This window comes from Streptomyces sp. NPDC104313 (assembly GCF_055583985.1).
This window is the reverse complement of sequence record NZ_JBVJMW010000016.1, coordinates 39,685-97,355: the sequence shown is the minus strand read 5'-3', so window position 1 is coordinate 97,355 and position 57,671 is coordinate 39,685. Positions and strand designations below refer to the sequence as shown.

General features: G+C 71.6%; 48 protein-coding genes, 2 pseudogenes and 1 riboswitch (1 of these 51 running past the window's edge). Of the genes and pseudogenes, 39 read left to right on the top strand and 11 right to left on the bottom strand.

Going from position 1 to position 57,671, the window contains the following annotated elements; genetic code table 11:
* Positions 1-101, bottom strand: the start of a protein-coding gene (gene bldD / locus ACZ60Q_RS29930) for a transcriptional regulator BldD (RefSeq protein WP_003970358.1). The gene continues 400 nt to the left of window position 1, outside the view; the window shows 101 of its 501 coding nt (coding positions 1-101); its start codon is at positions 99-101; its stop codon lies beyond the left edge, outside the window.
* Between the two features lie 222 nt (positions 102-323).
* Between bldD and pyrR the strand changes: the two genes are divergently transcribed.
* From pyrR to ACZ60Q_RS29860, 14 genes are all read left to right on the top strand, one after another.
* The gene (gene pyrR / locus ACZ60Q_RS29925) at positions 324-908 is read left to right on the top strand and encodes a bifunctional pyr operon transcriptional regulator/uracil phosphoribosyltransferase PyrR (RefSeq protein ID WP_469640694.1); all 585 of its coding nucleotides are present in this window, start codon (positions 324-326) and stop codon (positions 906-908) included.
* Between the two features lie 96 nt (positions 909-1,004).
* Positions 1,005-1,991, top strand: coding sequence for an aspartate carbamoyltransferase catalytic subunit (locus tag ACZ60Q_RS29920; RefSeq protein WP_469640754.1), 987 nt, complete (start codon positions 1,005-1,007; stop codon positions 1,989-1,991).
* Positions 1,992-1,993: 2 nt separating this feature from the next.
* Positions 1,994-3,280, top strand: a complete 1,287-nt coding sequence (locus tag ACZ60Q_RS29915) for a dihydroorotase (protein WP_469640693.1) — start codon at positions 1,994-1,996, stop codon at positions 3,278-3,280.
* Positions 3,277-3,885 (top strand): PH-like domain-containing protein, encoded by a 609-nt coding sequence (locus ACZ60Q_RS29910; RefSeq protein WP_469640692.1) that lies wholly within the window; start codon positions 3,277-3,279, stop codon positions 3,883-3,885. The genes ACZ60Q_RS29915 and ACZ60Q_RS29910 overlap by 4 nt, the downstream gene beginning before the upstream one ends.
* Positions 3,882-5,021 (top strand): glutamine-hydrolyzing carbamoyl-phosphate synthase small subunit, encoded by a 1,140-nt coding sequence (carA, locus tag ACZ60Q_RS29905; RefSeq protein WP_469640691.1) that lies wholly within the window; start codon positions 3,882-3,884, stop codon positions 5,019-5,021. The genes ACZ60Q_RS29910 and carA overlap by 4 nt, the downstream gene beginning before the upstream one ends.
* Positions 5,014-8,322, top strand: a complete 3,309-nt coding sequence (gene carB / locus ACZ60Q_RS29900) for a carbamoyl-phosphate synthase large subunit (protein ID WP_469640690.1) — start codon at positions 5,014-5,016, stop codon at positions 8,320-8,322. The genes carA and carB overlap by 8 nt, the downstream gene beginning before the upstream one ends.
* 82 nt (positions 8,323-8,404) lie before the next feature.
* Positions 8,405-9,517: a quinone-dependent dihydroorotate dehydrogenase gene (locus tag ACZ60Q_RS29895; protein ID WP_469640689.1), complete on the top strand. Its 1,113-nt coding sequence runs from the start codon at positions 8,405-8,407 to the stop codon at positions 9,515-9,517.
* Positions 9,514-10,353: an orotidine-5'-phosphate decarboxylase gene (pyrF, locus tag ACZ60Q_RS29890; protein WP_469640688.1), complete on the top strand. Its 840-nt coding sequence runs from the start codon at positions 9,514-9,516 to the stop codon at positions 10,351-10,353. Before ACZ60Q_RS29895 ends, pyrF begins: the two co-directional genes overlap by 4 nt.
* Positions 10,354-10,597: 244 nt before the next feature.
* Positions 10,598-10,921, top strand: coding sequence for an integration host factor (locus ACZ60Q_RS29885; RefSeq protein WP_003970367.1), 324 nt, complete (start codon positions 10,598-10,600; stop codon positions 10,919-10,921).
* 38 nt (positions 10,922-10,959) lie between these two features.
* A complete protein-coding gene (gene gmk / locus ACZ60Q_RS29880) occupies positions 10,960-11,553 on the top strand; it encodes a guanylate kinase (protein ID WP_469640687.1) in 594 nt (197 codons plus the stop codon).
* Positions 11,554-11,614: 61 nt separating this feature from the next.
* The gene (rpoZ, locus tag ACZ60Q_RS29875; protein WP_003970369.1) at positions 11,615-11,887 is read left to right on the top strand and encodes a DNA-directed RNA polymerase subunit omega; all 273 of its coding nucleotides are present in this window, start codon (positions 11,615-11,617) and stop codon (positions 11,885-11,887) included.
* A 148-nt stretch (positions 11,888-12,035) separates the two neighbouring features.
* Complete coding sequence (gene coaBC, locus ACZ60Q_RS29870) at positions 12,036-13,280, top strand: bifunctional phosphopantothenoylcysteine decarboxylase/phosphopantothenate--cysteine ligase CoaBC (RefSeq protein WP_469640686.1); 1,245 nt, start codon at positions 12,036-12,038, stop codon at positions 13,278-13,280.
* A 199-nt stretch (positions 13,281-13,479) separates the two neighbouring features.
* On the top strand, positions 13,480-14,688 hold the full coding sequence (gene metK / locus ACZ60Q_RS29865) for a methionine adenosyltransferase (protein ID WP_469640685.1): 1,209 nt from the start codon (positions 13,480-13,482) through the stop codon (positions 14,686-14,688).
* Between the two features lie 131 nt (positions 14,689-14,819).
* The gene (locus ACZ60Q_RS29860) at positions 14,820-16,964 is read left to right on the top strand and encodes a primosomal protein N' (RefSeq protein WP_469640684.1); all 2,145 of its coding nucleotides are present in this window, start codon (positions 14,820-14,822) and stop codon (positions 16,962-16,964) included.
* Between the two features lie 120 nt (positions 16,965-17,084).
* Here ACZ60Q_RS29860 and ACZ60Q_RS29855 read toward each other — a convergent pair whose 3' ends face one another.
* Entirely contained in the window at positions 17,085-17,651 is a 567-nt protein-coding gene (locus ACZ60Q_RS29855) for a hypothetical protein (RefSeq protein ID WP_469640683.1), read from the bottom strand.
* A gap of 269 nt (positions 17,652-17,920) precedes the next feature.
* Between ACZ60Q_RS29855 and fmt the strand changes: the two genes are divergently transcribed.
* From fmt to ACZ60Q_RS29835, 4 genes are all read left to right on the top strand, one after another.
* A complete protein-coding gene (gene fmt, locus ACZ60Q_RS29850) occupies positions 17,921-18,853 on the top strand; it encodes a methionyl-tRNA formyltransferase (RefSeq protein ID WP_469640682.1) in 933 nt (310 codons plus the stop codon).
* Positions 18,854-18,991: 138 nt separating this feature from the next.
* On the top strand, positions 18,992-20,425 hold the full coding sequence (locus ACZ60Q_RS29845; protein WP_469640681.1) for an RsmB/NOP family class I SAM-dependent RNA methyltransferase: 1,434 nt from the start codon (positions 18,992-18,994) through the stop codon (positions 20,423-20,425).
* A 190-nt stretch (positions 20,426-20,615) separates the two neighbouring features.
* Positions 20,616-21,299: a ribulose-phosphate 3-epimerase gene (gene rpe / locus ACZ60Q_RS29840; protein WP_469640680.1), complete on the top strand. Its 684-nt coding sequence runs from the start codon at positions 20,616-20,618 to the stop codon at positions 21,297-21,299.
* Between the two features lie 133 nt (positions 21,300-21,432).
* Positions 21,433-22,428, top strand: coding sequence for a sugar-binding transcriptional regulator (locus ACZ60Q_RS29835; protein WP_469640753.1), 996 nt, complete (start codon positions 21,433-21,435; stop codon positions 22,426-22,428).
* A 71-nt stretch (positions 22,429-22,499) separates the two neighbouring features.
* Here ACZ60Q_RS29835 and ACZ60Q_RS29830 read toward each other — a convergent pair whose 3' ends face one another.
* Positions 22,500-23,576: a terpene synthase family protein gene (locus ACZ60Q_RS29830; RefSeq protein WP_469640679.1), complete on the bottom strand. Its 1,077-nt coding sequence runs from the start codon at positions 23,574-23,576 to the stop codon at positions 22,500-22,502.
* A gap of 298 nt (positions 23,577-23,874) precedes the next feature.
* On the opposite strand from ACZ60Q_RS29830, the gene ACZ60Q_RS29825 reads away from it, so the two are divergent.
* The 5 genes from ACZ60Q_RS29825 (at position 23,875) to ACZ60Q_RS29805 (ending at position 30,306) form a co-directional block, all read left to right on the top strand.
* The gene (locus ACZ60Q_RS29825) at positions 23,875-25,341 is read left to right on the top strand and encodes a GuaB1 family IMP dehydrogenase-related protein (protein ID WP_469640678.1); all 1,467 of its coding nucleotides are present in this window, start codon (positions 23,875-23,877) and stop codon (positions 25,339-25,341) included.
* Positions 25,342-25,506: 165 nt separating this feature from the next.
* Positions 25,507-26,964, top strand: coding sequence for an aldehyde dehydrogenase family protein (locus tag ACZ60Q_RS29820; protein ID WP_469640677.1), 1,458 nt, complete (start codon positions 25,507-25,509; stop codon positions 26,962-26,964).
* Between the two features lie 160 nt (positions 26,965-27,124).
* A complete protein-coding gene (locus tag ACZ60Q_RS29815; protein WP_469640675.1) occupies positions 27,125-27,583 on the top strand; it encodes an Lrp/AsnC family transcriptional regulator in 459 nt (152 codons plus the stop codon).
* A gap of 184 nt (positions 27,584-27,767) precedes the next feature.
* Positions 27,768-28,565 (top strand): carbon-nitrogen hydrolase family protein, encoded by a 798-nt coding sequence (locus ACZ60Q_RS29810; RefSeq protein WP_469640673.1) that lies wholly within the window; start codon positions 27,768-27,770, stop codon positions 28,563-28,565.
* A gap of 46 nt (positions 28,566-28,611) precedes the next feature.
* Positions 28,612-30,306, top strand: coding sequence for a flavin monoamine oxidase family protein (locus ACZ60Q_RS29805; RefSeq protein WP_469640672.1), 1,695 nt, complete (start codon positions 28,612-28,614; stop codon positions 30,304-30,306).
* A 319-nt stretch (positions 30,307-30,625) separates the two neighbouring features.
* Here ACZ60Q_RS29805 and ACZ60Q_RS29800 read toward each other — a convergent pair whose 3' ends face one another.
* Together ACZ60Q_RS29800 and ACZ60Q_RS29795 are read right to left on the bottom strand one after the other, a co-directional pair.
* Positions 30,626-32,047, bottom strand: coding sequence for a uracil-xanthine permease family protein (locus ACZ60Q_RS29800; RefSeq protein WP_469640671.1), 1,422 nt, complete (start codon positions 32,045-32,047; stop codon positions 30,626-30,628).
* A 249-nt stretch (positions 32,048-32,296) separates the two neighbouring features.
* Complete coding sequence (locus ACZ60Q_RS29795) at positions 32,297-33,526, bottom strand: MFS transporter (protein WP_469640669.1); 1,230 nt, start codon at positions 33,524-33,526, stop codon at positions 32,297-32,299.
* A 158-nt stretch (positions 33,527-33,684) separates the two neighbouring features.
* Here ACZ60Q_RS29795 and ACZ60Q_RS29790 point away from each other — a divergent pair, with 158 nt between their 5' ends.
* Positions 33,685-34,875 (top strand): ROK family protein, encoded by a 1,191-nt coding sequence (locus tag ACZ60Q_RS29790; protein WP_469640667.1) that lies wholly within the window; start codon positions 33,685-33,687, stop codon positions 34,873-34,875.
* Positions 34,876-34,919: 44 nt separating this feature from the next.
* Here the strand turns inward: ACZ60Q_RS29790 and ACZ60Q_RS29785 are convergent, their stop codons facing one another.
* Entirely contained in the window at positions 34,920-35,666 is a 747-nt protein-coding gene (locus tag ACZ60Q_RS29785; protein ID WP_469640665.1) for an SDR family oxidoreductase, read from the bottom strand.
* Between the two features lie 199 nt (positions 35,667-35,865).
* On the bottom strand, positions 35,866-38,214 hold the full coding sequence (locus ACZ60Q_RS29780; protein ID WP_469640663.1) for a chitinase C-terminal domain-containing protein: 2,349 nt from the start codon (positions 38,212-38,214) through the stop codon (positions 35,866-35,868).
* 318 nt (positions 38,215-38,532) lie between these two features.
* Positions 38,533-38,663, top strand: a riboswitch (FMN riboswitch).
* A gap of 174 nt (positions 38,664-38,837) precedes the next feature.
* Between ACZ60Q_RS29780 and ribD the strand changes: the two genes are divergently transcribed.
* The 9 genes and pseudogenes from ribD to ACZ60Q_RS29735 all read left to right on the top strand — a co-directional run.
* Complete coding sequence (ribD, locus tag ACZ60Q_RS29775; RefSeq protein ID WP_469640662.1) at positions 38,838-39,938, top strand: bifunctional diaminohydroxyphosphoribosylaminopyrimidine deaminase/5-amino-6-(5-phosphoribosylamino)uracil reductase RibD; 1,101 nt, start codon at positions 38,838-38,840, stop codon at positions 39,936-39,938.
* The gene (locus tag ACZ60Q_RS29770) at positions 39,939-40,547 is read left to right on the top strand and encodes a riboflavin synthase (RefSeq protein WP_469640660.1); all 609 of its coding nucleotides are present in this window, start codon (positions 39,939-39,941) and stop codon (positions 40,545-40,547) included. It abuts the gene before it with no gap.
* Positions 40,544-41,188: a nicotinamide mononucleotide transporter family protein gene (locus ACZ60Q_RS29765; protein WP_469640658.1), complete on the top strand. Its 645-nt coding sequence runs from the start codon at positions 40,544-40,546 to the stop codon at positions 41,186-41,188. The genes ACZ60Q_RS29770 and ACZ60Q_RS29765 overlap by 4 nt, the downstream gene beginning before the upstream one ends.
* Positions 41,185-42,483: a bifunctional 3,4-dihydroxy-2-butanone-4-phosphate synthase/GTP cyclohydrolase II gene (locus ACZ60Q_RS29760; RefSeq protein ID WP_469640656.1), complete on the top strand. Its 1,299-nt coding sequence runs from the start codon at positions 41,185-41,187 to the stop codon at positions 42,481-42,483. Before ACZ60Q_RS29765 ends, ACZ60Q_RS29760 begins: the two co-directional genes overlap by 4 nt.
* A gap of 63 nt (positions 42,484-42,546) precedes the next feature.
* The gene (ribH, locus tag ACZ60Q_RS29755) at positions 42,547-43,032 is read left to right on the top strand and encodes a 6,7-dimethyl-8-ribityllumazine synthase (RefSeq protein WP_469640654.1); all 486 of its coding nucleotides are present in this window, start codon (positions 42,547-42,549) and stop codon (positions 43,030-43,032) included.
* 35 nt (positions 43,033-43,067) lie between these two features.
* Entirely contained in the window at positions 43,068-43,340 is a 273-nt protein-coding gene (locus ACZ60Q_RS29750; protein WP_469640652.1) for a phosphoribosyl-ATP diphosphatase, read from the top strand.
* Between the two features lie 91 nt (positions 43,341-43,431).
* Entirely contained in the window at positions 43,432-44,280 is an 849-nt protein-coding gene (hisG, locus tag ACZ60Q_RS29745) for an ATP phosphoribosyltransferase (RefSeq protein WP_469640650.1), read from the top strand.
* Between the two features lie 39 nt (positions 44,281-44,319).
* On the top strand, positions 44,320-44,790 hold the full coding sequence (locus ACZ60Q_RS29740) for a PH domain-containing protein (protein WP_469640649.1): 471 nt from the start codon (positions 44,320-44,322) through the stop codon (positions 44,788-44,790).
* Between the two features lie 298 nt (positions 44,791-45,088).
* Positions 45,089-45,463: pseudogene (locus ACZ60Q_RS29735) on the top strand (CNNM domain-containing protein); the annotation flags it as partial.
* Positions 45,464-45,510: 47 nt separating this feature from the next.
* Here ACZ60Q_RS29735 and ACZ60Q_RS29730 read toward each other — a convergent pair.
* Both ACZ60Q_RS29730 and ACZ60Q_RS29725 read right to left on the bottom strand, forming a co-directional pair.
* Positions 45,511-47,439 carry an AAA family ATPase gene (locus tag ACZ60Q_RS29730; protein WP_469640752.1) on the bottom strand — a complete coding sequence of 643 codons (1,929 nt, stop codon included), beginning with the start codon at positions 47,437-47,439 and terminating at the stop codon, positions 45,511-45,513.
* A 358-nt stretch (positions 47,440-47,797) separates the two neighbouring features.
* Entirely contained in the window at positions 47,798-48,427 is a 630-nt protein-coding gene (locus ACZ60Q_RS29725; protein WP_469640647.1) for a uridine kinase family protein, read from the bottom strand.
* A 186-nt stretch (positions 48,428-48,613) separates the two neighbouring features.
* Between ACZ60Q_RS29725 and ACZ60Q_RS29720 the strand changes: the two genes are divergently transcribed.
* Positions 48,614-49,972: a peptidase C39 family protein gene (locus ACZ60Q_RS29720; RefSeq protein WP_469640645.1), complete on the top strand. Its 1,359-nt coding sequence runs from the start codon at positions 48,614-48,616 to the stop codon at positions 49,970-49,972.
* Positions 49,973-50,060: 88 nt separating this feature from the next.
* Here ACZ60Q_RS29720 and ACZ60Q_RS29715 read toward each other — a convergent pair.
* Positions 50,061-50,564 (bottom strand): annotated as a pseudogene (locus ACZ60Q_RS29715) (glycoside hydrolase family 18 protein); the annotation flags it as partial.
* 452 nt (positions 50,565-51,016) lie between these two features.
* On the opposite strand from ACZ60Q_RS29715, the gene ACZ60Q_RS29710 reads away from it, so the two are divergent.
* Positions 51,017-52,189, top strand: coding sequence for an acyl-CoA dehydrogenase family protein (locus ACZ60Q_RS29710; protein WP_469640643.1), 1,173 nt, complete (start codon positions 51,017-51,019; stop codon positions 52,187-52,189).
* Positions 52,190-52,612: 423 nt separating this feature from the next.
* Here the strand turns inward: ACZ60Q_RS29710 and ACZ60Q_RS29705 are convergent, their stop codons facing one another.
* Positions 52,613-53,011, bottom strand: coding sequence for a hypothetical protein (locus ACZ60Q_RS29705; protein ID WP_469640641.1), 399 nt, complete (start codon positions 53,009-53,011; stop codon positions 52,613-52,615).
* Positions 53,012-53,213: 202 nt separating this feature from the next.
* Between ACZ60Q_RS29705 and ACZ60Q_RS29700 the strand changes: the two genes are divergently transcribed.
* From ACZ60Q_RS29700 to fxsA, 4 genes are all read left to right on the top strand, one after another.
* Positions 53,214-53,654: an Lrp/AsnC family transcriptional regulator gene (locus ACZ60Q_RS29700; RefSeq protein ID WP_215111217.1), complete on the top strand. Its 441-nt coding sequence runs from the start codon at positions 53,214-53,216 to the stop codon at positions 53,652-53,654.
* 68 nt (positions 53,655-53,722) lie between these two features.
* A complete protein-coding gene (locus tag ACZ60Q_RS29695) occupies positions 53,723-55,369 on the top strand; it encodes an amidohydrolase (protein ID WP_469640639.1) in 1,647 nt (548 codons plus the stop codon).
* Between the two features lie 571 nt (positions 55,370-55,940).
* Entirely contained in the window at positions 55,941-56,708 is a 768-nt protein-coding gene (locus tag ACZ60Q_RS29690) for a polyprenol monophosphomannose synthase (RefSeq protein ID WP_469640637.1), read from the top strand.
* Positions 56,709-56,828: 120 nt separating this feature from the next.
* Positions 56,829-57,437, top strand: a complete 609-nt coding sequence (fxsA, locus tag ACZ60Q_RS29685) for an FxsA family membrane protein (RefSeq protein ID WP_469640635.1) — start codon at positions 56,829-56,831, stop codon at positions 57,435-57,437.
* The last annotated feature ends 234 nt before the right edge of the window (positions 57,438-57,671 follow it).

Sequence of the window (57,671 nt, the reverse complement as noted above, 5' to 3'; positions counted from 1 at the left end):
CGACCCTGGGACTTCTCCTCCACGCCGTGGAGGGAAAGGCCCTGCTGGGTGCGGATGGCACGGAGTTTGGCCCCGAGCTGTTTTGCGTATTCGCTGGACATATGGCTCCCCGGACGCTGGAACAGTGTGCGGCTCCGCCGCGTGGCTGGTAACTCACTGTGAGGTTACGCAGCGTTACTTGGATGCGTCAAGCCGAATGGTCCGGACCGGTACCTCCCGGGGGTGGGGCCAGGGCCGAGCGCAAGCCCTGGTAGCGTGGATGACGCAATTTCGACGTCCTTTAACGATCCGTCCCGTGAGGCGGAGAAGGAGGTCCGTTTCTTATGGACGCACAGCACGACGACACCGGCAACGCGGCGCGCCCCGTTCTCGAGGCCCCCGACATCGCCCGTGTTCTGACCCGTATCGCCCACGAGATCGTCGAACGCGCCAAGGGCGCCGACGACGTGGTGCTGCTCGGCATCCCGACCCGAGGCGTGTTCCTCGCCCGTCGGCTGGCCGAGAAACTCCAGGAGATCACCGGCCGGAAGACGCCGGTCGGATCGCTCGACATCACCATGTACCGCGACGACCTGCGGATGCGCCCGGCGCGCGCCCTGGCCCGTACCGAGATCCCCGGCGAGGGGATCGAGGGCAGCCTGGTCGTCCTGGTCGACGACGTGCTCTTCTCCGGCCGCACGATCCGCGCCGCCCTCGACGCGCTCGGCGACATCGGCCGCCCGCGCGCGGTGCAGCTCGCGGTCCTCGTCGACCGCGGCCACCGGGAACTCCCGATCCGCGCGGACTACGTCGGCAAGAACCTCCCCACGTCGCTGCGGGAGACGGTCAAGGTCCAGCTCGCCGAGGAGGACGGCCGCGACGCCGTGCTGCTGGGCGTCAAGCAGGCCACCTCCGCGGACACGCAGTAGCCCGAGTCCTCCCGTACGGCCTTTCGGGGACGTACGGCTGTTTCTCTGTGTGCCCGCATGCCTGAAACTCCCTCCAGCAACCCGGAGAACCCCCAGATGATGCGTCACCTCATCTCGGCCGCCGACCTCACCCGCGACGACGCCGTCCTGATCCTCGACACCGCCGAGGAGATGGCCCGGGTCGCGGACCGGCCGATCAAGAAGCTCCCCACCCTGCGCGGCCGTACCGTCGTCAACCTCTTCTTCGAGGACTCGACCCGCACCCGCATCTCCTTCGAGGCGGCCGCCAAACGCCTCTCCGCCGACGTGATCAACTTCTCGGCCAAGGGCTCCTCCGTCTCCAAGGGCGAGTCCCTGAAGGACACCGCGCTGACCCTGGAGGCGATGGGCGCCGACGCCGTCGTCATCCGGCACGGCGCCTCCGGAGCCCCCTACCGGCTCGCCACCTCCGGCTGGATCGACGGAGCCGTGGTCAACGCCGGGGACGGCACCCACGAGCACCCCACCCAGGCGCTGCTGGACGCCTTCACGATGCGCCGCCGGCTCGTCGGCGCCGACACCGGGCTCGGCCGCGACCTTGACGGCCGCCGCATCACGATCGTCGGCGACATCCTGCACAGCCGCGTCGCCCGCTCCAACGTCCACCTGCTCACCACGCTCGGCGCGCACGTCACCCTGGTGGCCCCGCCCACCCTCGTGCCCGTCGGCGTCGAGAAGTGGCCCTGTGACGTCAGCTACAGCCTCGACAACGTGCTGGCGAAGTCCGATGCGGTGATGATGCTGCGTGTGCAGCGTGAACGGATGAACGCCGCGTACTTCCCGACCGAGCGCGAGTACTCCCGCCGCTACGGCCTGGACGGCGAGCGGATGGCGAAGATGCCCGAGCACGCCATCGTCATGCACCCCGGCCCGATGGTCCGCGGTATGGAGATCACCGCCGAGGTCGCCGACTCCGACCGCTGCACGGTCGTCGAGCAGGTCGCCAACGGCGTCTCCATCCGCATGGCCGTGCTCTACCTGCTGCTCGGCGGCTCCGACACCGCACTGTCCGCCGCCCCCGCCCGTACCGAGGAGAACAAGTAACCATGAGCAAGATCCTTATCCGCGGTGCGCGGATCCTCGGCGGCGAGCCGCGGGATGTCCTGATCGACGGCGAGACCGTCACCGAGGTGGGCACCGGCATCGACGCCGCCGGCGCCACCGTGATCGAGGCGCAGGGGCAGATCCTGCTGCCCGGCCTGGTCGACCTGCACACCCATCTGCGCGAGCCCGGCCGCGAGGACTCCGAAACCGTCCTCACCGGCACCAAGGCAGCGGCCGTCGGCGGCTTCACCGCCGTGCACGCCATGGCCAACACCTTCCCCGTCGCCGACACCGCCGGCGTCGTCGAGCAGGTCTGGCGCCTCGGCAAGGAGTCCGGCTACTGCGACGTCCAGCCCGTCGGCGCGGTCACCGTCGGCCTGGAGGGCAAGCAGCTCGCCGAGCTCGGCGCGATGCACGACTCCGCCGCCGGGGTGAAGGTCTTCTCCGACGACGGCAAGTGCGTCGACGACGCGGTGATCATGCGCCGCGCCCTGGAGTACGTGAAGGCCTTCGACGGCGTCGTCGCCCAGCACGCCCAGGAGCCCCGCCTCACCGAGGGCGCCCAGATGAACGAGGGCATCGTCTCCGCCGAACTCGGGCTCGGCGGCTGGCCCGCCGTCGCCGAGGAGTCGATCATCGCCCGCGACGTCCTCCTCGCCGCCCACGTCGGCTCCCGCGTCCACATCTGCCACCTCTCCACCGCCGGCTCCGTGGAGATCGTCCGCTGGGCCAAGTCCAAGGGCTGGAACGTCACCGCCGAGGTCACCCCGCACCACCTCCTCCTCACCGACGAGCTGGTCCGCACCTACAACCCGGTCTACAAGGTCAACCCGCCGCTGCGCACCGAGGCCGACGTCCTGGCCCTGCGCGAGGCGCTCGCCGACGGCACGATCGACTGCGTCGCCACCGACCACGCCCCGCACCCGCACGAGGACAAGGACTGCGAGTGGGCTGCCGCCGCCATGGGAATGGTGGGCCTGGAGACGGCTCTCTCGGTCGTCCAGCAGACGATGGTCGACACCGGTCTGATCGACTGGGCGGGCGTCGCCGACCGCATGTCCTTCCGCCCCGCGGCCATCGGCCGGCTCGAGGGACACGGCCGCCCCGTCTCGGCGGGTGAGCCCGCCAACCTCACCCTGGTCGATCCGGCATACCGTGGAGCCGTGGACCCCGCGGGCTTCGCGTCCCGCAGCCGCAACACCCCCTACGAGGGCCGTGAGCTGCCGGGCCGCGTCACCCACACCTTCCTGCGGGGCCGCGCCACGGTCGTCGACGGGAAGCTCGCGTGACTACTCTGACCCCCCTGTTCCACCTGGCCGCCGAGCAGAAGTCGGCGGAAGTGACGGACTGGTCCGCCCGCATCGCCTGGGTGATCGGCCTGTTCGTCTTCATCGCCCTCATCTACTGGCTGATGCGCGAGGGCTGGAAGTGGCGCGCCCGCCTCCAGTCGGGCCTGCCGGAGCTCCCGGCAGCCCCCGAGGGCTTCACCGACGACGAGACGCTGCTGACGCTCCAGGGGCGCTACCACGCCTCCACCACCGCCGGTCAGTGGCTCGACCGGATCGTCGCGCACGGCCTCGGCACCCGCAGCCGTACCGAGCTCACGCTCACCGCCCGCGGCCTGCACGTCGAACGCCCCGGGGCGACCGACTTCTTCATCCCCGCAGAGGCGCTGCGCGAGGCCCGTCTCGACAAGGCGCTCGCGGGCAAGGTCCTCCCCGAGGGCGGCCTGCTGATCATCACCTGGGCGCACGGCGAGACGCTGATCGACTCCGGCTTCCGCTCCGACCACGCCGCCGAGCACCAGGCCTGGGTCGACGCCGTCGACCAGCTCATCGGCGCCCCGGCCGCCACGGAACTCACCAGCACCACTACGGAAGGCACCGCACGATGACGATCTCCACCCGGGGGGCCCAGACCCCCGCCGTACTCGTCCTGGAGGACGGCCGCGCCTTCCGCGGCCGTGCCTACGGGGCCGTGGGGGAGACCTTCGGCGAAGCGGTGTTCTCCACCGGCATGACCGGCTACCAGGAAACGCTGACCGACCCCTCGTACCACCGTCAGGTCGTCGTCATGACGGCCCCGCACGTCGGCAACACCGGAGTGAACGACGAGGACCCCGAGTCCGGCCGCATCTGGGTCTCCGGTTACGTCGTCCGCGACCCCGCCCGCAAGCCCTCCAACTGGCGCTCGCAGCGCTCGCTGGACGAGGAGCTGACGGCGCAGGGCGTCGTGGGCATCAGCGGCGTCGACACCCGCGCCCTCACCCGCCACCTGCGCGAGCGCGGCGCGATGCGCGTCGGGATCTTCTCCGGCAACGCCCTCCCCGACGAGGGCACCCTCCTCGCCAAGGTCCGCCAGGCCCCCGAGATGACCGGCGCCGACCTCTCCGCCGAGGTGGCGACGGAGGAGACGTACGTCGTGCCCGCGATCGGCACGAAGAAGTTCACCGTCGCCGCGATCGACCTCGGCATCAAGGGCATGACCCCCCACCGGATGGCCGAGCGCGGCATCGAGGTCCACGTGCTGCCCGCCACCGCCACGCTGGAAGAGGTGTACGCCGTCAACCCCGACGGCGTCTTCTTCTCCAACGGCCCCGGCGACCCGTCCACCGCCGACCACCCGGTCTCCCTCATGCGGGGCGTCCTGGAACGGTCCACCCCGCTCTTCGGTATCTGCTTCGGCAACCAGATCCTCGGCCGCGCGCTCGGCTTCGGCACCTACAAGCTGAAGTACGGCCACCGCGGCATCAACCAGCCGGTGCAGGACCGCACCACCGGCAAGGTCGAGATCACCGCGCACAACCACGGCTTCGCCGTCGACGCCGCGCTGGACCGGGTGTCCGACACGGAGTTCGGCCGCGCCGAGGTCTCCCACGTCTGCCTCAACGACCAGGTGGTCGAGGGCCTCCAGCTCCTGGACCGGCCCGCCTTCAGCGTTCAGTACCACCCCGAGGCGGCCGCAGGCCCGCACGACGCCGCGTACCTCTTCGACCGTTTCACCACCCTGATGGAGGGCCAGCGTGCCTAAGCGCTCCGATATCCAGTCCGTCCTGGTCATCGGCTCCGGTCCGATCGTCATCGGCCAGGCCGCCGAGTTCGACTACTCCGGCACCCAGGCCTGCCGTGTCCTCAAGGCCGAGGGCCTGCGCGTCATCCTGGTGAACTCCAACCCGGCGACCATCATGACCGACCCGGAGATCGCCGACGCCACCTACGTCGAGCCGATCACCCCCGAGTTCGTCGAGAAGATCATCGCCAAGGAGCGCCCCGACGCGCTCCTGCCCACCCTCGGCGGCCAGACCGCGCTGAACACCGCGATCTCCATGCACGACAACGGCGTCCTGGAGAAGTACGGCGTCGAACTCATCGGCGCCAACGTCGAGGCGATCAACAAGGGCGAGGACCGCGAGCTCTTCAAGGGCGTCGTCGAGGCCGTCAAGGCGAAGATCGGGTACGGCGAGTCCGCCCGCTCCGTCATCTGTCACACCATGGACGACGTCATCGTCGGCGTCGACACCCTCGGCGGCTACCCCGTCGTCGTCCGCCCCTCCTTCACCATGGGCGGCGCCGGCTCCGGCTTCGCCCACGACGAGGAGGAGCTGCGCCGCATCGCCGGACAGGGCCTCATGCTCTCGCCGACCACCGAGGTGCTCCTGGAGGAGTCCATCCTCGGCTGGAAGGAGTACGAGCTGGAGCTGATGCGCGACCGCAACGACAACGTCGTGGTCGTCTGCTCCATCGAGAACTTCGACCCGATGGGCGTCCACACCGGCGACTCGATCACCGTCGCCCCGGCGATGACGCTCACCGACCGCGAGTACCAGCGGCTGCGGGACGTCGGCATCGCGATCATCCGCGAGGTCGGCGTCGACACCGGCGGCTGCAACATCCAGTTCGCCATCGACCCCACCGACGGGCGGGTCATCGTCATCGAGATGAACCCGCGCGTCTCCCGCTCCTCGGCGCTCGCTTCCAAGGCCACCGGCTTCCCGATCGCCAAGATCGCCGCCAAGCTCGCCGTCGGCTACACCCTGGACGAGATCCCCAACGACATCACCGAGAAGACCCCGGCCTCCTTCGAGCCGACCCTCGACTACGTCGTCGTCAAGGCCCCGCGCTTCGCCTTCGAGAAGTTCCCCTCCGCCGACTCCACCCTCACCACCACCATGAAGTCGGTGGGCGAGGCCATGGCGATCGGCCGGAACTTCACCGAGGCCCTCCAGAAGGCCCTGCGCTCCCTGGAGAAGAAGGGCTCGCAGTTCGCCTTCACCGGCGAGACCGGCGACAAGGCGGAGCTGCTCGCGGAAGCGGTCCGCCCGACCGACGGCCGGATCAACACCGTCATGCAGGCCATCCGGGCCGGAGCCACCCAGGAGGAGGTCTTCGACGCCACGAAGATCGACCCCTGGTTCATCGACCAGCTCTTCCTGATCAAGGAGATCGCCGACGAGCTGGCCTCCGCCGAGCGCCTGGACGCCGACCTGATCGCCGAGGCCAAGCGGCACGGCTTCTCCGACGCCCAGATCGGCGAGATCCGCGGGCTGCGCGAGGACGTCGTCCGCGAGGTCCGGCACGCGCTCGGCATCCGCCCGGTCTACAAGACGGTCGACACCTGCGCCGCCGAGTTCGCCGCGAACACGCCGTACTTCTACTCCTCCTACGACGAGGAGAGCGAGGTCGCGAGCCGCACCAAGCCGGCCGTGATCATCCTCGGCTCGGGCCCCAACCGCATCGGCCAGGGCATCGAGTTCGACTACTCCTGTGTGCACGCCTCCTTCGCCCTGAGCGACGCGGGCTACGAGACCGTCATGGTCAACTGCAACCCGGAGACCGTCTCCACCGACTACGACACCTCCGACCGGCTCTACTTCGAGCCGCTCACCCTGGAGGACGTCCTGGAGATCGTGCACGCCGAGTCGCTGGCGGGCCCGATCGCCGGAGTCATCGTGCAGCTCGGCGGCCAGACCCCGCTCGGCCTCTCGCAGGCGCTCAAGGACAACGGCGTACCCGTCGTCGGCACCTCCCCGGAGGCGATCCACGCCGCCGAGGACCGGGGTGCCTTCGGCCGGGTCCTGGCCGAGGCGGGGCTGCCCGCGCCCAAGCACGGCACCGCCACCACCTTCGGCGAGGCCAAGGCCATCGCCGACGAGATCGGCTACCCCGTCCTCGTACGGCCGTCGTACGTGCTCGGCGGGCGCGGCATGGAGATCGTGTACGACGAGACGCGCCTCGCCTCGTACATCTCCGAGTCCACCGAGATCAGTCCCACCCGGCCGGTCCTGGTCGACCGCTTCCTCGACGACGCCATCGAGATCGACGTGGACGCCCTCTACGACGGCACCGAGCTGTACCTCGGCGGCGTCATGGAGCACATCGAGGAGGCCGGCATCCACTCCGGCGACTCGGCGTGCGCCCTGCCCCCGATCACGCTCGGCGGCTTCGACATCAAGCGGCTGCGCGCCTCCACCGAGGGCATCGCCAAGGGCGTCGGCGTCCTTGGGCTGATCAACATCCAGTTCGCGCTCTCCGGCGACATCCTCTACGTCCTGGAGGCCAACCCGCGCGCCTCGCGCACCGTCCCCTTCACCTCGAAGGCGACCGCCGTCCCGCTCGCCAAGGCCGCCGCCCGTATCTCGCTGGGCGCGACCATCGCCGAGCTGCGCGCGGAGGGACTGTTGCCGAAGACCGGCGACGGCGGCACCCTGCCGCTGGACGCGCCGATCTCCGTCAAGGAAGCCGTGATGCCGTGGTCGCGCTTCCGCGACATCCACGGCCGGGGCGTCGACACGGTCCTCGGACCGGAGATGCGCTCCACCGGCGAGGTCATGGGCATCGACTCGGTCTTCGGCACGGCGTACGCCAAGTCGCAGGCCGGCGCCTACGGCCCGCTGCCCACCAAGGGCCGCGCGTTCATCTCGGTCGCCAACCGGGACAAGCGCTCGATGATCTTCCCGGCCCGCGAACTGGTCGCCCACGGCTTCGAGCTGATGGCCACCTCCGGCACCGCCGAGGTCCTCAAGCGCAACGGCATCAACGCCACCGTCGTGCGCAAGCAGTCCGAGGGCACCGGACCGAATGGTGAGAGGACCATCGTCCAGCTCATCCACGACGGCGAGGTCGACCTCATCGTCAACACGCCGTACGGCACCGGCGGCCGGCTCGACGGCTACGAGATCCGCACCGCGGCCGTGGCCCGCTCCGTACCGTGCCTGACCACGGTCCAGGCGCTCGCCGCCGCCGTCCAGGGCATCGACGCCCTCAACCACGGCGACGTCGGGGTCCGTTCACTCCAGGAACACGCGGAACACTTGATCGCGGCGCGCGACTAGCCGCCGGAGAGGGGGACACCGGAAACGGTGTCCCCCTCTCCGCGAGCCCTGTCGAGCACACCGAGTACCTAGGACATCTCCCATGTACAAGCTCTTCTTCCGGCTGCTCTTCAAGCGGATGGACCCCGAGCAGGCCCACCACGCCGCCTTCCGGTGGATCCGCCTCGCCGCCCGCCTCCCCGTCCTGCGCACCTTCGTCGCCGCGGCCCTCGCCCCGCGCTCCAAGGAGCTGCGCACCGAGGCCCTCGGCCTGCGGATGCACGGCCCCTTCGGCCTCGCCGCCGGCTTCGACAAGAACGCCGTCGCGATCGACGGCATGGCGATGCTCGGCTTCGACCACATCGAGATCGGCACCGTCACCGGCGAACCGCAGCCCGGCAACCCCAAGAAGCGCCTCTTCCGGCTCGTCGCGGACCGCGCGCTGATCAACCGCATGGGCTTCAACAACGAGGGCTCCGTCGCCGTCGCCGCCCGTCTGGCCGCACGCAACCCCGTCTTCCGCACCACGGTCGGCGTCAACATCGGCAAGACCAAGGTCGTCCCGGAGTCCGAAGCAGCCGCCGACTACGTGAAGTCCACCGAAGCCCTCGCCGCCCACGCCGACTACCTGGTCGTCAACGTCTCCTCGCCCAACACCCCCGGCCTGCGCAACCTCCAGGCCACCGAGTCGCTGCGCCCGCTGCTCACCGCCGTACGCGAGGCCGCCGACCGCACCGTCACCACCCGACGCGTCCCGCTGCTCGTCAAGATCGCCCCGGACCTCGCGGACGAGGACGTCGACGCCGTCGCCGACCTCGCCGTGGAGCTGGGGCTGGACGGGATCATCGCCACCAACACCACCATCGCCCGCGAGGGCCTGGGCCTGAAGTCGCCCCTCGACCTGGTGGGGGAGACCGGCGGACTGTCCGGCGCGCCCCTCAAGGAGCGCTCACTGGAGGTCCTGAGCCGCCTGTACGCCCGCGTGGGGGACCGGACCACGCTGGTGGGCGTCGGGGGCGTCGAGAACGCCGAGGACGCCTGGCAGCGCATCCTCGCCGGAGCCACCCTCGTCCAGGGCTACAGCGCCTTCATCTACGAAGGTCCCTTCTACGCCCGCGCGATCCACAAGGGCCTCGCCGCCCGGCTCGCCACCTCCCCGTACGCCACCCTCGCCGAGGCCGTCGGCGCCGGGACCCGGAAGGAAGCCGCCCTGTGACGCCCGAACCCTTCGGCGCCCGCCTGCGCCACGCCATGGACATCCGCGGGCCGCTCTGCGTCGGCATCGACCCGCACGCCTCCCTGCTCACCTCCTGGGGTCTGAACGACGACATCGCCGGCCTGGAGCGCTTCACCAGGACTGTCGTGGAGGCGCTGGCCGACCGGGTCGCCGTCCTCAAGCCGCAGTCCGCGTTCTTCGAGCGCTTCGGCTCGCGCGGCGTCGCCGTCCTGGAGAAGGCCGTCGAGGAGGCACGTGCGGCCGGCGCGCTCGTCCTGATGGACGCCAAGCGCGGCGACATCGGCTCCACGATGGGAGCCTACGCGGCGACCTACCTGGACAAGGACTCGCCGCTCTTCTCCGACGCGGTCACGCTCTCCCCGTACCTGGGCTTCGGCTCGCTGCGCCCGGCGCTGGAGGCCGCCGCCGTCTCCGGCGCGGGTGTCTTCGTCCTCGCCCTCACCTCCAACCCGGAGGGCGCCGAGGTCCAGCGGGCCACGGCGGCCGACGGCCGTTCCCTCGCCCAGCTGATGCTCGACCACATGGCCGCCGAGAACGCCGGGGCCGCCCCGCTCGGCTCGGTCGGCGCGGTGGTCGGCGCGACACTCGGCGATGCCGGCGTGAACCTGTCGATCAACGGACCGCTCCTCGCGCCCGGCATCGGCGCCCAGGGGGCGACCCCGGCGGATCTTCCGGCGGTGTTCGGCGACGCGGTGGGCAACGTGGTCCCCAGCGTGAGCCGGGGCGTGCTGCGCCACGGCCCGGACGTGTCCGGGCTGCGCGAAGCCGCCGAACGGTTCGCGGACGAGGTCCGCGGCGCCGTATCCGGCAGCTGACCCTGACACGTTTACAGCGTGTTGACGAAATACTGACGAGAAACCTGGTCGATATGTCGCGAAAATCCTGGTCGGCCACAGCTGACCAGGACTTTTCGTCTGTTCTCGCTGACTACAGCGGTCCTTGCCGCTAGTCTCCGTCGAGAGCGGCCGAGCACAGTGTGTTCTCCGCTCACCTGGTGGGTGGCGTCCAGCTTCCCCGCCGGTCCGTATCCGACAGATCGACATCCGAGGTGACGTAGGCGTGGCTCTTCCGCCCCTTACCCCTGAACAGCGCGCAGCCGCGCTCGAAAAGGCCGCCGCGGCTCGCCGGGAGCGGGCCGAGGTCAAGAATCGACTCAAGCACTCCGGCGCTTCCCTCCACGAGGTCATCAAGCAGGGCCAGGAGAACGACGTCATCGGGAAGATGAAGGTCTCCGCACTGCTGGAATCACTGCCGGGCGTCGGCAAGGTCCGCGCCAAGCAGATCATGGAGCGTCTCGGTATCTCCGAGAGCCGCCGGGTCAGGGGTCTTGGCTCCAATCAGATCGCATCCTTGGAGCGTGAGTTCGGCGGCAGCCCCGCCTGACGTTCTCAGGCACCCCTGAGAACCTGGATAATCGCCCCATGGCTGCAACATCCCGGGGGACGTCCCCCGCACCCCCGGACGTACGTCCGCGGCTGACCGTGCTCTCCGGCCCCTCAGGGGTCGGCAAGAGCACGGTCGTCGCTCATATGCGCACCGTGCACCCCGAGGTCTGGCTCTCCGTGTCGGCGACGACACGCAAGCCACGCCCCGGGGAGCGCAACGGTGTGCACTACTTCTTCGTGGACGACGAGGAGTTCGACAAGCTCGTCGCCAACGGCGAACTGCTGGAGTGGGCCGAGTTCGCGGGCAACCGCTACGGCACGCCCCGGCGTGCTGTGCTCGACCGCCTGGAGGCCGGTGAACCGGTCCTGCTGGAGATCGACCTCCAAGGCGCCCGACTGGTCCGTCAGTCGATGTCCGAGGCGCGTCTGGTCTTCCTGGCTCCGCCGAGCTGGGAGGAGCTGGTGCGCCGGCTCACCGGCCGGGGCACCGAGGCCCCCGAGGTCATCGAGCGCCGGCTGGCCGCCGCGAAGATCGAACTGGCCGCCGAGGCCGAGTTCGATACGACGCTCGTCAACACCTCCGTCGAGGACGTGGCGCGTGAGCTGCTAACGTTGATGCTTCAGGCCTAGATCTCTGCGATCGCTCAGATCTCTTCGGTCTTTGATCTACACCCCCTTCGGAAGGCAGAGAGTGTCCTCTTCCATCACCACGCCCGAGGGCATCATCAACCCGCCGATTGATGAGCTCCTCGAAGCCACCGACTCGAAGTACAGCCTGGTGATCTACGCGGCCAAGCGTGCCCGCCAGATCAACGCGTACTACTCGCAGCTCGGTGAAGGCCTCCTCGAGTACGTCGGTCCGCTCGTCGACACCCACGTGCACGAGAAGCCGCTCTCGATCGCACTCCGCGAGATCAACGCGGGCCTGCTGACCTCCGAGGCCATCGAGGGCCCCGCGCAGTAACGCAGGAGCACCACGGCACCTTCACTCCAGGCCCGGCGGCCCGTCCGCCGGGCCTGAGGTGTGTCCGGGGCCGGATGAACGCGTTCCGTGCGGTGAGGCAGCATGGAACGCGTACGTTGCCTTACGTTGCCGAGTGCGGGGAGACGCAGTGGACAAGCCGAAGGTCGTCCTGGGGGTCAGCGGGGGCATCGCCGCCTACAAGGCGTGCGAACTGCTGCGCCGGCTGACCGAGTCCGGCCACGACGTACGGGTCGTCCCGACCGCCGCGTCGCTGCACTTCGTGGGGGCCGCCACCTGGTCGGCGCTCTCCGGCCACCCTGTGTCCGACGAGGTCTGGGAGGACGTCCACCAGGTCCCGCACGTGCGGATCGGGCAGGGCGCCGACCTCGTGGTGGTCGCCCCGGCCACCGCGGACATGCTGGCCAAGGCCGCCCACGGGCTGGCCGACGACCTGCTCACCAACACGCTCCTGACCGCCCGCTGTCCGGTGGTCTTCGCCCCCGCGATGCACACCGAGATGTGGGAGCACCCGGCCACCCAGGAGAACGTCGCCACCCTGCGCCGCCGGGGAGCCGTCGTCATCGAGCCCGCCGTCGGGCGGCTCACCGGCGTCGACACCGGCAAGGGCCGGCTCCCCGACCCCGGCGAGATCTTCGAGGTCTGCCGCCGGGTGCTGGCGCGCGGGGTCACCGAGCCCGACCTCGCGGGCCGGCACCTGGTGATCAGCGCCGGCGGCACGCGCGAACCGCTCGACCCGGTGCGCTTCCTGGGCAACCGCTCCTCCGGCAAGCAGGGGTACGCGCTGGCGCGCACCGCCGTGGCCCGGGGGGCGCGGGTCACCCTGATCGAGGCCAACACCGGGCTGCCCGACCCGGCCGGGGCGGATGTCCTCCGCGTCGGCACGGCCGTTCAGCTGCGCGAGGCCGTGCTGAAGGCCGCCCCCGACGCGGACGTCATCGTGATGGCCGCCGCGGTGGCCGACTTCCGCCCTGCCGCGTACGCCTCCGGCAAGATCAAGAAGAAGGACGGCGAGGAGGCGCCCGCCGTCACCCTGGTCCGCAACCCCGACATCCTCGCCGAGGTCTCCGCCGAGCGGGCCCGCCCGGACCAGATCGTCGTCGGATTCGCGGCCGAGACCGACGACGTGCTGGTCAACGGCCGTGCGAAGCTCCGCCGCAAGGGCTGCGACCTCCTTGTGGTCAACGAGGTGGGGGAGCGCAAGACCTTCGGCTCGGAGGAGAACGAAGCGGTCGTCCTGGCCGCCGACGGCCAGGAGACACCGGTGCCGTACGGCCCCAAGGAAGCGCTCGCCGACACGGTCTGGGATCTGGTTTCGGGAAGGTTCCAGCCGATTTCACAATCAACCCTCCGGGCGAGCGAAATCGTCTCATAAGGCCTAAAACGCAGACCGGGAAGGGTGGATTGTCCTACTGCTGACCGGCGTGGCGCCTGTCACGAACCTCCCAAAGGGCGAGACACCTGCCCCGGTCACCGGATGCGACCGATAAACTGGCCGACGGTACGAGCCGAGCGCAGCTCTCGGTCGTACCACCCATGATCAGCCAGCAGCCGCTGCAACCCCAGGGAGCGATGTGTCCCGCCGTCTCTTCACCTCGGAATCTGTCACCGAGGGTCACCCCGACAAGATCGCTGACCAGATCAGCGACACGATTCTCGACGCGCTCCTGCGCGAGGACCCCGCCTCGCGCGTCGCCGTCGAGACCTTGATCACCACCGGTCTGGTGCATGTCGCGGGCGAGGTCACCACCAAGGCCTACGCCGACATCCCCAACCTCGTGCGCAACAAGGTTCTGGAGATCGGTTACGACTCCTCCAAAAAGGGCTTCGACGGTGCTTCCTGCGGCGTCTCGGTGTCGATCGGCGCGCAGTCGCCGGACATCGCACAGGGCGTCGACACCGCGTACGAGAAGCGGGTCGAGGGCGATGAGGACGAGCTCGACAAGCAGGGCGCGGGCGACCAGGGCCTGATGTTCGGCTATGCCTGCGACGAGACCCCGGAGCTGATGCCGCTCCCGATCCACGTCGCGCACCGTCTCTCCCGGCGGCTGTCCGAGGTGCGCAAGAACGGGACCATCCCCTACCTGCGCCCCGACGGCAAGACCCAGGTCACCATCGAGTACGACGGTGACAAGGCGGTCCGGCTGGACACGGTGGTCGTCTCCTCGCAGCACGCCTCCGACATCGACCTGGACTCGCTGCTCGCGCCCGACATCCGCGAGTTCGTCGTCGAGCACGTGCTCGCGCAGCTCGTCGAGGACGGCATCAAGCTGGACACCGAGGGCTACCGCCTCCTGGTCAACCCGACCGGTCGCTTCGAGATCGGCGGCCCGATGGGCGACGCCGGCCTCACCGGCCGCAAGATCATCATCGACACCTACGGCGGCATGGCCCGGCACGGCGGCGGCGCCTTCTCGGGCAAGGACCCGTCCAAGGTCGACCGCTCCGCCGCGTACGCGATGCGCTGGGTCGCCAAGAACGTGGTGGCCGCCGGACTCGCCACGCGCTGCGAGGTCCAGGTCGCCTACGCGATCGGCAAGGCCGAGCCCGTCGGTCTGTTCGTGGAGACCTTCGGCACCGCCGCGGTCGACACCGAGAAGATCGAGAACGCGATCGGCGAGGTCTTCGACCTCCGCCCGGCCGCGATCATCCGGGACCTCGACCTGCTCCGCCCGATCTACGCCCAGACCGCCGCCTACGGCCACTTCGGCCGTGAGCTGCCCGACTTCACCTGGGAGCGCACCGACCGCGTGGACGCCCTGCGCGCCGCCGCCGGTCTGTAGCGAAACCCGCCCGCGTACGACAGCGGGGCGGGCGTCATCGAGTACGACAGCGGGGCCCGGACACCGAACGCGGTGACCGGGCCCCGCTGCCTGCCCCGCCGCTGTCAGTGCCCTCTGGTAGGAATTCAGCTGTGAGCAGCGAGAACGAGCAGTCCGCCGAACCCGGCGCCGGGGCGCCGGAGCAGCTTGCGCTGATCCGGGAGACCGTGCGTCGGGCGAAGGTGCCCCGCGCCAAGCCGCGGACCTGGCGCGGCGCGCCGCTCGCCGAGGAGCTGCCCGTCGCCCGCGTCCTGGTCAACAAGGGCGTCCTCCACCTCGACCAGTCCTTCGACTACGCGGTCCCCGAGGAGCTGGACGCCGACGCACAGCCGGGCGTCCGGGTGCGGGTCCGGTTCGGGGCCGGAGGGCGCAACGTCCAGGGCGGACGGCGCGAGGGCGGCGGGCTGATCGACGGCTTCATCGTCGAGCGCCGCGCCGACTCCGACTATCAGGGGGCGCTGGCCGCCATCGCCTCGGTGGTCTCCCCGGAGCCGGTCCTCGGGCCCGACCTGCTCGCCCTCAGCCGGGCCGTCGCCGACCGGTACGCGGGCAGCCTCGCCGATGTCCTCCAGCTCGCCGTCCCGCCCCGCAACGGCCGTGCCGAGGCCAAGCCCTCCCCGGATCCGCTGCCCCCGCCCCCCGCCCCCGAGCCGGGCACCTGGGAGCGGTACGGCCAGGGCCCGGCCTTCCTGCGCGCGCTGGCCGAGGGCGGCGCGCCGCGCGCGGTGTGGACCGCGCTGCCCGGCCCGCACTGGCCCGCCGAGATCGCCGGGGCCGTCGCCGCGACGCTCTCCTCCGGGCGCGGCGCGCTCGTCGTCGTCCCGGACGGGCGGGCCGCCGGACGGGTCGACCTGGCCCTGACCGAGGCGCTCGGCGCGGGCCGGCACGCCCTGCTGACCGCCGACTCCGGTCCCGAGAGGCGCTACCGCCAGTGGCTCGCCGTGCGCCGGGGCTCGGTGCGGGCGGTCGTGGGGACCAGGGCCGCCATGTTCGCCCCCGTCCAGGACCTCGGCCTGGTCGTCGTCTGGGACGACGGGGACTCCAGCCACAGCGATGACAACGCCCCCTTCCCCCACGTCCGCGAGGTCCTGGAGCTGCGGGCGGCGCAGGGCCGCTGCGGCTTCCTCCTCGGCGGGACCAGCTGCACGGTCGAGGCCGCCCAGCTCGTGGAGAGCGGCTGGGCGCTGCCCCTCCTCGCGGACCGCGAGCGGCTGCGCCGGGCCGCGCCCCTCATCCGTACGGTCGGGGACGGCGAGCTGGCCCGGGACGGCGCCGCCCGGTCCGCCCGGCTGCCCAGCCTTGCCTGGGGGGCCGTCCGCGACGGTCTGCGCAGCGGTCCGGTGCTGGTCCAGGTGCCCCGCCGCGGTTACGCCCCCCGCCTCGCCTGCGAACGCTGCCGGGCGCCGGCCCGCTGCCGGCACTGCGCGGGCCCCCTCCAGGCCCCGGACCAGCAGGATCTGAACTGTGCCTGGTGCGGGCGGGCCGAGCGGGGCTGGCACTGCGCGGAGTGCGGCTCCACCCGGCTGCGGGCCCAGGTCGTCGGCGCCCGCCGCACCGCGGAGGAGTTGGGCCGGGCCTTTCCCGCCGTGCCCGTCCGCACCTCGGGGCGCGACCACATCCTGGACGCGGTGCCCGACACCCCGGCGCTGGTTGTCTCCACCCCCGGCGCCGAGCCCGTCGCCGACGGCGGATACGCGGCGGCCCTGCTCCTGGACGGCTGGGCCATGCTCGGGCGGCCCGATCTGCGCGCGGGGGAGGAGGCGCTGCGCCGGTGGACGGCGGCGGGGGCGCTGGTGCGAGGCCAGGACGAGGGCGGCACGGTGGTGATCGTGGCCGAGCCGACGGAGCGTGCGGTGCAGGCGCTGGTCCGCTGGGACCCGGCGGGATTCGCCCGGCGGGAGCTGGCGGAGCGGGCCGAGCTGGGGTTTCCGCCGGTCTCCCGGATGGCCTCGGCGTCCGGCCCCGCCGAGGCCCTGGCCACGTTCCTCAGGACCGCCGGACTACCGCCGGAGGCCGAGATCCTGGGACCGGTGCCGGTCCCGTCGACCGGGCCCGGCCGGCCCCGCCGGGTCGGGGACGCCCCGCCGGGCGAAACCTGGGAGCGGGTCCTGATCCGGGTGGTCCCGGGACGCGGGGCGGCACTCGCCCGCGCCCTGAAGACGGCGCTCGCGGCCCGCACGGCCAAGGGGGCGGCCGACCCGGTGCGCATCAGGATCGACCCGCCCGACATCGGCTGAGGCCGCGGAGGAGGCCCCTGCGGGGGCCTGGAGGCCTGTGGGCCAGGGCGGCCGGTGGGGCCCGGACAGGGGTCTGCCCCGCCGTGCGACCGGCACGGTGGGGCAGTGGGGCGGCGTGCGTCAGCCGTTGCGGGGACCAGGGAAGGCGCTGGGGCGCAGTTCATCACGGAGCGGCTGGGCCGCCGACGGCGGCTGCGGCGGCATCGAGCGGGCCGCCGGGACCGAGTGCACCGGGGAGCCGGGCCCACCGGCGGAGGAACCGGCCGACCCCGGCCCGACGGAGACCGGGCGCGGCACTGCCGTGGTCTCGCCGCCCGCCTCGGCGGTGGGCGGCGGCGTGGCCCGGCGCGTTCCGTAGCGGCGGTGCACGGCCTGCTTGGTGACGCCGAGGGCGGAGCCCACCGCGTCCCAGGAGAAGCCCAGCGAGCGGTCGAAGTCCACCGCGGCCGTGACCAGGGTCTCGACGCTGTCCCGCAGTTCCTGCGCGAGGCGGACGGTGGGGGCCGGGGCCCTGCCGTAGACGACGAAGCCCGCGGAAGGGCCGGAGCGGCGCGGACGGTAGACGTTGCCCAGCTGGGCGGTGAGGGTGCGCAGCGCGTCCACCTGCCGCCGGACCCGCTCGATGTCCCGCACCAGAAGATGCAGACTGGCCCGCGCTTGGGCGTCGTGCGTTGCGTGGTCGGCCATGAAGAAGCCTCTCGAACCGGCGTTGAAAGGGATCGGGCCGCATCGTGGCGGCCCGCTTCGGTCAATCTCCTTTGACCAACGCCCGAGCCGGGTATGTGGTCACGCTATCGGGGCGTAAGTGCATATGCACCGGGCGTGCGCGGCGCGCGTACGCCCCCTGCGCGGCGCTCGCCCGCAGTGGCCGGGCCGGGGCACGCCCGGACGGAGACCCTAGACTGGTGTGCTGCTCGTCACCGTACGTCCTTGGCCCGAGAGGCAGTCAGCCACCCATGAAGCTCGTCTTCGCCGGCACCCCCGAAGTCGCCGTCCCCGCACTGGACGCCCTGATCGCCTCCGGCCGCCATGAGGTGGCCGCCGTCGTGACCCGTCCGGACGCCCCCGCCGGGCGGGGCCGACGACTCGTCGCGAGCCCGGTGGCCGAGCGGGCGGAGGAGGCCGGGATCGAGGTGCTCAAGCCCGCGAAGCCCCGGGACGAGGAGTTCCTCGCCCGGCTGCGCGAGATCGCCCCGGACTGCTGCCCGGTCGTCGCCTACGGGGCCCTGCTGCCCAAGGTCGCCCTCGACGTGCCCGCCCGGGGCTGGGTCAACCTGCACTTCTCGCTGTTGCCCGCCTGGCGGGGCGCGGCACCGGTCCAGCACGCGGTGATGGCAGGGGACGAGGTGACCGGCGCGTCGACCTTCCTGATCGAGGAGGGCCTGGACTCCGGCCCGGTCTACGGCGTCCTCACCGAGGAGGTCCGTCCCACCGACACCAGCGGCGACCTGCTCACCCGGCTCGCCTTCGCGGGCGCCGGGCTGCTCGCCGCCACCATGGACGGCATCGAGGACGGCACACTGCACGCCGTGCCCCAGCCCCACGACGGCGTCACCCTGGCCCCGAAGATCACCGTCGAGGACGCCCAGGTCCAGTGGTCCGCGCCCGCCCTGCGGGTCGACCGGGTGGTGCGCGGCTGCACCCCGGCGCCCGGCGCCTGGACCCTGTTCCGCGGCGAGCGGCTCAAGCTGATCCAGGCCACGCCGGTCCTGGACCGCACGGACCTGGCCCCCGGCGAGCTGTCGGCCGCCAAGAACAACGTGTACGTGGGCACCGGATCGCATGCGGTCGAGCTGCTCTGGGTCCAGCCGCAGGGCAAGAAGCCGATGAAGGGCGCCGACTGGGCGCGCGGCGTCCGCATCGCCCACGGCGAGCTGCTCGGCCTGTAGAGGGGCGCCCCGAGCGGCAGGGACGGTCCGGGTCCCAGGGCGGCGCCCGAGGGGCCCGGGCTGCCGTTCGGGCGCCCGGGGACGGCGACGTACGCTGGGAGGGTTCGCACCTCTCACCATCAGCGGAGCACCTTTCACGTGAACGACCAGCCGCGTCGCCGTCCCGCCAAGCCCCACCGTCGTCCGCAGAAGGACCCGGTACGTTTCCTCGCCTTCGAGGCGCTCCGGGCCGTCGACGAGCGTGACGCGTACGCCAACCTCGTGCTGCCCCCGCTGCTGAAGAAGGCCCGGGCCAAGGGCGACTTCGACAGCCGGGACGCGGCGCTGGCGACCGAGCTGGTCTACGGGACGCTCCGCCGTCAGGGCACGTACGACGCGATCGTGGCGGCCTGCGTCGACCGGCCGCTGCGCGAGGTCGACCCGCCGGTCCTCGACGTCCTGAACATGGGCGTCCACCAGCTGCTCGGCACCCGTATCCCCACCCACGCGGCCGTCTCCGCCAGTGTGGAGCTGGCCCGCGTGGTGCTGGGGGAGGGGCGCGCGAAGTTCGTCAACGCGGTGCTGCGCAAGGTCACCGCGCACGACCTCGACGGCTGGGTGGAGAAGGTCGCCCCGCCGTACGACGAGGACGCCGAGGAGCATCTGTCCGTCGTGCACTCGCACCCCCGCTGGATCGTCTCCGCCCTCTGGGACGCGCTGGGCGGCGGCCGGGCGGGCATCGAGAACCTTCTCGAAGCCGACAACGAGCGGCCCGAGGTGACGTTGGCCGCCCGCCCCGGCCGCTCCACCACCGACGAGCTGGCGAAGGCGCTGGGCGAGGACAACTTCCTGCCGGGCCGCTGGTCGCCGTACGCGGTCCGGATGGCCGAGGGCGGCGAGCCCGGAGCGCTGGAGGCCGTCCAGGAGGGCCGGGCGGGCGTCCAGGACGAGGGCAGTCAGCTCGTCGCCGCCGCCCTGGCCGCCGCGCCCGTCGAGGGTCGCGACACCCGGTGGCTGGACGGCTGTGCCGGCCCGGGCGGCAAGGCCGCCCTGCTCGCCGCCCTCGCCGCCGGGCGGGGCGCCGCCCTGCTCGCCGCCGAGAAGCAGCCGCACCGCGCCCGGCTGGTCGAGCGGACGCTCGCCGGCAACCCCGGCCCGTATCAGGTGATCACGGCGGACGGCACCCGTCCGCCGTGGCTGCCCGGCACGTTCGACCGGATCCTGATGGATGTTCCCTGCTCCGGCCTGGGCGCGCTGCGGCGTCGCCCCGAGTCCCGCTGGCGGCGTCGGGCCGAAGACCTGGAAGCCTTCGCCCCGCTCCAACGAGGCCTGCTGCGCGAGGCGTTGAAGGCCGTACGGGTCGGCGGCGTGGTCGGCTACGCGACCTGCTCGCCGCATCTCGCGGAGACCCGGGTGGTGGTCGAGGACGTCCTCGGGGGCCGGGGCGGAGAGCCGGTGGAGGCGGAGTGGATCGACGCCCGCCCGCTGATGCCCGGGGTGCCCGCCCTGGGTGAGGGCCCCGACGTCCAGCTGTGGCCGCATCTGCACGGTACGGACGCGATGTACCTGGCGCTGCTGCGACGGACCGGCTGAGCGTCTCGCGCGTGCCTGGGCTGCCGTGCCCGCCTCGCCCGGTCCCGTATCGCCCGGTCCCGCCTCGGGAACGGCAAAGGAACAGCAAAGAGCTGGCAAAATGCCCAGAATGTGCGAACTGTGATGGCCCTGTGAGGCTTCGGAGCGGATCGAGGCGGGGAACCGGCGGGAGACGTGGCAGGCTTGGGTCATGGCGCAGATCAACCCCAGCATCCTGTCCGCCGATTTCGCGCGCCTCGCCGAGGAGGCGAAGGCCGTCGAGGGCGCGGACTGGCTCCACGTCGATGTCATGGACAACCACTTCGTGCCGAATCTGACCCTCGGTGTGCCGATCGTCGAGGCGCTCAGCAGGGCCACGGACATCCCGCTGGACTGTCACCTCATGATCGAGGACGCGGACCGCTGGGCCCCGGGTTACGTGGAGGCGGGGGCCGGCTCCGTCACCTTCCACGCGGAGGCCGCGGCGGCTCCGGTGCGCCTGGCGCGGGAGATCCGGGCGAAGGGGGCGCGCGCCTCCATGGCGCTCAAGCCCGCGACGCCCATCGAGCCGTACGAGGACCTGCTCCCCGAGCTGGACATGCTGCTGATCATGACGGTCGAGCCGGGCTTCGGCGGCCAGGCCTTCCTGGACATCATGCTGCCGAAGATCCGCCGCACCCGGGAGCTGATCAGCAAGCACGGTCTCGAACTGTGGCTCCAGGTCGACGGCGGGGTCTCGGCCACCACCATCGAACGGTGCGCCGAGGCCGGTGCCGACGTCTTCGTGGCGGGCTCCGCGGTCTACGGTGCGCAGGACCCGGCCGCGGCGGTGCGGGCGCTGCGGGCGCAGGCGGACGCGGCCACGGCCGTCGCCCCCTGGGCATGCGGACACTGAACCAAGGGCGGATGTACGCGGTCCGACAGGGCCGATCAAGGATCGCCGGATCTGACAGGATGAACGGCGTATCGGGCGTGTGAACAGCAGTGAGGAGATCGCGGTGTCTGGCATCTCGGCGGGTCGGTCAGCCATGCGGATGGGACCCGCGGAGCTGGTGCAGGCGGCGGCCATGGCCCGCCGGTTCTACCTGGAGGGCAAGTCCAAGATCCAGATCGCCGAGGAGTTCGGCGTGAGCCGCTTCAAGGTGGCCCGGGTCCTGGAGACGGCCCTCGAACGCGATCTCGTACGCATCGAGATCCGGGTACCGGCCGAGCTGGACGCGGAGCGCTCCGACGCCCTGCGGGCCCGTTACGGGCTGCGGCACGCGGTGGTCGTCGAGTCCCCGGCAGAGGGGCAGGAGGACGCCCCCGACCCGGAGAACCTCGGTGAGGTCGCGGCCGACCTCCTGGGCGAACTGGTCGCCGAGGGCGATGTGCTCGGCCTGGCCTGGGGCCGCTCCACCATCCATATGGCGGCCGCCCTCGACCGGCTCCCGCCGTGCACGGTCGTCCAGCTGACCGGCGTGTACGACGCGGGCACCGCCGAGCGCGGTTCGGTCGAAGCGGTCCGCCGCGCGGCGCAGGTCTCCGGCGGCGAGGCGCACCCCATCTACGCCCCGATGCTGCTGCCCGACCCCGCGACGGCCGCCGCGCTGCGGGAGCAGACCGGCATCGCCCGGGCCTTCGAGTACTTCGACAAGGTGACGGTCGCCGCCGTCTCCATCGGCTCCTGGGAGCCGGGCATCTCCACGGTCCACGACATGCTCTCGGACGCCGAGCGCGCCCACTACGCCTCGCTCGGCGTCGCCGCCGAGATGTCCGCGCACCTCTTCGACTCCGACGGTCGCCGGGTCGGCCGTGACCTGGGGGAGCGCTGCATCACCGTGGAGGCGGACCGGCTGCGCCGGATCCCCGAAGTGGTCGCGATCGCGGGCGGTCAGCGCAAGGCGGCGGCGATCGGCGCGGTGCTGCGCTCCGGCCTCGTCACCAGCCTGGTGACGGACACCGCCGCGGCCGACCACCTGCTCAACGAGTCCCCCGCGGGCACCCGTCCGGCACTGGAGCGGGCCGACCCCGACGGGGAGTGACATCGGCAGGAACACACCGAGGGCCGTGCACCGGATGCGGTGCACGACCCTCGTGTGTTCCTGCCCCGCGTTCAGCCGGCCGGCGGGGCCTTGGCCGCGCACGAGGCGGGGACGGAGGCCTCGGTGCGCGCGGGCGGGACGCCCAGCACGGTCTCCTCCAGATACTCCTCGGGCTCCTCGTACTGGCCCACGTCGGCGGGGTTGTAGCGCGGGGTCCGGCGCGACCAGTCCAGGTTGCCGCGCATCCAGCTCCGCATCCCGTCGAGGTAGGGCACCAGCATCCCCGACAGCTCCGGATACAGCTCCAGCAGCTCGTCCTCGGCGGTCAGGAACCGCTCGGTCTCCATCGCCAGGCGCTCCGCGACATGGTCCAGCGCCTGCTGCTCCCCGAAGCCCCGGTGGTGGCGGACCAGGTGGACGAGGTTGTGGATCTCGCCGAGCATCTGCTCCTTCTCGAAGGAGTACACGTCGTTGGCCCAGCACACGTGGTTGCACGCGGCTTCCAGGGCGGTGATGAAGCGGGGGTCGTTGTGGATCGACTCCGGGGCGTCGATGCCCGCCACGATCTCTATGAGGTCCATACAGACGTGGATGGCCCCGGTGTGCCGCCGCTTGGCGATGTACGTGTCCTCCGAGGGCACCACGTCCTCGGCGCGGTTCCCCGCCTCCCAGGTCGTGGCGGTCGTGAGGTAGGTGACCAGGTGCCAGGCGAACCGGGTCCGCCAGTGCGGGGCCGCGTTGGGCATCGTACGTTTCCACAGGTCGGCCAGGGCGGTCACGGCGGCCGGTGGGTTCTCACCCGGCAGTGGCCCGGGGGCGGAGCCGTCGACCACCGCGCGCATCCGGTCGACGACGTCTCTCACCCGTTCGGGTGAACGCCCGAGGTGGCCGTCGTCGAGCTGGTCGTCGACCAGGAAGAGCCAGACGAACCAGTCGGCCACCAGATCGAGGTGTTCCTCGTCGGCCGTCGGGTAGACCATGCCGACGAACGCTCCGAAATCGGCCTGTTCGAATCGGTTTCTCGCGGACTCGCGGTGGACCAGACCCGTCCGTCTGGTCCAGATGTCCAGATGCACACGGGTGTGGGCCACGTGCGGGTTGGTCCGCTCCGGGAACGGGCAGTAGATGTCCGGTAGTTCGCTGTCCACAGGCGGATCGGGATCCTCTCCGGTAAAACGGTGTGCCCAGGGGTGCCGACGAGCCGGATCGACGCTTCGGACACCCCCGAGACCTGCGGGTTTGAAGCTACCTGACCCCTTGTCACCCGGTCCAGGGATGGTGATCACAAATGATTCGAATCCTGTTCGGGTAGGGTCCGTGGGTAAGGCAGGTTCCACTTGCCCGGAGCCCCCGGCCGCCTCTTCGGAGGATCAGACGAACGCGGGGGTCTTTTGTTGTGTCTTCGTGGAAACGACCTGCACCGTTTCGTATGAAAAAATGAGTGTTATGCGTTTTCTTGAGCCGGGTACCGGTCGCTACACAGAGTCCCCCGCGGTTCCGTACGACCTCACGTACGACGACGTCTTCATGGTCCCGGGCCGCTCCGCGGTCGGCTCCCGGCAGGGTGTGGACCTCTCGTCGCCCGACGGAACCGGCACCACCATCCCGCTCGTGGTCGCCAACATGACCGCCATCGCGGGCCGCCGGATGGCCGAAACCATCGCCCGCCGGGGCGGCCTCGTCGTCATCCCCCAGGACATCCCGATCGAGGTCGTCACCGACGTCATCTCCTGGGTCAAGACGCGCCACCTCGTCCTCGACACCCCGATCGAGCTGGCCCCCGGCCAGACCGTCGCCGACGCGCTGTCCCTGCTGCCCAAGCGGGCCCACGGCGCGGGCGTCGTCGTCGACGCCGACCGCCGTCCGGTGGGCGTCGTCACCGACCACGACCTCACGGGCGTCGACCGCTTCACCCAGCTCTCCGAGGTCATGTCCAAGGACCTGGTGCTGCTCGACGCGGACATCGACCCGCGCGACGCCTTCAACAAGCTCGACGGCGCCAACCGCAAGCTCGCCCCCGCGGTCGACGCGCAGGGGCGCCTCGTCGGCATCCTCACCCGCAAGGCCGCACTGCGCGCCACGCTCTACACCCCTGCCACCGACGCCGAGGGCAAGCTGCGCGTCGCGGCCGCCGTCGGCATCAACGGCGACGTGGCCGGCAAGGCCAAGCAGCTCCTGGACGCGGGCGCCGACGTCCTCGTCGTGGACACGGCCCACGGCCACCAGGAGTCCATGATCAGCGCGGTGAGGGCCGTCCGGGCGCTCGACCCTCGGGTGCCGATCGTCGCGGGCAACATCGTCGCCGCCGAGGGCGTGCGCGACCTGATCGAAGCGGGCGCGGACATCATCAAGGTCGGCGTCGGCCCCGGCGCCATGTGCACCACCCGGATGATGACCGGCGTCGGCCGCCCGCAGTTCTCCGCCGTCCTGGAGTGCGCCGCCGAGGCGAAGAAGCACGGCAAGCACGTCTGGGCGGACGGCGGTGTCCGGCACCCGCGCGACGTCGCGATGGCGCTCGCCGCCGGTGCGTCCAACGTGATGATCGGCTCCTGGTTCGCGGGGACGTACGAGTCGCCCGGCGACCTCCAGCAGTCCGCCGACGGCCGCTTCTACAAGGAGTCCTTCGGGATGGCCTCGGCCCGCGCGGTGAAGAACCGCACCTCGGACGAGTCCGCGTACGACCGCGCCCGTAAGGCGCTCTTCGAGGAGGGCATCTCCACCTCGCGGATGTTCCTCGACCCGACACGCCCGGGAGTCGAGGACCTCGTCGACTCGATCATCGCGGGAGTCCGCTCCTCCTGCACCTACGCCGGCGCCGGCTCCCTGGCCGAGTTCGCCGAGAAGGCGGTCGTCGGCGTCCAGAGCGCCGCCGGCTACGCCGAGGGCAAGCCGCTGCACGCCAGCTGGAGTTGATCCCGGATTCACCGCAATGAACCTGCCCCCTCCGGCACTTCGCGCCGGAGGGGGCAGGGCCGCTTCCGGGTTCCCGGAGGTGGTCGAGGGTGCACTTCAACTCTCCTGAATGGTAAGTAATATGAAGCGCACTCAGCTGCCTGCCTCTCTGCGGTAAGGGATCTCATGTCCTTCTTCACTGACCTGGCCCACCAGTACATCGACGGCGAGTGGAGGCCGGGGAAGGGGTCCTGGGACATCATCGACTTCAACCCGTTCGACGGGGAGAAGCTCGCCTCGATCCCGGTCGCCACCGCCGAGGAGGTCGACCAGGCCTACCGCGCCGCCGAGCGCGCCCAGCAGGCGTGGGCGGACACCAACCCGTACAGCAGGCGGACCGTCCTGGAGAAGGCGCTGCGCCTCGTCGAGGAACGCGAGCCGGAGATCAGCGACGCGATCGTCGCCGAACTCGGTGGCACCCGGCTGAAGGCCGCCTTCGAACTGCACCTGGCCAAGGAGTTCCTCCGCGAGGCGATCCAGCTGGCGCTGCGCCCCGCCGGACAGATCCTCCCCTCGCCGACCGAGGGCAAGGAGAACCGCGTCTACCGCGTGCCCGTCGGAGTCGTCGGCGTGATCAGCCCGTTCAACTTCCCCTTCCTGCTCTCCCTCAAGTCCGTCGCCCCCGCACTGGCCCTCGGCAACGCCGTCGTCCTCAAGCCGCACCAGAACACCCCGATCTGCGGCGGCACCCTGCTGGCCAGGATCTTCGAGGACGCGGGCCTGCCCGCCGGGCTGCTGAACGTCGTGATCACCGACATCGCGGAGATCGGCGACACCCTGCTGGAGCACCCCGTGCCGCAGGTCATCTCCTTCACCGGTTCGGACAAGGTCGGCCGCCACGTCGCCACCGTCTGCGCCCGGAACCTCAAGCGCGCCATCCTCGAACTCGGCGGCAACAGCGCCCTGATCGTGCTCGACGACGCGGACGTGGACTACGCCGTCGACGCGGCGGTCTTCAGCCGGTACGTCCACCAGGGGCAGGTCTGCATGGCCGCCAACCGCATCCTGGTCGACCGTGCGGTGGAGGCGGAGTTCACCGAGAAGTTCGTCGCCAAGGTCGCCTCGCTGACCGTCGGCGACCCCGCCGACCCGGCCACCCAGATCGGCCCGCTGATCAACTCCTCGCAGGCCGAGTCCATCTCCAAGCTCGTCGACCAGACCGTGGCGGCCGGGGCGACGGCCCTGCTGCACGGCCACGCCGACGGCAACCTGGTCAGCCCCTCCGTGCTGACCGGCCTCGCCGCCGACTCACCCGTCCTGCACCAGGAGATCTTCGGCCCCGTCGCCCTGCTGGTGCCCTTCGACGGTGAGGACGAGGCCGTCCGCATCGCCAACGACACCCCGTACGGCCTCAGCGGCGCCGTTCACACCGGCAACATCGAGCGCGGGGTGCGGATCGGCCAGCGCATCCACACCGGCATGATCCACATCAACGACGGCACCGTCCACGACGAGCCGATCGTCCCCTTCGGCGGCGAGAAGAGCTCCGGGCTCGGCCGGCTGAACGGCGACTCGATGGTCGAGGCCTTCACCACCCAGAAGTGGATCTCCATCCAGCACGGCCGCTCACAGTTCCCCTTCTGAGCGCCTTCCCGGCCGGTCCCGCCGGGTCCCTCCCGGTCCCGGCCGGGCGGGACCGATCGCGCCGGGCACGCCCGCGACGGCGGCTCATGGTCTACTGCGGGAGGCGGCACGCTCCGCCCTTCCACAAGCCGACCCACCGCAGAGAAGTGAACCGCCCGACGTGCGCCTGAACGACCTCGACGAACGCATCGTCCACGCCCTCGCCGAAGACGCCCGGCGCTCCTACGCCGACATCGGCGCGATCGTCGGCCTCTCCGCCCCCGCCGTGAAACGCCGCGTCGACCGGCTGCGGGCCGAGGGGGCGATCACCGGCTTCACCGTGCGGGTCGATCCGGCGGCGCTCGGCTGGGAGACCGAGGGCTTCATCGAGATCTACTGCAGCCGCAACACCTCCCCCAACGCCATCAAGCAGGGCCTCGCCCGCTACCCGGAGATCGCCTCGGCCTCGACGGTGACCGGGGAGGCGGACGCGGTGGTGCAGGTCTTCGCCGCCGACATGCGCCACTTCGAACAGGTCCTGGAGCGGATCGCGGGAGAGCCGTACGTCGAGCGCACCAAGTCCGTCCTGGTGCTCTCGCCGCTGCTGCGGCGGTATTCGGCGGAGGCTCCGCCGGCCTGAGGCAGTGGCCCAGATCACCCCGCTGACCTGCGGTGACGCTGGACGCAACGATTCGCCGCCGGGGGCCCTTCCCGCGCAATGAATCCACGGTCGACGCGCAACACTCGCGCCTTGTCCGGGCCGATCGGGGCCACGTACCTTCGATATGTCTCCCCACCCCGCCCGCACCCGCCCGAGGTCAGCCATGCCGTCGTTGCGCACCGCCCTGCTCCAGAGCTCCGGACGGCCCGGCGCCGTCGCCGAGAACCTCGAGGCGTTGGACGAGGCCGCTGCACGGGCCGCCGGCGCGGGGGCCCGGCTGCTGGTCTCGCCCGAGCTGTTCCTCACCGGATACGCCATCGGCGACGCGGTCCCCGAACTGGCCGAGAGCGCTGAGGGCCCCGGAGCCGAGGCCGTCGCCCGGATCGCCGTCCGCCACGGTCTCGCGGTCCTCTACGGCTACCCGGAGCGCGACGGGGAGCGGATCTTCAACGCGTCCCAGCTCATCGGACCCGACGGCGGGCGCCTCGCGAACTACCGCAAGACCCACCTGTTCGGCTGCTTCGAGCAGGAGTGGTTCACCCCCGGCGACCAGCAGATCGTCCAGGCCGACCTCGACGGCATCCGGATCGGCCTGCTGATCTGCTATGACGTCGAGTTCCCGGAGAACGTCCGGGCGCACGCCCTGGCCGGCACCGATCTGCTGCTGGTGCCCACCGCGCAGATGCACCCCTTCCAGTTCGTCGCCGAATCCGTCGTCCCCGTACGGGCCTTCGAGAGCCAGATGTACGTGGCGTACGTCAACCGCACCGGCCCGGAAGGCGAGTTCGAGTTCGTCGGCCTCAGCTGTCTGGCCGGCCCCGACGGCACCGTGCGCAGCCGCGCCGGCCGGGGCGAGGAACTCGTGATCGGTGAGGTGGACCCGGAGCTCCTGGCCGCCTCGCGCGAAGCCAACCCCTATCTGCGGGACCGACGCCCCGGTCTGTACGGCTCCCTCGCCTGAGCCCGCCCCGCCTTCACTTCCGTACCGCGCAAGGAGTCCGTACCCCATGACGTCCACGGTGCCCAACGCCGTCCAGCACACCGACGCGACCGCCCCGCCGATCACCATGTTCGGGCCGGACTTCCCGTACGCGTACGACGACTTCCTCGCCCACCCGGCGGGACTCGGGCAGATACCGGCGACCGAGCACGGCCAGGAGGTCGCGGTCATCGGCGGCGGGCTCTCCGGGATCATCGCCGCGTACGAGCTGATGAAGATGGGCCTCAAGCCCGTCGTCTACGAGGCCGACCGGATCGGCGGCCGACTGCGCACCGTCGGCTTCGACGGCTGCGACCCCTCGCTCACCGCCGAGATGGGCGCCATGCGCTTCCCGCCCTCCTCCACGGCGCTCCAGCACTACATCGACCTGGTGGGCCTCCAGACGCAGCCCTTCCCCAACCCGCTCTCCCCGGCCACGCCCTCGACCGTGGTGGACCTCAAGGGCGAGTCGCACTACGCCGAGACCATCGACGACCTGCCGCAGGTCTACCGCGACGTGGCCGAGGCCTGGAGCGCCTGTCTGGAGGAGGGCGCCGACTTCTCCGACATGAACCGGGCGCTGCGCGAGCGCGACGTACCGCGCATCCGGGAGATCTGGTCGCAGCTCGTCGAGCGGCTCGACAACCAGACCTTCTACGGCTTCCTCTGCGACTCCGAGGCGTTCAAGTCGTTCCGCCACCGCGAGATCTTCGGCCAGGTCGGCTTCGGCACCGGCGGCTGGGACACCGACTTCCCCAACTCCATCCTGGAGATCCTGCGCGTCGTCTACACCGAGGCCGACGACCACCACCGCGGCATCGTCGGCGGCAGCCAACAGCTCCCGCTGCGCCTGTGGGACCGGGAACCGCGGAAGATCGTCCACTGGCCGCTGGGCACCTCGTTGTCCTCCCTGCACCAGGGCGAGCCGCGCCCCGCCGTGACCCGGCTGACCCGTACCGCGGGCAACCGCATCACGGTCACCGACGCCACCGGCGACATCCGCACCTTCCGGGCCGCGGTCTTCACCGGCCAGTCCTGGCTGCTGCTCTCCAAGATCGACTGCGACGACGCGCTCTTCCCGATCGACCACTGGACGGCGATGGAGCGCACCCACTACATGGAGTCGTCCAAGCTGTTCGTCCCGGTCGACCGGCCGTTCTGGCTGGACAAGGACGAGAACACCGGCCGCGACACCATGTCGATGACGCTCACCGACCGGATGACCCGGGGGACGTACCTCCTGGACGACGGGCCGGACAAGCCCGCCGTCATCTGCCTCTCCTACACGTGGTGCGACGACAGCCTGAAGTGGCTGCCGCTCTCCCCGAAGGAGCGCATGGAGGTCATGCTCAAGTCGCTCGGCGAGATCTACCCGAACGTCGACGTCCGGAGCCACATCATCGGCAACCCGGTCACCGTCTCCTGGGAGAACGAGCCCTGGTTCATGGGCGCGTTCAAGGCGAACCTGCCCGGTCACTACCGCTACCAGCGGCGGCTGTTCACCCACTTCATGCAGGACGGCCTGCCCGCCGACAAGCGGGGCCTGTTCCTCGCGGGCGACGACATCTCCTGGACGGCCGGCTGGGCCGAGGGCGCCGTGCAGACCGCGCTGAACGCCGTGTGGGGCGTCATGCACCAGTTCGGCGGGGCGACCGACGCGACCAACCCCGGGCCCGGCGACGTCTTCGACGAGATCGCCCCGGTGGAACTCCCCGAGGACTGAGCGGGGACCGGGGACCGGCGCGGGCGTCAGCGGCAGGGGGTGAGCGGAGAACGCCCCGCCAGGCCCACGCTCCCGCGCTCGCCCCCCTTCGGGGTCCGGCGGCGAGCGGCCGGGCGAACGGCAGGTGTCCACCACCGCCAGGACCGGGCCTGTCCGACGTGTGCCCCGCGGACCGCTCGATCTGCGTCATGCGCGGAGCGCCCCGGCCAGAGGTCCGCCGCGCCGCCGACCGGCCGGAGTCCGATCGGAACGGGCGAACGACGGTGCCGGAGAAGGGACTCGGCGGTCGTGGTCCCGGAGCGCCGCCCCCCCCCCCGGATCAGGCCTTCCGGGGCCCCGCACCCGTGTCGCCCGAGCCCTCGTCGCCCGAGCCCTCGTCGTACGTGGAGGTACCGGAGTCCAGCAGCGGTTCCTGCGTCTTGAGATGAGCCGGGGCGAAGGCCCGCAGGACGTGGTAGCCGGTGATCACGACGATCGTGCCGAGCGCGATGCCACCCAGCACGAAGTTGTCGGTGATCTTCAGGCTGACGCCGCCGACGCCGATGATGATGCCCGCCGCGGCCGGGACGAGGTTGAGCGGGTTACGCAGGTCCACCCGGCCGTTGAGCCAGATCTGCGCGCCGAGCAGGCCGATCATCCCGTACAGGATCACGGTGATTCCGCCGAGCACCCCGCCCGGGATGGCCGCGACGACCGCGCCGAACTTGGGGCACAGGCCGAAGAGCAGCGCGAAGCAGGCCGCTGCCCAGTACGCCGCGGTGGAGTAGACGCGGGTCGCGGCCATCACGCCGATGTTCTCGGAGTACGTGGTGTTGGGCGGCCCGCCCACGGCGGTGGAGAGCATCGACGCCGCGCCGTCCGCCGCGATGGCGGTGCCGAGCTTGTCGTCCAGCGAGTCGCCGGTCATCTCGCCCACGGCCTTCACGTGCCCGGCGTTCTCCGCGACCAGCGCGATCACCACGGGAAGCGCCACCAGGATCGCGGACCACTCGAAGCTCGGCGCGTGGAAGGTCGGCAGCCCGATCCAGGCGGCCTCGCCGACGGCGGACAGGTCCAGACGCCAGTGATCGGTGGCGGCGCCACCGCCCAGCGGCGAGTGGATCTTGCCGAACACCAGGTCCAGGACCCAGGACAGCACGTACCCGAAGACCAGGCCCAGGAAGATCGCGATCCGGGAGAGGAAGCCGCGCAGGCAGACCACGGCGAGCCCGGTGAACAGCATCACCGCGAGCGCCGTCCACTGGTCCTGCGGCCAGTACGTGGCGGCGGTCACCGGCGCGAGGTTGAAGCCGATCAGCATCACGACCGCACCCGTCACCACCGGCGGCATCGCCGCGTGAATGATCCGCGCGCCGAACCGCTGGACCGCCAGGCCCACCACGAACAGGGCCACCGCGACCACGAACACCGCACCCGTGATGGTGGCGACATCTCCGCCGCTCGCCCGGATCGTGGCCGCGACGCCGACGAAGGAGAGCGAGCAGCCCAGGTAGCTGGGCACCCGGCCCTTCGTCGCCAGCAGGAAGATCGCGGTCGCGACGCCGGACATCATGATCGCGAGGTTCGGGTCGAGGCCCATCAGGACCGGAGCGACGAACGACGCCCCGAACATCGCCACCACGTGCTGTGCGCCGAGTCCGAACGTACGGGGCCAGGAGAGCCGCTCGTCGGGGCGCACCACCGCCCCGGGCTCCGGTGTCTTCCCGTCGCCGTGCAAGGTCCAGCGCACGCCGAGGCTCATGGTTGCTCCCTGAAGGTCTGCTCGGTGTGCCGGCCGGTCTGCGATCCGGTGTTCGGTGTTCACCTGCGGAAAAGTTCAGCGCCATGGTAGTGGTGCGGCGGGTGGCGGGTGCGCGGAGGTCACCCGCCGCGCGCCCGCCATGCCGCCCCGTACGCCGTTGTCGTATCGAGTTCCGGGCCGCCGCGCCTCGTCCGCGCCGCCCCGTACGCCGATGTCGAACCGCCCGCTCGCCGCCGCCGCACCGCCCCGTCAGCTCCCGGCGGCGCTCTTCGTCGGCGCGCCGCCGCCGACCGCCGGGTCGGTGACCTTGCGGTCGGCCGACCGCAGCACCCCGGCGCCCAGCACCAGGCCGAAGGCCAGCACCGTCACCACGCCGAACGACACCACCAGCGAGGTGGCCTCGGCCAGCGAACCGATCGCGGAGGGGGCGATCAGGCTGGAGGTGTAGGTGATGGTGGCGACGCCCGCGATGGCCTGACTCGGGTTCGGCCCGCTCCGCCCGGCCGCCGCGAAGGCCAGCGGGACCACTACCGCCACACCGAGGCCCAGCAGCGCGAAGCCGCACATCGCGGCCGCGGGGGAGGGGGAGAACACGACCAGCAGCCCGCCCGCGGTGGCCATGAGGCCGCCGGTCCGCACCGTGCGCACCGCGCCGAACCGGTCGACGATCCGGTCCCCGGCGATCCGGGCCAGGGCCATCGTCAGGGTGAACGCCGTGGTGGACGCCGCGGCGAGACCGTCCGAGCTGTCCAGCACGTCCCGCAGGTAGACCGCCGACCAGTCCAGGCTCGCGCCCTCCGCGAACACCGCACAGAACCCGATCGCCCCGATGATCAGGGCCGACTTCGGCGGCAGCGTGAAACGCGGCGGCGGCTCCTCGTCCGGCCGGCTCTGGAGATCGAGGACGCCCCGGCAGGCGATCAGCCCCAGGGTCGTGAGCGCCAGGGCGGCGATGGCGTGATGCAGACGGGCATCGGTGGCGGTGTGCGCGGCGACGGTGCCCGCCGCCGAACCGATCAGCGCGCCGACGCTCCACATGCCGTGCAGCCCCGACATGATCGACTTGTCGAGCCGGTTCTCCACCTCGATGCCCAGGGCGTTCATCGCCACATCGGACATCCCGGCCGTCGCCCCGTAGACGAACAGCGCCGCGCACAGCGTGACCAGGCTCGGCGCCAGCGCGGGCAGGATCAGCGCCAGCGTCCACAGCGCCAGCAGCCCCCGCAGGGCGGTCCGCGCGCCGAACCGGTGGCTGATCCGGCCGGCGAGCGGCATCGCGATCGACGCGCCGATCGCCGGGAAGGCCAGCGCCAGACCGAGCTGTCCCGCGCTCACTCCGGCGTGATCCTGGATCCACGGCACCCGGGTCGCGAAACTGCCGGTCACCGCCCCGTGGACGGTGAAGACCGCGGCGATGGCGATCCGCGCCCGCTTCACCTGCTCCGTGCTGTAGACCGTGACGGTCGAGTCGTTCGTCATGCCGTCGTGTCCCTCCCCTGGGAATTCTCGGATGCCGGTGGTCCCGGCGCTCCCGTGCGACGATGCGGGCCGTAAACTATCAGGAACCCTGCCTGATAAATAGTCGTTACTTCGCGGCCCCGGGAAACGGCGGGGCGGCGATCTGGAAGGATCCCGGTATGCCCGCATCACCCAGCACGGCTCGGGCCATCAACGACCGGCTCGCCCTGCGGCTGCTCCAGCAGGACGGCCCGCTGACGGCCACCCAGCTCAAGATATTGACCGGGCTCTCCCGCCCGACCGTCGCCGATCTCGTCGAACGGCTTCAGGGGGCCGGGCTGATCCAGGTCGTGGGCGAGTCCGGGGCCGTCCGCCGCGGGCCCAACGCCCGGCTGTACGGGATCGTCGCCGACCGGGCCCACCTCGCGGCGCTCGACGTGCGGCTCGGAAGCGTCAGCGTGGTCGTCACCGACCTGTTGGGGGCCACGCTCGCCGAGGGCTCCCTGCCCATCGGCAGCGACACCGGCACCGAACCGGCTGTCGAGCGGGCCGCCGCCCTTCTGGAGCGCACCGCCCGCGCGGCCGGATCCGTCCCCCTGCACAGCGTCGGCGTCGGGGCGCCGGGGCTGATCGACCCCGTCACTGGCGAACTGCGCGACAGCACCGGCCTGCCGGCCTGGCACCGGGGCCTGGTCCGGGAGCTCCAGCGGCGGCTTCCCGCCACCGTCCTGGTGGAGAACGAGACCAATCTCGCGGCCGTCGCGGAACACCGGGCGGGCGCCGCCCGCGACCGGGAGACCTTCGTCCTGCTCTGGCTCGGCCAGGGCATCGGGGCCGCTGTCATGCTGGACGGCAAGCTGCGTCAGGGGGCGTCCGGCGGCGCGGGGGAGATCGGTTTCCTCCCCGTCCCCGGAGTGAGCGGGCTGCCCTCGGCGGTCAACTGCGAAGGCGGCTTCCACTCGCTGGCCGGGTCCGCCGCCCTGTGCGAACTCGCCGTCGCGCACGGCCTCGTGGACCCTGGCGCGGTGACCGACGGCCGGGAGGAGGCGGCGGCCGTGGACGCGGTGCGGACCGCCCTGGGGGCGGGGGAGGCGGGCGAGCCCTTCCTGAAGGAGCTGGCGGACCGCCTCGCCCTCGGTGCCGCCGCCGTCGTCTCGGTGCTCGACCCCGGCTGCGTCCTGCTCGCGGGGGCCGTCGGCCATGCGGGCGGCGGTGCGCTCGCCGCCCGGGTCGAGGAGCGGCTTGCCACGATGTCACCCCTGCGCACCGAGGTGCGTGCCGGTTCGCTGGGCGACGGGGCCGTGCTGCGCGGTGCGCTGATCACCGCCCGGGACGCGGCGCAGGACGCGCTGTTCGCCCCGGAGGGCTGACCGGCCGGCCCGAGATCCGCGCGCGGCCGGCGGATCGGCCCGGCTCAGGCCGGGTGGCGGTGACGGCGGTCGAGGAACTCCTCGAACGTCACGGTTGCCGTGGCGTGCCCGGGGGCCAGGTGGTCGCCGCGCCGGTAGCCCGCGTACGCCTTGCCGGCCAGCCGGACCGGCACCACCCGCCGCTTGCGTCCGGTGGCCCGCAGGAACGCCCCTGCCAGATCCGTGAGCTCGCGGACCTCGGGGCCGCCCAGGTCGGGCACCCGGCCGGCCGGTCCGCCCAGCGCCAGGGCCGCCAGCCGGTCGGCGACCTTCCCGCTGTCGACCGGCTGGACCCGGACACCGGAGGGCACCGGCAGCAAGGGCAGCTTCGCCGCGCCGGAGAGGACGCGCAGGACCAGGTCGTGGAACTGCGTGGTCCGCAGGATCGTCGAGCCCAGCCCGGAGTCCTCGATCATCCGCTCCACCCGGCGCTTGAGCGTGTAGTAGCCCAGCGGCAGCCGGTCCACGCCCACGATCGAGATGTAGAGCAGATGCGCCGTCCCGGCCCGCTTCGCCGCGGCGATGAGGAAACCCGCCGCACGGTCGTCGCCGCCGCGCGGGGTCGTGGCGCAGTGGACGATCACGTCCGCCCCCTCGACCGCCGCGTCCAGACCCTTGCCGTCGCGCAGATCGACGGCGTACGAGGGGGAGCGGCGGCTGAGACCGCGGACGTCGGCCCCCGCGGTGCGCAGCCGCTCAGCGACCTGCCGGCCGAGGGTTCCGGTGGCGCCGGTGAGCAGAATCGTTGTCATGGTGCCAGCCTGCCAGAACCGGGGTCGGGCCTGCCGGAAAGCGCCCCGGCCCCGGCAACGCCCCGGCCCCGGCAACGGCCACGGCAACGGCCCCGGCCCGAGCGGTGGACGCCGGGGCCGGGGCCGGGACGGGAGGGACGGTCGCCCGGTGGCGAACGGAGGGGTGGAGCCGCTCACCGCCGGGCGGTCGGAGAAGGGTTCAGCAGACGCCGAGGTCCTTCCAGGCGCCCCACTGGCCGGCGGATCCGGGCGTCTCGCCCTTCGTCCACCACGAGGCCTTCCACTGGTGGCCGCCGTGGCTGACGGTGGAGCCCCCGCCGTACTCGGTGGCCGCGTTCCAGGCCGCGGCCGAGCAGCTGCCGCCCGGCTGCGTCGGGGTCGGCGTCGGCGTCGGACCGGTCGGGGTCGGCGTCGGGTTGGTCCCGGTGCCGGGCTCGACCACGGTGGTGCCGCGCGCCAGGTCACCGGCGAGGGAGTAGGACTTCCCGCCGAAGGTCACGGTCCAGTTCGACGGGGTGGAGGTGGGCAGGTAGTAGACGAAGTCCAGCTCCACCGAGGCGCCGGGGGCGAGCGTCTGCCAGGCCGGGAGCTTCAGCGAGACGCGGTTGTAGTCGCCCTTGAGGCCGCCGATGTTGTTGGCCGCCGTGTGGTCGCTGCGGATGATCGTGGTGCCGAAGCCGGACTGGTCCTTGGCGTTGGCCGGGGCGGAGGTGGAGTAGTCGAACTGGAACTCCGTGCCGCCGGGCAGCGTGGCCTGGGTCCGGTTGGTGATCTTCAGCTTGGGGCTGATCGGGTAGTTGGAGTCGCCCAGCGGGAACTGCCCGAAGGAGACGTCGATGTTCACGGCCTGGGTGGGCAGGTCGATCGTGGAGCGCTTCGCGCCGTACGGGGTGGCCGACTTGAACGCGTCGTACATCGCGGTCGTCAGCGTGTCGCCCGTCTCGTACTGGCCCTTGGCCGCGTTCCACCGGTAGTCGCCCGCCAGCTCCCAGATCATCGTGCCGCCGATGCCCTTGTCCACGACGTAGGCCGCCTTGGCCTTCACCGACTGTTCGTCCTCGGTGGAGAGGAACACCTTCTTCTGGGCGTTCCACAGCCACGGGGCGACCAGCGTGGAGTCGTACTTGCGGACATAGGTGCCGGTCAGCTGGGTGGTCGCGGGGAAGCCGTAGTCGGTGACGTAGTCGCCGACGATGCCCTTCTCCAGGTTCTTCGCGTGCCACATCGGGTTGGAACCGGCGGGCGATTCCTTGCCGCTCGTGTCCTTGTCGTGCCAGAGGTTGTCGATCCCGACCGCGCCGTCACCGCACTTGGTCAGCCCCGCGCCCGCCGGGCAGTCGGTCGTGGCCGCCTTGCCCCACAGGCCGTCGGTGCCGCCCTGCACGTTCTTGAAGCCGCGGGTGTAGTACGGCAGGCCGATGTTGATCCGGCCTGCCGGCATCGAGCCGCGGAAGTAGTGGTAGGCCCAGTCGGTGTTGAGGTAGCCGGTGCCGCCGTACTGTGAGGTGGAGTACACGCTCGCCTGCGCCAGTTCGGCGTCCTTGCCGTCGTCGAACAGGGAGGCGTTCGGGCCGACGTACTCGTTCCAGGCGCCGTGCAGGTCGTAGGACATGATGTTGACGTAGTCCAGGTACTTCTGCATCTGGTACGTCTCCATGCCCCGCAGCAGGTAGCCGGAGGAGGGGGCCGCGACGGTCAGCAGGTAGTGCTTGCCGTCGGCGGCGCCCGCGCGGTCGAGCTTCTCGCGCAGCGTCTTCATCAGGGCGTCGTAGCCCTTGACCAGCCCGGCGCGGCGGCCGTTGGACAGTGTGTGGTCCAGCGGGTTGCCCGCGTCCTTCATGGTGGTCGCGTACTCGTAGTCGATGTCGACACCGTTGAAGCCGTACTTCTTGATGAAGTCGACGGCCGAGTCGGCGAAGGTGTTGATCCCCGACTGGTTGACCGACCCGTCGGCGTTGGTCGCCATTGAGTAGAAGCCGCCCGAGTCGACGCGCTTGCCGTCGGGGCCGAAGTAGCCGCCCGTCTCGGCCCAACCGCCCACGGAGACCAGGGTCTTCACGTTCGGGTGCTGCTTCTTGTACTTCGTCAGCAGGTTGAAGTGCCCCTTGTAGGGGAGCGCCGGGTCCATCTCCGCGCCCGCGACACCGGGCCAGGTCATTCCGGTGGAGGCGTTGCTGCCGCTGTCGGGGCCGACCGAGAGCTTGTTGGAGCCGTCGACGTGCGCGAAGGCGTAGTTGAGGTGCGTGACCTTGTTCCACGGGATGTCCGGGACCAGGTAGGCGTCCTTGCCGTCCTTGCCGGTACGCCAGTTGGTGAAGTAGCCGATCACGCGGCGCTTGTGGTCGGCGCCCATCTGTTCGCGTCCGTCGGTGTCGTAGACGGAGCAGTAGGGAACGTCGACGCCGGGGGTCTGGTACAGCCCGTCGGGACGACAGGAGGTCTGGTCGGCGGCGGCCGACGGACCTGCGGCGAGTGAGCTCATCAGCAGTCCGGCGACGGCGGCGCCGGCGGCGAGCAGGGTGGCTCTGGCTCGGGTGGGGGACAGCATGTGGTCGTTCCTCCTGGGGAGGTCGGCAGAACACAACTGGCAAAAAAGGGGTGGGGTGGGTCGTGTCGGGGTCCCGGTGTGCGCACACCGCCGGACCGAACCTCGGAGGTGACGCAGAGATTAAGAGGACTAGACCAGTGCGTCAATAGGTCTGGACCTTTAGGCGTCAACTTTCCCGATAGCTCCCCGGCGACTTGCCGATGACTACGTTGTCGACTTCTCGCCAACGGAAACGCGCCAGGTCTCCTGTGACCCAGACCACAGTGTTCACCCGCATGGCTGTGAGGCGTCCGTGGCAGACTGATTGCGTACCAGTAGCAGCGCACTCCGGGGTCGGTGCAATTCCGAACCGGCGGTTATAGTCCGCGACCCGTCCGCAGCCAGCGGGCGGTTGACCAGGTGAGATTCCTGGACCGACGGTTAAAGTCCGGATGGGAGGCAGTGCGCGGCGGGTTGTCATCGGTACGCCGCCGTCGGCGGACGCATGGCCGGGGAATCTCCCGTGACGCCGTGCGTTCCTGGCGTTCCCGTCCTCGGGTTTCGGCGTTTCCGTTGGTGATCCGCTCTATCTGTCGTCATCGACAGGCCCCGGAGTCCGTGCCCGAAGAGGCAGGAGGACCCGGGTGGACACCGCAGCCGACATCACCGCCATGCGCCGAGCCATCACGCTCGCGGCGCGCGGTCTCGGCTCCACCAGCCCCAATCCGGTCGTCGGATGCGTGATCACCGACGCCGCCGGAGCCGTCATCGGCGAAGGCTTCCACCAGCGCGCCGGAGGGCCGCACGCCGAGGTCCACGCCCTGCGCGCGGCCGGCGAGCGGGCCCGCGGCTCCACCGCCTACGTCACCCTCGAACCCTGCGACCACACCGGCCGCACCGGCCCCTGTTCCCAGGCACTCCTGGCCGCCGGGATCAGCCGTGTCGTGTACGCGGTCGCCGATCCGAACCCGGGGGCCGCGGGCGGCGGCGACACCCTGCGCCACGCCGGGGTCCGGGCCGAGCGGGGCCTCCTCACGGAGGAGGCCGAGGCGGGCAACGCCGCCTGGCTGACCTCGGTGCGCCGGGGGCGGCCGTACGTCCTGTGGAAGTACGCCGCCACCCTCGACGGCCGGATCGCCGCGGCCGACGCCACCAGCCGCTGGATCACCTCGCCCGAGGCCCGCGCCGACGTCCACCGGCTGCGCGCCGAGGCCGACGCCGTGCTCGTCGGCTCCGGCACCGCCCGCACCGACGACCCCCAGCTGGCGGTACGCGGCATCGACGGCGTCACCCAGCCGCTGCGGGTCGTCGTCGACACGAACGCCACCGCGGTGAAGCCCGGCGCCCGGGTACTGGACGACACCGCGCCCACCCTGGTCGCCGTCGCCGAGGGCGCCCCGGCCGGCCACCTCCCGGAGGCCGTCGTCCTGCGCCTGCCCCGCTCCGCCACCGGCCCCGGGCTGGACCTCGACGCCCTCCTCGGAGCCCTGCACACCCGGGGCGTCCGCTCCGTACTCCTCGAAGGCGGGCCCACCCTGGCCGGCGCCTTCGTCGCCGCCGGGACGGTCGACAAGGTCATCGGCTATCTGGCCCCGGTGCTGCTCGGCGCGGGCCCCGCGGCCCTCGCCGACGCCGGAATCTCCACGATCTCCCGGGCGTTGCGCCTCGATGTGACCGAGACCGCCCGTATCGGCCCCGACCTGCGCATCACCGCCGTCCCCGCCCCTGCTCGGAAGGGAAACTGAGTGTTCACCGGAATCATCGAAGAACTGGGTGAGGTCACCGCCGTCGAGCAGCTGGCGGACGCCTCCCGCTTCCGGCTGCGCGGCCCCGTCGTCACCGAGGGCGCCAAACACGGCGACTCCATCGCGGTGAACGGTGTCTGCCTCACCGTCGTGGACACCGGCGACGGCGAGTTCACCGCCGACGTGATGGCCGAGACGCTTCTGCGCTCCAGCCTCGGCGCGCTCACCACCGGCTCCCGGGTCAACCTGGAGCGCCCGATGGCGCTCGGCGGACGGCTCGGCGGACACCTCGTCCAAGGCCATGTGGACGGCACCGGCACCATCGTCGAGCGCACCCCCTCCGAGCACTGGGAGCTGGTCAAGGTCTCCCTGCCGCCCGAGCTGACCCGGTACGTCGTGGAGAAGGGCTCCATCACCGTCGACGGCGTGAGCCTCACCGTCGTGGACGCGGCGGCCGACCACTTCACCATCAGCCTCATCCCCACCACCCTCGCCCTGACCACGCTCGGCCGCAAGCAGCCCGGTGACCCGGTCAACCTGGAGGTGGACGTCCTCGCCAAGTACGTCGAGCGACTGCTCGGCGACCGGGCCGGAGCGGACCCGCGATGAACCTCGCGAACTGGCTCAACTCCGAGGCCTTCACCGTGTTCGGCCAGCACATCAAGTGGTCGGACATGATCGGCAACATCGTCGGTCTGATCGCCCTGGCCCTCGGCTGGCGGCGCTCCATCTGGACCTGGCCCGCCCAGCTCCTCTCCGGCGTGATCCTGCTCGTCGCCTTCGCCTCCGCGCACCTCTCCGGCAGCGCGGGCAAGCAGCTGGTCGTGATCGTCGTCGCCCTGTGGGGCTGGTGGTCCTGGAACCGCGGCAGGCAGCGGGCCCAGGACGGCTCCATCGCCGTCCGCTTCGCCACCTGGCGCGAGCGCGGCGTGCTGATCGGCGCGGCAGCGCTGGGCACCCTCGCCGTCGGCGGCCTGTTCACCGCCTTCCCGTCGCTGTCCTGGGACCCCTGGCCGGACGCGTACATCTTCGTCGGCACCGTCGTCGCGATGTACGCCCAGGCCCGCGGCATGGTCGAGTTCTGGTTCGCCTGGCTGCTGGTCGACCTGGTAGGCGTCCCGCTGAACTTCGCCAACGGATTCGCCTTCTCCGGCTTCGTCTACATCATTTACGGCGCCCTCGTCCTGTGGGGGATGCGCGACTGGTGGCTGCGTACGCGGACACCCGCTCTGGAAGGAGCCACGGCATGACTGCCCAGCCCACCTGGCTGCACCCCGGCAACGAACCGTTCCCCGAGAACCTCTCCCTGGACCCGGTCGAGCAGGCCGTCCGCGATATCGCGGCGGGCCGGCCCGTCGTCGTCGTGGACGACGAGAACCGCGAGAACGAGGGCGACCTCGTCATCGCCGCCGAGAAGGTCACCCCTTCGATCGTCGCCTTCATGATGAGCGAGTGCCGCGGTCTGATCTGCGCGCCCATGGAGAGCGACGAACTGGAACGCCTCGACCTCCCGCAGATGGTCGAACGCAACACCGAGTCGATGCGGACCGCGTTCACCGTCTCCGTCGACGCCTCCGCCGCGCACGGCGTCACCACCGGCATCTCCGCCGCCGACCGCGCCACCACCCTGCGGATGCTCGCCGGCGGTGTCGCGGGCCCCGACGACTTCGTCCGCCCCGGCCACATCTTCCCGCTGCGCGCCCGCTCCGGCGGCGTCCTGGCCCGTAACGGCCACACCGAGGCCGCCATCGACCTCGCCCGGCTCGCCGGGCTCCGCCCCGCCGGGGCCATCGTCGAGATCGCCGGCGAGGACGGCGTCATGCTCCGGCTGCCCGAGCTGGTCCCCTTCGCGCGCAAGCACGGCCTGACGATCATCTCCATCGAGGACCTGATCGCCTACCGCCGCGGCAACGAGCCGACCGTCCGCCGCGAGGCCGAGACCCGGCTGCCCACCGCGTTCGGCGACTTCACCGCGTACGGCTACCGCTCCAGCGTCGACGGCGTCGAACACGTCGCCCTGGTCCACGGCGACATCGGCGACGGCGAGGACGTCCTCGTCCGGATCCACTCCGAGTGCCTGACCGGCGACATCTTCCAGTCCCAGCGCTGCGACTGCGGCCCTCAGCTGCACGCCTCCATGCGGCGCATCACCGAGCAGGGCAGGGGCGTCGTCGTCTACCTGCGCGGCCACGAGGGACGCGGCATCGGCCTGCTCTCCAAGCTGCGCGCGTACGAACTCCAGGAGCGCGGCGTGGACACCCTCGACGCCAACCTGGAACTCGGCCTGCCCGCCGACGCCCGTGACTACGCGGCGGGCGCCCGGATCCTCGCGGACCTCGGCGTGAGCAGCCTGCGGCTGATGACGAACAACCCCGACAAGACCGCCGCCGTCGTCCGCCACGGCCTCGCCGTCACCGGCCGGGAACCCATGCCCGTCCAGGCCGGCGAGCACAACCTGCGCTACCTGCGCACCAAGCGCGACCGCATGGGCCACGACCTGCCCTGGCTGGACGGCGCCCCCGCGTCGGCCTGCGCCAACCAGTGACGAACGACCGAACACCCCGCAACCAGCATCAGCATCAGCATCAGCATCAGCATCAGGAGAGACATGAGCGGCAAGGGCGCACCCGAACTGTCCGTACGCAACTGCGGTGACCTCCGCGTGGCCGTGATCGCGGCCCAGTGGCACGAGAGGGTCATGGACGGACTCGTCGACGGCGCCCTGCGCGCCCTGCGCGAGCTGGGCATCGACGAGCCGACGCTGCTCCGTGTCCCGGGAAGCTTCGAGCTGCCCGTCGTCGCCAAGGTGCTCGCCGGACGCGGCTACGACGCGATCGTCGCCCTCGGCGTGGTCATCCGTGGTGGCACCCCCCACTTCGAGTACGTCTCCCAGGGCGTCACCCTCGGCCTCACCCAGGTCACCGTCGACACCGGTGTTCCCGTCGGCTTCGGCGTGCTGACCTGCGACACCGAGGAGCAGGCGCTGGACCGGGCCGGCCTCGAAGGGTCCAACGAGGACAAGGGGCACGAAGCGGTCACCGCCGCCGTGGCCACCGCGGCCACGCTGCGCACCGTCAGCGAACCCTGGCGCTGAGTGCCCTTTGGCGACCCCGTATTCTGAGGACCATCATGGCCAACAAAACCTTCGAAGAGCTCTTCACCGAGCTCCAGCTCAAGGCCGCCGAAGGCGACCCCGCGACCTCCCGCACCGCCGAACTGGTGGGCAAGGGCGTGCATACCATCGGCAAGAAGGTCGTCGAGGAGGCCGCCGAGGTCTGGATGGCGGCCGAGTACGAGGGCAAGGAAGCCGCCGCCGAGGAGATCTCCCAGCTGCTGTACCACGTCCAGGTGATGATGATCGCCCGCGGTATCTCGCTCGACGACGTCTACGCCCATCTCTGAGCCGACCTTCACGCCGTTCCCCGGGCCCGGCCCGGGCGACACCAGCGCGAAACCGCCCGCACACTCCCTCCGCACGAAGGAAGCCGACCCCATGCTGCGCATCGCCGTTCCCAACAAGGGTTCACTCTCCGGGCCTGCGATGGCGATGCTCCATGAGGCCGGCTACCAGCAGCGTAAGGAGTCCAAGGAACTGGTCCTGGTCGACCCTGCGAACGAGGTCGAGTTCTTCTACCTCCGCCCCCGCGACATCGCGATCTACGTCAGCTCCGGCAAGCTCGACATCGGCATCACTGGCCGCGACCTGCTGCTGGACTCCGGAGCCGACTCCGAGGAGATCCTCCAGCTCGGCTTCGCCCGCTCCACCTTCCGCTACGCCACCAAGCCCGGCACCGCGGTGGGCCCGCAGGACTTCGACGGCATGACGATCGCCACCTCCTACGAGGGCATCGTCGCCGCCCACCTCGCCGAGGCGGGCGTCAAGGCCTCCGTCGTCCACCTCGACGGCGCGGTCGAGACCGCCATCGAACTGGGCGTCGCCCAGATCATCGCCGACGTGGTGGAGACGGGCACCAGCCTGCGCAACGCCGGGCTCGAAGTGATCGGCGAGCCGATCATGACCTCCGAGGCCGTCGTCATCCGGCGCAACGGCGCCCCCGCCGACGACCCCAAGGTGCAGCAGTTCCTCCGCCGCCTCCAGGGCGTCCTGGTCGCCCGGTCCTACGTGATGATGGACTACGACTGCCGCGTCGAGCACCTGGAGCGCGCCGTCGCCCTCACTCCGGGCCTGGAGTCGCCGACCATCTCCCCGCTGCACCACGAGGGCTGGGTCGCCGTCCGCTCCATGGTCGCCGCCAAGGAGGCCCAGCGGATCATGGACGACCTGTACGAGCTCGGCGCCCGTGCCATCCTCACCACGGCCATCCACGCCTGCCGTCTCTGACGGCCCCGGCCCGCCCCGCACCCCCCGAGAGAAGACCCGATGTCCGCGCCCAGGCCCGAACAGCCCACCCTGCCGGTCACCTTCCGGCCCACCCTCACCCGGGTGGTCCTGCTGAGCACGGGCCTGGCGATGTTCCTCGTCATCACCGTCATCGCGCTGATGCTGGAGCGGCTGAACCCGGGGGAGCGGATCACCTTCGTCTTCGTCGCGGCGCTCTTCCTCGGTGTCCTGGCCCTGCTCAGCAGGCCCAGGGTCACCGCCGACGACACCGGGGTCACCGTCGTCAACCTCACCCTGACCCGCAGGCTGGCGTGGGAGGAGATCCTCCGCGTCAACCTGCGCTCCGGCGACCCCTGGGTCTTCCTCGACCTCAGCGACGGAACGAGCCTGCCCGCCCTCGGCATCCAGCCCGGCCTGGCCAAGCAGCAGGCGATCCGCGACGCCCGCGCCCTGCGCGCCCTCGCCGAGTCGCACGGCTCCGGAAGCGACGACACCCCGGGCAGCGGCTGAGCCCCTGCCCGGCGCGGGGTCTTCCTGTCCACTCCGGCGGGGCGGCGGCGCCCCGCCCCGCCCGTTCCACGGCCCCATCCCGGGCCCGCGGGGCCTCTCCTGCGACCCGAGGAGTGACTTCCCCCAGCAAGGGACGGATCCTCCGGTAGTACCTGCGCGGCCCTCCTACGGCCCGTGATCACCTTCCTCGACGCGCTGCCAACCGGCTCGTGCGGCTCCTGGGCGTCGAGCCCACCGCCGAACTGGCCTCCGCCCGAACTCCGGGAGACCTGGTCTCCCTGGCCCGGCATTCCGCCGAGGCCGGAGCCACCCGCTCGGCTTCGCCCTCGCGGTTTCGTCGGTGGTCGTCCTGCACCTGGTCATCGGCGAGATGGTCCCGAAGAACCTCGCGATGGCAGCGCCCGAGCGGACCGTGCTGTGGCTGAGCCCCGGCCTGGTCGCCTTCGCCCGGCTCTGCCGTCCGGTCACCACCGCGCTGGGCGCCTGCGCCGGCCTGGTACTGCGGCTGTTCGGCGTCGAACCGAAGGACGAGGTGGAGGCCGTCTTCACCAGCGAGCAGCTCACCCGGCTCGTGGAGGACTCCGGACAGGCCGGCCTCCTCGGACCGGAGGCGGCGACACGCCTTGAGGACGCCCCCGAAATGGGCAGCAGGCCCGTCGCCGACGTCCTGCTGGGGCTGAGGTACGGTCGCGCCGGGAGCGGACGCCCCCCGGCGCGGCGTCACACCGAACCCGGCTCCTGCTTGCCCCGGCCCACCGGGCCGCGCCCCGACAGGACCTCGCCGTACGCCTGCATCAGGTCCGCCAGCCGCAACGTCGACAGGTCCTCCCGGGTCAGCTCGCCCGGATAGCCGGAGAGCCGCAGATCACGGTAGGCGCAGCTCTTCTCGTACAGCGTCCGCAGGAAACGGCCGTTGCCCAGCTCGTCGATCCAGCCCTGGTCCACCACATGGCCGCTGATCGAGCGCAACTCGTCCACCGCCTCCTCGTCCCACACGTCGTCGTTCTCCGCGGCCAGCACGCTCCCGATCGCGGTGAGTTCGAGCGGCCGGTAGCTGGGGAAGTCGACCCGGCTGGTGAAGCGGGAGGAGAGACCCGGGTTCGTGGCGAGCAGCCGGTCCATGCCCTCCGGGTAGCCCGCGAGGATGACGACGAGATGGTTCCGGTTGTCCTCGGCCCGCTTCAGGAGGACCTGAAGCGCCTCGTCGCCGTACGCGTCGCCCTTGCTGTAACCGGAGTTGGCCAGGCTGTACGCCTCGTCGACGAACAGCACCCCGCCCAGGGCCGAGTCGATCAGCCCATTGGCCTTCACCGCCGTCTGCCCCAGGAACTCCCCGACCAGATCGGACCGTTGGGCCTCCACCAGGTGATCGCCGCCGAGCAGCCCGAGCGCGTAGAAGACCCGGCCCAGGATGCGCGCCACGGTGGTCTTGCCGGTGCCGGAGGGGCCGGAGAAGACGAAGTGACGCTTCGGCGGCTGGACCGGGAGGCCCTGCTCGGCCCGCAGCCGGGCCATGTTCAACTGCGCCGAAAGCGCTTTGACCTGCCGTTTGACCGGTTCGAGACCGACCATGCGCTCCAGCTGTGCCAGCGCCTCGGCGAGCAGGGCCGGATCGCTGGGCCCGGCCGGGAAGGACGGTGGCTTCCGGGTCTCGGTGCGGCGGACTTTCTCGACAGGGGTGGGCGGACCGGGGACCGGATCGTCGCCGAGCAGCCCCGCGTCGCTCACCGGCCAGGACTCCCGCCCGTCCACCGGATCGGCGCCGAGCAGCGCGTCGCCCTCCGGCTGCGTCGCCGTCCCCGGCACACCCGAAGCCCCCGTCCCGGACACACCCGAACCGAAACCGGTCAGGGTCACGGCGGCCAGATCCGCCGACTCGTCGTACCCGTCGCCCTCCACGAGCGCGGCGAGCCGGGCGGAGGTGTCCATGAAGGCCGGGTCGACCCGGTGTACCGCCCGGTACAGCGGCAGGGCGGCCGCGCTGCGCCCGGTGCCCTCGTGGGCCCGCGCCAGCCAGTAGCGCAGTTCCTTGCGCTGTGGCTGTTCGCTGCGGCAGCGCATCAGCGCGGCCGACAGCAAGGGCTCCGCCTGCCCGAACATCTCCAGCCGCACCCGCGCCATCCCACCGAACAGACCCGCCTCGATGCCCAGCATCGGATCGTCGACGAGCTGCTCGGTGCAGCGCACCAACTGCTCCCAGTCCTTGACCAGATAGGAGCGGCAGGCATGCAGGAACCGCACGTGCGGATCCGCGTCCACCGGTGGCAGCCCGGCCAACGCCCGGTCCAGCTCCGGCACATGACGTCCGTCCAGCCAGTGCGAGGCGTGCGCCAGCAGCAGATCGCGTCGGCTCTCCAACACCGGTTGCACCCACCATCCCAGCCAGTACCAGGAGTTGAGGGTGCGGCGGTGGCGTGTGCGCTGTTCGCCGAAGCGGTCGCGGTGCCGGTACATGCGTAACAGGGCCGTGGTGGTGTCGATGCGGAGCGCATGGAGGCCGAGCCAGCCGTCCGCCATGCCCGGATCGAACCGCACCGCGGCTCTGAACTCCTCCTCGGCCTGCGGGTAGGCGCCCATCGTGTAGGCGTCCATGCCGCGCAGCCAGGCGAGGTCGGCAGGGGCTCCAGCGCCCTGCGTGCCGATGTCCATCAGGTCCCCCACAAACCGTGCCCCCAGGATGTCCCGCCCGCACAGCATGCCCACCGGAGCGTGCTGAATCACGGCGTGGAGGAAGGGAATTGACCACACCGAGGTGCATCGTACCCGCGTAGCGGGGAGGCGACCGCTCGATGGCGACGCGTGCGGCGGTGACCCAGGGTGAGTGAATCACTCTGCGTGGACACCGGGGTAGCGGGGGAGAGCACAGGGCGAAGCCCCCGATCACGGGGGAACAACCGGGGGCTTCGCGTCCATGGGGGCTCCGAAAAGCCGCACAATGAGAACGTAAGACCAGCAAGGCCCCCCGGTCAAGCAGAGTTGGGGCACTTCCGGGCCGATTTCCTACTGCTCAGTAGGGCGGGACGCCCTGGCTACCGTGTGTCATGGTTCGGTTCACTCCTGCTGTCGCGCGGGGCCCCGTCAGCCACACGTACCCCTCCGGCAACTGGCGTACCAAAGCGTCGGCGTACGGCCGTGAGGGATCTCCGGCGAAATGCCGGGCCTCGGCGGGCATCCACCCGTCCCAGAACGCGGCGAGCCCGGTCCCGTCCCGCCGTCGGCCCCGCTCCCAGGACGCCTCCCGGTCCAGCTCCATCCAGCACAGCGCCGCCAGCCACGGGCGCATCTCGTGGCGTCCCGCGCCGACCCCCTCCACCAGCACGACCGGGGCCGGCTCCAGGGTCCGCGCCGGGCCGAAGCGGCGCTCCGTCCAGTCGTACGGGGCATAGCGGGCGCTGTCGCCTTTCGAGAGGGGTAGGAGTACCTGCTCCCGCAGCCGCCCCGCCCAGCCGAACAGCTCCTCGTGCGTGGCGAGGTCGTCCAGATGGAGGACCGGCGCACCGCCCAGCGCCACCGCGAGGCGGGCGGCGAAGGTGCTCTTGCCCGAACCGGCGTGCCCGTCGACCGCGACGAGCCGCACCGGCCCGCAGGAAGGGGGCAGCGAGGAGAGCTCATCGGCGTGGCGGGCCAGGTCGTCCATGGCTCCAGGGTACGTTCCGGCACGAAGGCACCCGGGGGCCACCGCAGGTCACGCCAGTGGTCCAGACCCATATTGGTCCGGCGGCGACTGCCGAACCGCTGGCCCGATCCGGCCGCGAACCGGGATAGTTGGCGCACCGCACGGCACCCGCAGACCACCTTCCGCATCCGACCGGGGGTCACGACCATGACCAGTCCGACTTCGCGCAGGACCGTTCTGACCGCCGCGCTCGCAGCGGCGGCTGCCGCCGGCACGGTGGGCTCCGCCGCGTCCGCCGCCCCGTCCTCGCCCGCCGACCCCTCCGCCGCCCCGGAGTCCCTCGTGGACAACCGTTTCTGGCACACCCGCACCGACTGGCGCCGCGGCACGGGCGACGGAACCCGGGTGCTTCCGGGGCCCCGGCCCGGCGTCGTGATCGCCGTCCCGGCCGGACGCACCGACTACACCGACCCGCACACCGGCACTACGGCGGCCTGGGACTACGCCACCTGGACCTCCTCCGTGCACCGCTCCGCCGTCCCCGCCACCGAGGTGATCGCCTCCTGGAACGCCCGCACCCCGGCCGGCACCTGGATCCAGGTCGAGCTGAGCGGCGTCTACGCGGACGGCACCGCGACGCCCTGGTTCGTGATGGGCCGCTGGGCGGCGGGCGACGGCGACATCCGCCGTACGTCCCTCGACGGCCAAGGCGATCCGTACGGCTCGGTGTGGACGGACACCTTCTCGGTGGACGACCCCGCGAGCGGCGTCCGCCTGGTCTCCTACCGGTTGCGGCTCACGCTGTACCGCACCCCGGGCAGCCGCCTCACCCCGACCGTCTGGCGGGTCGGCGCGATGGCCTCCGACGTGCCCGACCGCTTCACCGTGCCCGCGAGCACCCCCGCGCTCGCCCGCGAACTGCCCGTGCCCCGCTACTCGCAGAACATCCACATCGGGCAGTACCCCGAGTACGACAACGGCGGCGAGGCGTGGTGCAGCCCCACCTCCTCACAGATGATCATCGAGCACTGGGGCCGCCGCCCCACCGCGGAGGACCTGGCCTGGGTCAAGCCCGGCCTGCCCGACCCCCAGGTCTGCCACGCCGCCCGCCAGACCTATGACCACCAGTACGAGGGCTGCGGCAACTGGCCGTTCAACGCCGCCTACGCCGCCACGTACCGCGACCTGAACGCCGTCGTCACCCGGCTCGGTTCGCTCACCGACGTGGAGCGGCTGATCCGCGCGGGTATCCCCGTCATCACCTCCCAGTCCTTCCTGAAGGAGGAACTGACCGGCGCCGGATACGGGACGGCCGGCCACCTGATGACGGTCATCGGCTTCACCCCCGAGGGCGACGTCATCGCCAACGACCCCGCGTCCCCCGACAACGACGCGGTACGCCGGGTCTACCGGCGGCGCGAATGGGAGGACATCTGGCTCCGCACCAAGCGCTACGACGCGAACGGCAATGTCAGGAGCGGTACGGGTGGGGTCTGCTACGTGTACTGGCTGACCCGGACGACGCCGTCCCAGTGGCGCGTACTGAGGTCGCTGGGGCTGGTCTGAGCGGGTGGGTGCGGGGCAGGGCACGCGAAAGGGCGGGGCGCCGCCCGGCACCCCGCCCGTTCCGTCCGTCGACCCGTGAACGCCAGCGGATCGCCTTGATCGGTTCGCCGTTCCCGGTGTCACCGCTCAGCTCCCAGAAGAACGTGCCTCCCAGGGCCTGTTCGTTCTTGTAGTTCATCTTGGTGCCGATGGTCTCCGGGGTGTCGAAGCTCCACCAGTCGGTGCAGCAGTGCGCGTACGCCGTACCGGTCACCTTGCGCGTGGCGGGGCAGCTGTTCTTGAGGACCCGGTAGTCCTCGATGCCCGCTGCGTACGTACCCGCCGCCGCACCGGTCGCGCTGCCGCCCGGCTCGGACCGGGTGACGCCGGTCCAGCCTCGGCCGGAGAAGCCGATGCCCAGCAGCGGCTTCTCCGGTGGGATGCCCAGCGCCTTCAGCTTGGAGATCGCGGCGTCGGAGTTGAAGCCCTCCGTGGGGATGCCCGGGCAGGAGGTCAGCGGGGAGTGCGGTGCCGTCGGCCCCTTCGCCTCCCAGGCGCCGAAGAAGTCGTACGTCATCGGCAGGTACCGGTCGAGGTGCTTCGCCGCCCCCGCGGGCCGCCGTACAGGCGGCCCGGGCGAGCGCCCGGAGCCGGGCGCGGGGGCGGTGCGGTTTGAGCGTCGTGGCTCCTCGTGGGGGATGGCTGGTGCGTGGGGGGTGCGGGCCGGACTGCGGGCGAGAGCATCTGTTTGACATAAACACGATATGTGTGCGGTGGAACCGTAGGAGGACTGGACCAGTTGGGTCGATGGTTCGGACCAATTCACCGGCGGTCACGGCCCCTGCGGGCCTTCCGGCCTGCGCGGTCGCCCCCGTGACGGGAGGCATTCGATCGGGCATACTCAACCCGCCACAGCCGATGACCGTGCCACCCGTGACCCGGGAGGTCAGGATCGGCGGGGCAGTCCGTTCTTCCCGGGTCACTTCACGGGAGATCACCCGGCGGCGCCTCTCCGACCCCGAGCGCGCGACCGCCGCAACGCCTGACAGGGAGGAGAGCGCCGTCATGTCCGACCGTGCCCCGCAGCCGGTGGAACGCCGTCTGCCGACCGAGGAGTCCCGGCAGCTCGTCGCGCTCGTCCGCGACATCGTGTCGAAGGAGATCGCTCCCCGGGCGGCCGAGGAGGAGGAAGCGGGCGTCTTCCCCCGCGAGGTCTTCGCCCTCCTGTCCGAGGCCGGACTCCTGGGACTGCCGTACGACTCCGCCCACGGCGGAGGTGACCAGCCCTACGAGGTCTACCTCCAGGTCCTGGAGGAACTGGCCGCGGCCCGGCTCACCGTCGGTCTCGGCGTCAGCGTCCACTCCCTCGCCTGCCACGCCCTGGCCGGATACGGCACCGACGAGCAGCGGGCCGCCCACCTGACGGCCATGCTCTCCGGCGGCCTGCTGGGCGCCTACTGCCTCTCCGAACCCGCTTCCGGCTCCGACGCCGCCTCCCTGCGGACCAAGGCCGTGCGTGACGGGGACGAGTGGGTCATCACCGGCACCAAGGCGTGGATCACCCACGGCGGCGTCGCCGACTTCTGCACCGTGCTCGCCCGCACCGGCGTCGAGGGCCCCCGCGGCATCACGGCCTTCCTCGTCCCCGGCGACGCCGAGGGGCTGAACGCCGCTCTCCCCGAGAAGAAGATGGGGATGAAGGGCTCACCGACGGCCCAGCTCCACTTCGACGGCGTACGGGTAGGCGACGACCGGCGCATCGGCGAGGAGGGACAGGGCTTCGCCATCGCCCTGTCCGCGCTCGACTCCGGGCGCCTCGGCATCGCGGCCTGTGCCGTCGGCCTCGCCCAGGCGGCCCTGGACGAGGCCGTCCGGTACGCCACCGACCGGCGGCAGTTCGGCCGCCCCGTCGCGGACTTCCAGGGGCTGCGGTTCATGCTCGCCGACATGGCCACCCAGATCGAGGCCGGCCGGGCGCTGTATCTGGCGGCGGCGCGGCTGCGGGACGCGGGGGAGCCCTTCTCCCGGCAGGCCGCCATGGCGAAGTTGTTCTGCACGGACGCGGCCATGCGGGTGACCACCGACGCCGTCCAAGTGCTCGGCGGATACGGCTACACGCTCGACTTCCCGGTCGAACGGCTGATGCGCGAGGCGAAGGTGCTCCAGATCGTGGAGGGCACCAATCAGATCCAGCGCATCGTCATCGCGCGCCACCTCGCGGGTCCCGAGTCGCGCTGAACCGCAGCGGCGCCTCGGGCCAGGGGGCAGTGCCGCGGCCTTGCGCCACTCCGGGCGGCCCGGCAGGGTGCGGCCGTCCCACTCCCACTGCCTGAGCGGCGCGCTGTGGATCGGCGGGTCCACGGGGCGCCCAGGGGTGAGGTCCCCGTGGAGCGGGGCAGCTGTTGTGCGGGTGTGCCCGGCCGCGGAACCGATTCTTCGGAGGCGGGTGCGGCGAGACGGCGGCGACCCGGACCGACTGTTGAGCGCAGCGTGGTCATACGGGGCCGACGTGGCAGGGCGGGCCGGGGTCACTGCCACGCCGATTCGAGCTCCCGTTCGCGGATGCCCGCCCCCTGCCGCCCGCGTCAGAGAGACGCGGGACCGCTCGGGCACCACGGCGGCCGGGCCGCCGTGGTGCCGGGCAGGGCGTACGGCGTACGGTCAGGCGGCGTCGCGCCGCATCACCGGCGCGCGCAGGGGACGGGAGCCGGGTCCGACGGCGTGCGAGAAGGGCTGCATCCGCCAGTCGAGTCCCTGGGGGAGGGTCAACAGGAGCCCCGCCTCCTGCTCCTGGAGCTCCAGCGTCTCGTCCGCGGGCCGGGCGTCGCTCACGTCGCGGCCGGTTCCGGCGCAGCCGGTGAGGACGAAGGGATTCCATGGCGTGGGGCACCGGGCGTGCTCCGGCAGGACGTCCTCGTCGGCCAGCAGCGCGATGGGCTGGGCGCAGTCCGGGCAGATCACCCGGACCATCTCGAACATGTCGTACGCGTCGGCGCTACCGTCGTCGTCCGGATCAACAGGCTCCGGTTCGGTACGTTCGGTGAGCTTCAGGCTGTGCATGGAATTCCCCCCTCGGGTGGGCCGACAAGGCGCCACGGCCTCGACCACAGCAAGCACTTCCCGCCGCGCATCGCCGATAACCGCGGGGTGGCCCGCTACCGACCCATGAACCTGTGGCATTCGTCACATGCGGCCCCGCCGGTGCCGATCCGTGACCCGCGCGACTGGGCCGAGCGGTGCCCGGGGCCATAGGTTGATCCACATGGAGGAGCTGGACCGTCAGATCGTTGAGTTGCTCGTCAAGGACGGGCGGATGAGCTACACCGACCTGGGCAAGGCCACGGGCCTGTCCACTTCGGCGGTTCATCAGCGTGTCCGCCGACTGGAGCAGCGCGGGGTGATCCGCGGCTATGCCGCGGTCGTCGACCCCGAGGCCGTCGGGCTGCCCATCACCGCGTTCATCTCGGTGAAGCCGTTCGACCCGAGCGCACCCGACGACATCGCCGAACGGCTCGCCGGGGTGCCCGAACTGGAGGCCTGCCACAGCGTCGCCGGGGACGAGAACTACATCCTGAAGGTGCGCGTGGCGACCCCGCTGGAGCTGGAACACCTGCTCACCCGGATCCGCACGCTCGCCGGCGTGTCCACCCGGACCACCGTCGTCCTGTCCACCCCGTACGAGGCCCGGCCCCCGCGTATCTGAGCGGCGGACCGCCCGCTCCGGAGGGGGCCGGGGGCCTGGCGGCGGCCGACAGGCGCGAGACTGGTCCCATGAGCCAGAGCACCGCCCCCCAGAGCGCCCCCGAACACCGCACCGTGCTGTTGCGCGGCGGAGACGTCCACAGCCCCGCCGACCCGTTCGCCACCGCGATGGTCGTCGAACGCGGACATGTCGCCTGGGTGGGGTCCGAGGGGGCCGCCGACGCCTTCGCGAGCGGCGTGGACGAGGTGGTCGACCTCGAAGGCGCCCTGGTCACTCCGGCGTTCACCGACTCCCATGTGCACACCACCGCCACCGGCCTGGCCCTGACGGGGCTCGACCTCTCCGGCGCCCGCAAGCTGTCCGAGGCCCTCGGCCTCGTCCGCACGTTCGCGAACGGGCGCCCCGCCGGGGACGTTCTGCTCGGACACGGCTGGGACGCCGCCCGCTGGCCCGAGCGGCGGCACCCCTCGCGCGCCGAACTCGACGAGGCGGCCGGCGGCCGGGCTCTGTACCTGCCGCGGATCGACGTGCACTCCGCGGTCGTCACGACGGCCCTGCTCGACCTCGTCCCCGGCGTCACCGCGATGACCGGCTACCACCCCGACGCGCCACTCACCGGCGACGCCCACCACGCGGTACGGGCCGCCGCCCACAGCGCCCTCCCGGCCGCCCAGCGGGCCGCCGCGCAGCGGGCCGCCCTCGACCACGCCGCCTCCCTCGGCATCGGCAGCGTGCATGAGTGCGGGGGCCCGGAGATCTCCGACGAGGAGGACTTCACCACCCTCCTCGCCCTCGCCGCCGAGCGGCCGGGACCGCGCGTCCTCGGCCTCTGGGCCGAGGAGATCGCCGACGGGAGGGACGCCCGGCGCATCCGCGAGCTGGGCGCGATCGGCGCCGCCGGCGACCTGTTCGTCGACGGTTCCCTCGGCTCGCACACCGCCTGCCTGCACCGGCCCTACGCGGACGACCCGCACACCGGCACCGCCCACCTGGACGCCGCCCGGATCGCCGCCCATGTCACCGCCTGCACCGAGGCGGGCCTCCAGGCGGGCTTCCACGCCATCGGCGACGCCGCGGTCACCGCCGTGGTGGACGGGATCAGAGCCGCCGCGAGGACGCTGGGCCTCGAACGGATCCGGGCCGCCCGTCACCGCGTGGAACACGCCGAGATGCTCACCCCCGAGACGATCGCCGCCTTCGCGGAACTGGGCCTCACCGCTTCCGTCCAGCCTGCCTTCGACGCCGCCTGGGGCGGTCCGGAGGGGATGTACGCCGAGCGTCTCGGCGCGGAGCGGGCCGCCACCCTCAACCCGTACGCGGCGCTGCTGCGTGCCGGAGTGCCGCTGGCCTTCGGCTCCGACAGCCCGGTCACCCCGCTCGACCCCTGGGGCACCGTGCGGGCCGCCGCCCACCACCGCACCCCCGAGCACCGCATCTCGGTCCGCGCCGGGTTCACCGCGCACACCCGTGGCGGCTGGCGGGCCGTCGGCCGCGACGACGCGGGCCTCCTGGTGCCCGGCGCCCCGGCCGACTACGCGGTCTGGCGCACCGCCGAACTGCTGGTCCAGGCCCCCGACGACCGGGTCGCCCGATGGTCCACCGACCCCCGGTCCGGCACGCCCGGCCTGCCGGATCTCACCCCTGGGGCCGACCTTCCCGTCTGCCTGCGGACCGTGGTCTTCGGACAAACTGTCTACGTGCGACCGAACGAGTGACGTCGGGACATTTCGTACCGCCGATCGATGGCCTGATCGCTGGGCCGCGACCTGCGGCCCTTCCGCACTGACCAGGCAATATCGGAAAAAGTCGCAGGTCGCACGGGTGTTGACAGAAAGCGCCCACGGGCCGGTAGGTTCGGCCGGGTCCACCACAGGACGTCCGTCCGGTTAAACCTTCACGCAGTCGTCGAACGCCGCTGAGTCATGAGGTGGTGTGCCGCACCGGCCCACCACCGCCGACAGCCAGGTTCAGCGCCCGCGCCTCGGGGGCGAGGGAAGGTTTCAGCCGGACGGAGGGTGGGACCCGGGTGGGGCCCGGACGTTCAGTAGACAACGGCTTTCGGTCGACCCGCAGCCAGCGGGCCCCAGGTCGGCCCGAAGGGCGCCGGGCCCCGATCCGAAGTTCCGACGTTTCTCCCAGGGGGTCCCGCCGTGTCGGGGCCCGTGTTCTGTCCGCAGTTCCACGGGTCTGTCCGCGCCACGCCACATGCCCGCGCGACCGCGTCGAAGTCCGACGGCGGTGCGCTGGATATGGTGTCCTCCTGTGTACGGACTCTAAGGGGCAGTAGTGAACGACGGCGGTCAGAGGCAGTTCGGCCCGCTCGGCAAGGTTCTGGTGATCATCCCGACCTACAACGAGGTCGAGAACATCGGGCCGATCGTCGACCGGGTGCGCACCGCCGTTCCGGATGCCGACATCCTGGTGGCCGATGACAACAGCCCCGACGGCACCGGCAAGGCGGCCGACGAGATCGCCGCGGCCGACGACCGGGTCCATGTTCTGCACCGCAAGGGCAAGGAAGGGCTCGGCGCCGCCTACCTCGCGGGCTTCGCCTGGGGCTCCGAGCACGGCTACGGCGTGCTCGTCGAGATGGACGCGGACGGCTCCCACCAGCCCGAGGAGCTGCCCCGGCTGCTCACCGCGCTCAAGGGCGCCGACCTGGTCCTCGGATCCCGCTGGGTGCCGGGCGGCCGTGTGGTCAACTGGCCCAAGAGCCGTGAGGTGATCTCGCGCGGTGGCAGCCTCTACTCCCGGCTCGCCCTCGGTCTCTCCGTCCGGGACGTCACCGGCGGTTACCGCGCCTTCCGCACCGGGACGCTCGACGGCCTCGGGCTGGGAGAGGTCGCCTCGCAGGGCTACTGCTTCCAGGTGGATCTCGCGCGCCGCGCGGTCGAGGCGGGCTATCACGTGGTCGAGGTCCCCATCACCTTCGTCGACCGGGAGATCGGCGACTCCAAGATGAGCCGGGACATCCTCGTCGAGGCGCTGTGGCGGGTCACCGGCTGGGGTATCACCTCCCGGGCGAACAAGGTCCTGGGCCGCAAGACCCTCTGACGCTCCTGACCGGAGAACGAGGCCGCTCCGGTCCGGACCGGCGAACGAGGGCACCGCCCGACCGGCTTCGTGATCACCCCCTTTACGCCGCTTGCACTCCCGCACAGGCACACTGGGGACATGACGACCGGCACTCCGCCCCCGACCCGTCCCCGGCGCTCGCGCGCCCGTAGATTCCTGCCGCCGGCCCTGGCCGCCTGGCTGGTCCTGGAGATCTGGCTCCTGACCCTGGTCGCCTCGGCCGCGGGCGGCCTCATCGTCCTGCTGATCCTGGTGGCCGGGGCCGTGCTCGGCGCCGTGGTCATCAAGAGCGCCGGCCGGCGCGCCTTCAAGAACCTGACCGAGACTCTCCAGCAGATGCCGGGCCGGCCCGGTGCTCCCGTCATGCCGCCGGCCGCCCCCGCGGGCGGCAAGAGCTCCCGGGGCAACGGGCTGCTGATGCTGGGCGGACTGCTGATCCTGATCCCCGGTCTGATCTCGGACGCGGCCGGACTGATCCTGCTGGTGCCGCCGGTGCGCACTATGATCAGCCGGTACGCGGAGCGCTCGCTGGAACGCCGTATGCGGTCCGCGACGCCGGGGGGCCTCTCGGACGCCTTTCAGCAGGCCAGGATGGGCCGGACGGACGGGAAGGTCGTCCAGGGCGAGGTCATCCGCGAGGACGGCTCCCAGGCGCCCTCCGGGCCCGACGGCGACCCCCGGGACCCCCGCCCGCCTCTCGCGCCCTGACAGGCGGCTCCTGTCAGGGCGCGAACGGGGAGTCGTCCCCGTCAGAGCCGTCCCACTCCAGGGCGCATCCCTTCAGGTCTTATCCCTTCAGGGCCGTGTCATCGGGCGAATGCCTCGGTCCATGCCGAAGAGCCGCGGGGGGGGGGGGGGGCGGGGGGGGGGGGGGGGCGGGCCCGGGGGGGGGGGGGGGGGGTGGGGGGGTGGGGGGGGGGGGGGGGGCCCGCGGGGGGGGGG

Coding starts and splice junctions, on each gene's coding strand:
- pyrR (WP_469640694.1), top strand. CDS start 324: ATGGACGCACAGCACGACGACACCGGCAACGCGGCGCGCCCCGTTCTC.
- ACZ60Q_RS29920 (WP_469640754.1), top strand. CDS start 1,005: ATGATGCGTCACCTCATCTCGGCCGCCGACCTCACCCGCGACGACGCC.
- ACZ60Q_RS29915 (WP_469640693.1), top strand. CDS start 1,994: ATGAGCAAGATCCTTATCCGCGGTGCGCGGATCCTCGGCGGCGAGCCG.
- carA (WP_469640691.1), top strand. CDS start 3,882: ATGACGATCTCCACCCGGGGGGCCCAGACCCCCGCCGTACTCGTCCTG.
- ACZ60Q_RS29895 (WP_469640689.1), top strand. CDS start 8,405: ATGTACAAGCTCTTCTTCCGGCTGCTCTTCAAGCGGATGGACCCCGAG.
- gmk (WP_469640687.1), top strand. CDS start 10,960: ATGGCTGCAACATCCCGGGGGACGTCCCCCGCACCCCCGGACGTACGT.
- ACZ60Q_RS29855 (WP_469640683.1), bottom strand. CDS start 17,651: ATGGCCGACCACGCAACGCACGACGCCCAAGCGCGGGCCAGTCTGCAT.
- fmt (WP_469640682.1), top strand. CDS start 17,921: ATGAAGCTCGTCTTCGCCGGCACCCCCGAAGTCGCCGTCCCCGCACTG.
- rpe (WP_469640680.1), top strand. CDS start 20,616: ATGGCGCAGATCAACCCCAGCATCCTGTCCGCCGATTTCGCGCGCCTC.
- ACZ60Q_RS29835 (WP_469640753.1), top strand. CDS start 21,433: ATGCGGATGGGACCCGCGGAGCTGGTGCAGGCGGCGGCCATGGCCCGC.
- ACZ60Q_RS29825 (WP_469640678.1), top strand. CDS start 23,875: ATGCGTTTTCTTGAGCCGGGTACCGGTCGCTACACAGAGTCCCCCGCG.
- ACZ60Q_RS29820 (WP_469640677.1), top strand. CDS start 25,507: ATGTCCTTCTTCACTGACCTGGCCCACCAGTACATCGACGGCGAGTGG.
- ACZ60Q_RS29810 (WP_469640673.1), top strand. CDS start 27,768: ATGCCGTCGTTGCGCACCGCCCTGCTCCAGAGCTCCGGACGGCCCGGC.
- ACZ60Q_RS29805 (WP_469640672.1), top strand. CDS start 28,612: ATGACGTCCACGGTGCCCAACGCCGTCCAGCACACCGACGCGACCGCC.
- ACZ60Q_RS29800 (WP_469640671.1), bottom strand. CDS start 32,047: ATGAGCCTCGGCGTGCGCTGGACCTTGCACGGCGACGGGAAGACACCG.
- ACZ60Q_RS29795 (WP_469640669.1), bottom strand. CDS start 33,526: ATGACGAACGACTCGACCGTCACGGTCTACAGCACGGAGCAGGTGAAG.
- ACZ60Q_RS29790 (WP_469640667.1), top strand. CDS start 33,685: ATGCCCGCATCACCCAGCACGGCTCGGGCCATCAACGACCGGCTCGCC.
- ACZ60Q_RS29785 (WP_469640665.1), bottom strand. CDS start 35,666: ATGACAACGATTCTGCTCACCGGCGCCACCGGAACCCTCGGCCGGCAG.
- ACZ60Q_RS29780 (WP_469640663.1), bottom strand. CDS start 38,214: ATGCTGTCCCCCACCCGAGCCAGAGCCACCCTGCTCGCCGCCGGCGCC.
- ACZ60Q_RS29765 (WP_469640658.1), top strand. CDS start 40,544: ATGAACCTCGCGAACTGGCTCAACTCCGAGGCCTTCACCGTGTTCGGC.
- ACZ60Q_RS29760 (WP_469640656.1), top strand. CDS start 41,185: ATGACTGCCCAGCCCACCTGGCTGCACCCCGGCAACGAACCGTTCCCC.
- ribH (WP_469640654.1), top strand. CDS start 42,547: ATGAGCGGCAAGGGCGCACCCGAACTGTCCGTACGCAACTGCGGTGAC.
- ACZ60Q_RS29750 (WP_469640652.1), top strand. CDS start 43,068: ATGGCCAACAAAACCTTCGAAGAGCTCTTCACCGAGCTCCAGCTCAAG.
- hisG (WP_469640650.1), top strand. CDS start 43,432: ATGCTGCGCATCGCCGTTCCCAACAAGGGTTCACTCTCCGGGCCTGCG.
- ACZ60Q_RS29740 (WP_469640649.1), top strand. CDS start 44,320: ATGTCCGCGCCCAGGCCCGAACAGCCCACCCTGCCGGTCACCTTCCGG.
- ACZ60Q_RS29730 (WP_469640752.1), bottom strand. CDS start 47,439: ATGGACATCGGCACGCAGGGCGCTGGAGCCCCTGCCGACCTCGCCTGG.
- ACZ60Q_RS29725 (WP_469640647.1), bottom strand. CDS start 48,427: ATGGACGACCTGGCCCGCCACGCCGATGAGCTCTCCTCGCTGCCCCCT.
- ACZ60Q_RS29720 (WP_469640645.1), top strand. CDS start 48,614: ATGACCAGTCCGACTTCGCGCAGGACCGTTCTGACCGCCGCGCTCGCA.
- ACZ60Q_RS29710 (WP_469640643.1), top strand. CDS start 51,017: ATGTCCGACCGTGCCCCGCAGCCGGTGGAACGCCGTCTGCCGACCGAG.
- ACZ60Q_RS29705 (WP_469640641.1), bottom strand. CDS start 53,011: ATGCACAGCCTGAAGCTCACCGAACGTACCGAACCGGAGCCTGTTGAT.
- ACZ60Q_RS29700 (WP_215111217.1), top strand. CDS start 53,214: ATGGAGGAGCTGGACCGTCAGATCGTTGAGTTGCTCGTCAAGGACGGG.
- ACZ60Q_RS29695 (WP_469640639.1), top strand. CDS start 53,723: ATGAGCCAGAGCACCGCCCCCCAGAGCGCCCCCGAACACCGCACCGTG.
- fxsA (WP_469640635.1), top strand. CDS start 56,829: ATGACGACCGGCACTCCGCCCCCGACCCGTCCCCGGCGCTCGCGCGCC.